Here is a 57,671-nt window from a genome sequence, read left to right as displayed (position 1 = left end):
ACCGGGCACCGACCATGCGGGCATTGCCACGCAAATGATCGTTGAACGCAAGCTGATGGAACAGCAATTGCCATCGCGCCGCGAAATGGGTCGCGAGAAATTCCTTGAAAAAGTCTGGGAATGGAAAGAACAGTCTGGCGGCACTATTGTGAGCCAACTGCGCCGTCTCGGGGCATCCGCCGATTGGTCACGCGAACGCTTTACAATGGACGATGGTCTTTCTCGCGCTGTGATCAAAGTGTTCACCGAGCTGCACAAGCAGGGCCTCATTTACAAAGACAAGCGCTTGGTAAATTGGCACCCGGTTTTGCAAACAGCCATTTCTGATCTCGAAGTGGAAAACATCGAGATCAACGGCCACATGTGGCATCTTCGGTACCCAATTGAAGGAACGGATGAGACCATTGTTGTGGCCACGACGCGGCCTGAAACTATGTTGGGCGATACTGGTGTTGCAGTTCACCCGGACGACGAGCGCTACACGCACCTTGTTGGCAAGATGGTTGTGCTGCCACTGACCGGCCGCAAAATCCCGATTGTTACCGATGAACATGCCGATCCTGAACAGGGATCTGGCGCAGTGAAGATCACGCCAGCGCACGACTTTAATGACTTTGAAGTGGGCAAGCGTAACGATCTCGAGCAGATCAATATTTTCACCGCTGATGCCAAAATCAACGATGAGGCACCAGAAGCCTATCGTGGCTTGGATCGCTTTGAGGCCCGCAAAAAGATCGTCGCCGACCTCGACGCCATGGGCGTATTGGTGGAAGTGGAAGACAAAGTCATTTCCGTGCCTCACGACGAAAAGTCGAAGCAGGTCGTGATCGAACCCTATTTGACAGACCAATGGTATGTGGACGCCGAAACACTGGCCAAGCCTGCCTTGGCTGCCGTGAAAGAGGGCCGCACCAAATTTGTGCCGAAAAATTGGGAAAACACCTATTATGCCTGGATGGAAAACATCCAGCCTTGGTGTATTTCGCGGCAATTGTGGTGGGGCCACCAAATCCCGGCATGGTATGGGCCAGACGGCGAATATTTCGTGGCTGAGGATGAAGCTGAAGCGCAGGCTTTGGCTGATGCGCATTATGGCGCGCCAACCCCAATCAAACGCGATGAAGACGTTTTGGATACCTGGTTCTCTTCAGCGCTTTGGCCATTTTCAACTCTGGGTTGGCCCGATAAAACGCCAGAACTCGAAACCTATTATCAGACAACGACTTTGGTGACGGGCTTTGACATTATCTTCTTCTGGGTGGCTCGGATGATGATGTTCGGCATCCACTTTATGGATGAAGAGCCGTTTGAAAATGTCTATGTGCACGCATTGGTGCGCGACGAGCATGGACAAAAAATGTCCAAGACCAAAGGCAATGTGATCGACCCGATTACGCTGTTCGACGAGTATGGCGCAGATGCAACCCGCTTCACACTGGCGGCCATGGCCGCGCAGGGACGTGACTTGAAACTCGCCATATCGCGGGTTGAAGGCTACCGAAACTTCGTCACCAAAATCTGGAACGCGTCGCGTTTCTTGGAGATGAATGAGTGTGTTCGTGTTGAGGGGTATGATCCCACAACGGTCAATTCAACGCTCAATAAATGGATTTTAAGCCGCGCAGCCAAAACAGTGGCGGAAGTTGAAAAGTCTTTGGAAGCGTTCCGCTTTAATGAAGCTGCGAACGCAGCATATGACTTCGTTTGGGGCACGTTCTGCGACTGGTTCGTTGAACTGGCTAAACCTGTGTTCAACGGCGATGACGAGGCGTTGAAAGCCGAAACACGCGCTACAGCAGCGTTCACACTGGATCAAATCTTGAAGCTTTTGCATCCGTTTATGCCGTTTGTGACCGAAGAATTGTGGGCGCAAACAGGGCAAAATGGCCCAGCACGCGAAAAACTGCTGATCGTGAGCGAATGGCCTGAACTGGGCAACCTCGTTGATGAAGCCGCAGAAGCTGAGATGGGCTGGATGATCGATTTGATTACAGGCATCCGTTCATTGCGCGTGGAAATGAATGTGAACGCGGGCGCAAAAATACCGTTGGTTGTTGTTGACGCCAGCGCGGACACAAAAGCGCGCCTGGCAACACAAGATGCCATGATCAAGCGGTTGGCGCGCGTTGAAACCATTGATTTTGCTGATGAAGTGCCCGGCGAATCTGCTCAACTCGTGCTGGGTGAGGCGACATTCGCCATGCCATTGGCTGGCGTGATTGACATCGCGGCCGAAAAAGAACGGTTGAACAAAGAACTGGGCAAGCTCGACAAAGAAATTGATGGCGTGGCCAAAAAACTGGCCAACGAGCAATTCACGTCCAAAGCGCCTGCGCATGTGATTGATGATCAAAAGCAACGCAAGACAGACGCAGAAGAGAAAAAAGCGCGCGTTGAAGCCGCTTTGGCGCGTCTTGGCTAGGACAAACAAGAGCTGTTGCTTTTTGGCAACGCATTTGTGAAATTCATACTTCAGTAAGGCTGGCCCCAATTGTACCTTGGGGCCGCCTTTTTTTTAACCAATTCACAGCGCAAAACTGAATATGTTGATTAAAGCAACGGGGCGGATGTTGCGCAAAAGGTTGGGCTGCGGCGATTAGCGCCGCCAATTGGACGCGCATGCCTGAATGTGCCCTTGCATCAAAAAGCAGCACGATTAAAAGTCTGTGGCAGATATTGTGCCTGCTTGCGGGGGAAAGGTTTTTATAATGGACGAAAAAAACATCGATAAGTCAAAACTGCCAAGTCGCCATGTGACAGAAGGAGCGTCACGTGCGCCGCACCGTTCGTATTATTACGCGATGGGGCTGACGCAAGGCCAAATCCATCAGCCATTTGTGGGCGTGGCCACATGCTGGAACGAAGCTGCCCCTTGTAACATTGCGCTTTCACACCAAGCTCAATTCGTGAAAAGAGGCGTTGCCGCCGCACAAGGCACGCCACGCGAATTCACCACCATCACCGTGACAGACGGGATCGCCATGGGCCACCAAGGCATGAAATCTTCGCTGGTATCGCGTGATGTGATCACAGATTCTGTTGAGTTGACCATGCGCGGCCACAGCTATGATGCCCTTGTGGGGCTCGCTGGCTGCGATAAATCACTGCCCGGCATGATGATGGCAATGGTGCGGTTGAATGTACCATCTGTTTTCCTTTATGGCGGCTCCATTTTGCCCGGCACCTTCAAAGGCAACCCTGTGACAGTGCAGGATGTGTTTGAAGCCGTTGGCAAGCACTCTGTCGGTGACTTTTCAGACGAAGATTTGGAAGAGCTTGAACGCGCGGCTTGCCCGTCATCCGGTGCCTGCGGCGCTCAGTTCACCGCCAACACCATGGCCACAGTGTCTGAAGCGATTGGTTTGGCTTTGCCATATTCCGCTGGCGCACCAGCGCCATACGAAATTCGTGATCAGTTCTGCTACACCGCTGGTGAGCAGGTGATGGAATTGATCAAAATGAACCTTCGTCCGCGCGATATTGTAACGCGCAAGGCGCTTGAAAATGCTGCAACCGTTGTGGCGGCCTCTGGTGGTTCAACCAACGCGGCGTTGCACTTGCCTGCGATTGCCCACGAAGCTGGCATTGAGTTCGATTTGTTCGATGTGGCCGAAATCTTCAAAAAAACGCCTTATATTGCTGATCTAAAACCCGGCGGTAAATATGTGGCCAAAGATATGTTTGAAGCTGGCGGCATTCCGATCCTGATGAAAACGCTGTTGGATCAAGGCTATTTGCACGGCGATTGCATGACCGTGACGGGCCGCACCATTGCGGAAAACATGGAAAAAGTGAAATGGAATGATCAGCAGGATGTTGTACGTCCGGCAAACAATCCAATCACAAAGACAGGCGGTGTTGTTGGTCTTTCCGGCAATCTGGCACCAGATGGCGCCATTGTGAAAGTCGCTGGCATGTCCAACTTGGTCTTTAAAGGCCCAGCACGCTGCTTCGACAGCGAAGAAGAGTGCTTCAAGGCCGTAAGCAAGCGCGAATATAAAGAAGGCGAAGTGCTGGTCATCCGCTACGAAGGTCCAAAAGGTGGACCGGGTATGCGCGAAATGTTGGCCACAACTGCCGCGCTTTATGGCCAAGGCATGGGTGACAAAGTGGCGTTGATTACAGATGGCCGCTTCTCTGGTGCAACTCGTGGTTTCTGCATCGGCCATGTTGGCCCAGAAGCTGCCGTTGGTGGGCCAATCGCCCTGCTTGAAGATGGCGATATTATTGAAATCGATGCCAACACCGGGTCAATTACCGTTGATTTGAGCGATGATGAGCTTGAAAAACGTCACAAAAATTGGAAACCGCGTGAGACCAATTTTGGTTCAGGCGTGATCTGGAAATATGCCCAGCTTGTAGGGTCAGCCCGTTACGGTGCCTTGACCCATCCAGGCGCCGCGGCAGAGAAGGAGTGCTATGCAGATATTTAGTGCGAATTTGATTGGCATGGTGCGCGCAACTTTTGTTGCGCTCATCCTGTCGACATGTTCTGCATTTGCCCAGGATGAAGCCGCAGATATTCTGTCGGTCTTTGGGCAGTTCGATACTGACGTGTCGAACGAAAATCTGCTTGCAGCGTTGGAAGACGCGGCGGAGGCGGGCCAGCCTATTGCCTTGTGGCGTCTTGGCGTCATGTATGAAAATGGCGAGGGCGTGGCCCCCGATCGCACAAAAGCCTTTCAATATTTCTCACAATTGGCGGACGGTCATGCTGACACGCCGCCAAAATCCTTAGAAGCGGATATTGTCGCCCAAAGCTTTTTGAAGGTGGGTGAATATTACCGCGAAGGTGTGCCGGATGCAGGCGTGCCGGCCAATGATGATTTGTCGCGCAAATTGTGGTTGCACGCTGCCTCCTATTTCGGCGACCCGGAAGCACAATTTAAAGTGGGGCAGCTCTATCTTGATGAAGATGAGTTGGGCTACTCACCCTTGCAAAGTGCGCGTTGGCTTGCCCTTGCATCGCGCAAAGGCCATGCAGCCGCGCAAGCAACGCTGGGCAATCTGATGTTTAACGGCGAAGGCATTCCGGCCGACCCAATTGAAGGATTGATGTGGCTCACCGTGGCAGACCGAAACGCCCAAGGCACGGAAGACGAGCCATGGATTGCGGAGCTGTTTGATCAGGCTGTGTCCATTGCCTCACAAGACGAGCGGGAACAGGCCATCGCCGCCGCCGATTCCCTTGGCAACCGCTTCGGCGGCTAATCAACTCACAGCGCTAAATCGCGAAGCTGCCCACCACTGGCACATGATCAGATGGCTTTTCACGTGCGCGCATATCTTTATGAATTTCGACGGTCTCCAGAATGTCCGCCGCTTGAGGTGACAGCATCAAATGGTCAATGCGGATGCCATTGTTACGGCGCCACGCACCGGCTTGGAAATCCCAAAACGTATAGGCTTCGTCGCCATTGACCGCGCGCAGTCCATCAGTAAAGCCGAGATTGGAGAGGGCGCGAAAGCGCTCCAAGCTCTCCGGGCGGAAAAGGGCATCACCCCACCACGCTTCGGCGCTGTGGGTATCAGCGCCAGCCGGGATGATGTTGTAATCGCCCAGAATAATGAATGGCTCTTCAAGCTTAAGCCGATCTTCTGCCCAATCAATCAAACGGTCCATCCACGCCAGTTTATACGGGAATTTCTCCGAATCGACGGGATTGCCGTTGGGCAAATAAATCCCCGCGACGCGCACCGCGCCTTCGGGCCGCGAAATGACGGTTTCAATAAAGCGTGCTTGCTCATCGCTGTCGTCCCCGGGCAGGCCCCGATTGACTTCATCAAACGGGTGCAAAGAGAGCAGGGCAACGCCATTAAAACTCTTTTGCCCATGCGTGGCGACATTATAACCCAGCTCTTCAATCGCTTCGCGGGGGAAATTCTCATCAATTGATTTGATTTCCTGCAGCGCCACAAGGTCTGGCTTATATTCTTCAAGCCAATACAGCACCTCGTTGAGGCGCGCTTTAATGCCGTTAATGTTCCATGTTGCGATTTTCAAAATGCTAATCCGATCCGAAAGGAAGTGCCACACGAGTCGCAAATATCCTATCGGCGCAACAAGCAGAAAACAATGAAATCATCGACGCTTATTGCGGCTTATACCGCAAAGCTGGTGCCACACCCACAAGACGCGACAGCGTTTGGATTATTGATCTGAAAGCTTTGACCAATCAAATCGTTCACAAAGTCAATTTCCGCGCCCTGCATAAACTCAAGGCTAAGCGAATCGATGAGTACGGTGGCATTTTTCTTTTGCAGCACCACATCATCATCATTGGCGCTTTCCTGCACCAGATTATATTCATATTGGAAGCCAGAACAGCCGCCACCGGAAACCGCAACGCGCAAAACCGTGCCTTCTGGCTGCTTTTCCAGGATTTTCGCTATGCGCTCCGCAGCGCGATCTGTAAGCTGAACCTGAGTTTCTGCCATTTGCGTGTCAGACATTTTCCCTATCCTTATTCTGATGGCTTTCAATCAAACCATCCGATTGCTAACACATAGATAAGCCTCATCATCGCCTTTGAAAAGGACCTAACGGTACAAATTTATGTCATCAAAGCTACAATTGGCTCCATATGCTGCGGATCCGTTTAATAGCCTCGGGCGTCGCCATCAAACTGATGACAGCGCGACGCGCAATGAATTTCAACGTGATCGCGATCGGATTATACATTCCAACGCTTTCCGTCGCCTTAAGCACAAAACCCAAGTGTTTCTGCACCATGAGGGCAATCATTATCGCACGCGGCTAACGCATACGCTGGAAGTGGCGCAAATTGCCCGCTCCATTGCGCGGGCGCTCAATCTTTGCGAAGACCTCGCTGAGGCATTGGCGCTGGCTCATGATCTGGGGCACACGCCTTTCGGCCATGCGGGCGAGCGCGTGCTGCATGATAAAATGCATGATTTGGGCGGCTTCGATCATAATATTCAAGCGTTACGCTTGGTGACGCGGCTCGAAAATCGATACGCAGAGCATGACGGCCTCAACCTGACGTGGGAAACGCTTGAAGGGATCATCAAGCACAACGGACCGTTGATGGACGGCGAGGGCAACCCGACGGCCAAATACCAAAAAGAAGGATTGCCTGGTGGTCTGGACGAACCCTGGGCCATCGCCGATCTGCGCTATGATAGCTATGCAAGTCTCGAAGCCCAGGCTGCGGCCATTGCCGATGACATCGCCTATAACGCCCACGATATTGATGATGCGTTGCGGGCAGGGCTGCTGACGCTTGAAGAGTTGCGCAATGTACCGCTTGTCGGGCCGATCGTACAAGAAGTGCAAAATAAATATCCGCTGGTCGATGAGGATCGGCAAACCCACGAGGTTGTGCGCCGCCTGCTCACCCGCACAATTGAAGATGTGATCACAGATGCAAAAGCGCGTTTGAAAGCCGCCAATATTCAAACGGTTGAGGATGTTCGGCAAGCGAACCAAACTTTAATCGGATTCTCGCAGGATATGGCAAAAGCCGAAAAAGGCCTGAAAAGCTTTTTGTTTGAAAAGGTTTATCGCCACAAAAGTGTGATGGACGAAGTGGACCGTGCCCAAACCATTGTCGCGAAATTGTTCGATGCTTATCTCGACGGCGAGGACTTGCCCGGCGAGTGGAAAGAACGCGCTAAAGTGATCGAAAAGAATAAGATGCCGCGTCTGGTCGCGGACTTTATTGCCGGGATGACTGACCCATACGCCACCAGCCAATATAACCGTTTGTTTGACGCGGACGAGGATTTCCGCTAACCGCAATGCGCTAACAACAAAATGGAATGACCATCAATGGATTTATTCGCTTTATATCAATCGCGTATCGCAGATGCTTTATCTGCATTGTTCCCTCAATTGGCCGAAACACCCGATGTGTTGCGCCGATTTGTGGTTGAACCGCCACGCGATGCGTCCCATGGCGATATGTCCACCAACGCTGCGATGGTTCTGGCCAAACCGCTTAAATCAAATCCGCGGGCGATTGCCGAACAATTGATTGAGAAAATCAAAGAATTTGAAGGCGTTGAGAGCGCGGAAATCGCTGGGCCGGGTTTTATCAATATGCGGCTTTCAGCCAGCGTTTGGCAAAATGTGATTGCAGAGATCAATGCCACCGGCACAGAGTACGGGCGGCCCAAGGACGCCCCGGCAGGCAAGGTGAATGTCGAATATGTCTCGACCAACCCAACGGGCCCGGTTCACATCGGCCACGCGCGCGGTGCTGTATTTGGCGATGCTTTGGCAAGTTTGATGGCGTTTTCGCGCTGCGACATCACCAAAGAATACTATATTAATGACGCAGGCGGACAGATTGATGTGCTCGCCAAATCTGCTTTGCTGCGCTATCGCGAAGCATTGGGGCAAAATATTGGGGAAATCCCTAAAGGGCTATATCCGGGCAAATATCTGATACCAACGGGCAAAAAGCTGGCCGACCAATTTGGCGATGCGTTGCTGAACATGGATGAGGCCGAGGCGGTCGACAAAGTCAAATCCATCGTGGTCGATTCCATGATGGAATTGATCAAAGCTGATTTGGCCAAGCTCAATGTTCATCACGATTATTTCTTCTCCGAAAAGCAACTTCATGGCGAAGATGGCGATATTCATAAGACGCTCGACTGGTTGCGGGAAGAGGGCTTGGTTTATCAAGGCACGCTGGAACCGCCCAAAGGCAAAACACCAGAAGACTGGGAAGATCGCGAGCAAACCTTGTTCAAGGCAAGTGACTTTGGCGACGATACCGACCGGGCATTGGTGAAATCTGACGGGTCATACACCTACTTTGCCGCTGATATTGCCTATCACCGCAATAAATTTTTGCGTGGATTCAATGAGCAAATCGTGGTGCTTGGCGCCGACCATTCGGGCTATATCAAGCGCTTGAAAGCCGCAGGCAAAGCTGTTTCTGATGGCAAGGCCAATGTCGATGTGAAGATTTGCCAGCTGGTGAATTTGCTGCGCAACGGCGAACCTGCCAAAATGTCAAAACGGGCAGGGACCTTTGTGACGCTAGGCGATTTGGTGGACGAAGTGGGCGCCGATGTGGTGCGCTTCATCATGCTTTTCCGTAGAAATGACGCACCGATTGACTTTGATTTTGAGGTTGTAACCGCCCAAACCCGGGACAATCCGGTGTTCTACGTGCAATACGCCCATGCGCGGGCCTGCTCGGTCTTCCGTAACGCCAAGCGCGACTTGCCTGATCTTGATATTTCCCTCGACGCTTTGCAAAAAGCAGACCTGAGTGTGCTGTCCGATCCAGCGGAAATTGAACTGATTAAGATTGCTGCGCAGTTCGAGCGGGTCGTGGCCAGCGCCACCGAAGCGCACGAACCGCACCGCGTAGCATTCTATGTGCACGACCTGGCAAGCGCCTTCCACACGTTCTGGACAAAAGGGAAAGAACGGCCAGAGTTACGATTTGTTAACCTTGATGAACAGACAATAACATTGTCGCGACTCGCTTTGGTGAATGCAGTTCGTCAAGTATTGGCAAATAGCCTGGGGATTTTGGGAGTATCCGCTCCTGACGAGCTATCATAATTCAGGCACAATGCTGTGATGTATCTAAGTTCGGGGCGAATACTTATTCTAACTATAGGGGCAGCGCGTTTGGCGCGCTGACCGGCTAAATGGCAGATTCAAAAAAACCTGCAGACCAAAATCTGGACCAATCAGACGATCTGATTGCAGAATTGGCCCGCATCGTAGCAGACGACGCAAAGCGTGCATCGGTGTCTCAATCTATTGAAGAACGCGCGCAAAAGGAACGTTCGCCCCAACGGGAAGAACGCCCTTCATCGTTTACATCTGCCTTTTCTGGTCAACAGCAGGATCAGGGGCGACAGGATCGGCCTGCGCCAGAACCAAGCGTTCCGCAGCGGCCAGAACAATCAACACCATCCACGACACCTGAAGCACCGGCGACCTCAGCAAATCCGCCCCAATCAGATCAAGGGGCTGACCCGTTCGAATTTGATTTTGCCAGCAGCTATCGTCAGGATGCGGAGGCGAAAGCCAAGTCGAGCCAAGAAGATTTTGGCGCACAGGTTGAAAAACTGGTGGCCGAAGCGCAAAGCGAACCTCAGCCTGAGCCTGTTGCACCGCAAAGCCTTTCACGTGAAGAGCGTCAATCTGCTGAGGCTTTGAAGCGTGAAGTCAACGCGGCAGCCGAAGTTGATGAAATCGCCAATTTAATCTCTGACGCCGACGACACGCTAGCGCCGCAGGCGCCCGCTTCCACAATGGAAAGCCAACCTGTTGAAGCCGAGCAGCTTGAACCGGTTGAGCCACAATATGATCATGAAAGCGATGCGCTTTTTGCCGATGAGCCCTATATGGAGCCGCAAGAAGAGCAGCCGCAAGAACCCGAATATGTGGCCAGAGAAGAAGCGCCGCAACCCAAACCAGTTGAAAATCAGCCCGCAAAGAGTGATCCACTAAGCGAAATTGAACGGCTGATTGAAGACACAGCGAGTGGATCTGCTGGCGGGTCGCCACATTCCTATTTGCAAACGCCCGGTGATGAGGGCAAGTCGCCAACATCCAAAGAAGACCCATCAAGTGCTGCAGAGGCCGCCATATTGGCTGCCATGGCAGCAGCACGACCTGCTTCTGATGCAGCGGAGCCACCAAAAGCGCAGGCGCCAGTTGGCCCAGCGCCGGAAGCTGCCCCCACTGCAGCAGCAGGGCAAACGCAGTCTTCTGCGCCTTATTTGCATGCAGAGAGCCGCGACCATATGGAAACCGAGCCTGTGCGAAAAGTAAAGAAGCGCAGCAACTTACCGGTCTATGCGGGCGGCCTTGCAGCCTTGCTTTTGTTGGGGCTGGGCGGCGCAACTTTGTGGAACTTTATCGGTGGCGGTGGTGCAACCGATGGCGATGTGCCGTTGGTAACAGCGCAAAACACTGATGTGAAACAAACGCCAGAAAATGCAGGCGAAACAACGGATTCACCCTCGGTGTTTTCAGCGCTTGAAGGGCAACCGGAAGATACGTCTTCAGAGCAACTCGTCTCACGGGATGATACCGACGGCGCATCCGGTGAAGGCGTGTCACGCGTGATCACCCCATCCAACTCAGACGATGCGACAGGTGGGTTGACCAACCGCAAGGTAAAAACCGTAACAGTTTTGGCTGATGGCACGATTGTGACCGGTGATGAAGCATCCGCTGGTGCACAGCAATTGCCGGATATTCGTCCAAACGTACCCGAAGTCACCAGCACATCGGATAACGAAACCGCGACAAGCAACGATCCAATTGGCGACGCTATACAAAGTGCAGAAAACACGGGTGAGGCGATAACAGATGCAGCTGGTTCGCTTGCGGATCAAGCGGAACAAACGGTCAACGATGCTGCGGATGCACTCACCGATGACGCGCAAACTGGCGATGTGGTGGCTGATGCCCCAACGCCGCCTGAGCGCCCGCAAGGGCTTGGCACTAATCAGCCCCTGGCTTCCGCCGTCCTCAATAATAGCGCGCCTGCCACGAGCGATAGCAACGATCAGCCGCTCGGCTTGGTTCCAGATTCACAACCAGTGACCACGCCGCAAACCAACTCTGCGCCAGTGAACGCGACGACAAACCAGGTCAGCGCACCATTCTATGTGCAGCTTGCCTCGCAACGTTCGCCAGAAGCAGCGCAATCAACGGTCACCACCGTTACCCGGCAATTTGCTGATGCGTTGAGCGGCCAAACGGTGGGGGTCAATCAGGTTGACCTTGATGACCGTGGGGTATTCTACCGTGTATTGGTGCCTGCCAATTCTATCGAGGCTGCCAATTCAATCTGTAGCAACATTAAATTGTCCGGCGGTGATTGCTTCGTACGCAACAACTAGTTCGGCAACAAAACAGTTGATGAGCGCAGGGTTTCCTTGACCCTGCGCTTTTTTTTGCGTCATGATTTAGGCTGCGGTTAAATCAAAAGCGATGCAGATGCCTTTTCAAAAAAATGATTTCACACAACAAGAACCACGCTCACGTCAGGGCGTGATGTATGTTGATGTGAAAGGGTATGAGGGGCCGCTGGATCTGCTGCTGGATTTGGCGCGAAAGCAGAAAGTGGATCTGGCCCATATTTCTGTCTTGTCGCTGGCCGAGCAATATTTGGGCTTTATCCAAACGCTAAAAGAACGCCGCATTGAAGTGGCTGCCGACTATTTGGTGATGGCTGCATGGCTCGCTTATCTCAAAAGCCGACTGATGGTGCCGCATGATGATGAAGATGAAGAGCCGAGCGGCGAAGAAATGGCCGCCTTGCTGCAATTCCGCCTCAAGCGGCTGGAAGCCATGCGCGACGCGGCGGGCCAATTGGTCAATCGTCCACGCCTTGGGCGCGACATCCATGCGCGGGGTGATCCAGAGTCCATCTTAACCACCAAAACCAACCAGTGGCAGGCGACCTATTATGATTTACTGCGTGCCTATGTAATTCAGCGGGAGAAATCATTTCCGCAAGACTATTCGGTCAAAGTGCGCACGGTTTGGTCCTTAAGCGAGGCCGAAGAAATCTTGGAGCGCCTGATTGGCCAATCGGCCGAATGGGTGCCGCTGCAGTCCTATTTGTCTGAATATTTAGCCTCCACCGAGGAGCGGCAAACGGCTTTGGCGTCCTCCTTTACCGCAAGTTTGGAAATGGTGCGGCAGGGGCAGATTGAATTGCGCCAATCCGCTCCTTTTTCGCCCTTGATGGTGCGACGAAAACGCTAATCGCAACTAATGCTTGGACACATATCCGAAAATTGATAGATAAAGGCGGCTGGCGCAAGGATTGTGCCTTTTGTCCCTGCTGAACGAGTGAAGAAAGCATCCCATGGAGCCAAACGGCCAACATAGCGACATTCAGACCCGCAATTTGCGGGTGCTGGAAGCATTGCTGTTTGCCGCCAAGGAACCGTTGGGGGCCGATGATTTGCGCCCATATCTGTCGGAAAATGCCGATCTGGCTGATTTGTTGGATCAATTGCAGCAGCGTTACCAACATGCAGGCATCAATTTGGTGCAGCGCGGAGAAAAGTTTGCTTTCCGAACCGCCGAGGATTTGTCATTTTTGCTGCGGCGTGACGACGTGGAACAAAAGCCACTTTCGCGGGCTGCACTTGAAACGCTATCCATCATCGCCTACCACCAACCGGTAACGCGCTCTGAAATCGAAGAGGTGCGGGGCGTTGCAACGTCCAAAGGCACGCTTGATGTATTGATGGAAGCTGGATGGGTGCGGATGCGCGGCCGTCGACGCACACCGGGTCGCCCCGTCACCTATGGCACCACCATGGGTTTTCTGGATCACTTTGGGCTGGAACAGATCACGGATTTGCCTGGCCTTGGGGAGCTCAAAGGGGCAGGGTTGTTGTCATCGAACTTGCCGCCAGATTTCAGCGTACCCAAACCAAGTGATGGTGACCTAACGTCGGATGAAGACCCACTCGAGCCTGATGATGCCGGTGATGATTTGCTGAGCGATTTGGATGCGCGTAATCAACCCAATGAAACCTAATTTATGACCCAGCACCGCATAGACACCAGCAACGTCAAATCAGATGTGAAGTGGGGCCCGCGCGGCACTGCGGGCATCAGCTTTGCCGCCGCGCTTGAATTTCAAGAGGTCAGCTGCAATGTGGGTGATTCCCACGTGCTCAAAGAAACCAATTTTGAAACGGCACCTGGCGAAATACTCTGCCTTTTGGGCGAGAGCGGTTCCGGTAAGTCGACAATTTTGCGTGCCGCTGCCGGCCTGCAAGAAATTGATTCTGGTCGCATTCTGATTAATAAGCGCATTATGTCCGCCAAAGGGGTGACCGTGCCTCCGGATAAGCGCGGCATTGGCCTGATGTTTCAGGACTTCGCTTTATTCCCGCATCTGTCCATTTTACAAAATGTTGAATATGGGCTGAAATCTCTAGGCCGTGAGGAAGCGCGCAAACAAGCCTTGCAAGCCCTCAAGCGTGTTGGTCTTGAAGGGCGCGCGACCGATTATCCTTCTCAACTTTCAGGCGGCCAGCAGCAGCGTTTGGCGCTTGCGCGGTCCATTGCCCCCAAACCAGGCCTATTGCTTCTGGATGAGCCATTCTCGTCGCTGGATGCGCGCTTGCGTGAAAGTGTGCGGGCCGAAACATTGGCGGTGCTGCGGGAAACGCAAGCCACGTGCATCTTGGTGACACATGATCCAGAAGAGGCCATGATCTTCGGCGACAAAATTGCTCTTTTGCGTGACGGGAATATCGCCCAAATCGGCACATCAGACGAGATTTACAATCACCCGAAAGATTTGGATGTGGCTCGGTTCTTTTCGCCAGTCAGTGAGATTCCTTCTCGGGTTCAAAGCGGCATGGCCCGCACGCCTTTTGGCAATGTTGATGCCGGAAACCGCCCCGATGGCGCGCGTGTCATTGTGGCCATGCGCCCAATTGGCGCAGTCTATATCGATGAGAGCGGGCAGGGCACGCCGGGGCGTGTTGTGGCCAAACGCGATGCGCTTGGCGTTGATACACTTGAGGTTGCTGTGGCGGGGGTCGACAATACAATTCGTCTGCGTCAGCCTTCAAATGTCAATATTCGTCCAGGTTTGGATGTTAATATTGCGATTAATCCAGAACACGTGCTTGTGTTCGACGCGATTTGACCATATTTGATGGAGTGTAGATCGTGAATAGATCACTAGTTGAAGGAGTAAGAGAATGAATCCGGGTCCATGGGGTATTCTCATCATCGCTATTGCCGCTTTGCTTTTGTTTGGCCGCGGCAAGATTTCTGGCATGATGGGCGAAGTCGCTTCTGGCATTAAAGCCTTCCGCAAAGGCATGCAGGACGATGACCAAAAAGTTGGCGAAATTGACGCCAAGCAAGAAGCAAAAGTTGAAGAAAAAGAAAAAGAGAAGCAAGACTAATCTTAGTTGAGCTTTATCGTCTGATCGGCGCAAATTCATAAGAGGGGCACTATGCTCAATATCGGCTGGAGCGAGATGTTGATCATCGCAGCAATCGCATTGATTGTTGTGGGGCCAAAGGACTTACCTGCGTTGCTGCGTCAACTGGGTAATGTGTTCTCTTCGGTGCGTCGAATGGGAAATGAATTCAAATCTGAACTGTCTAAAGTGGCAGCGATTGATGAATTCAAAGACGCCAAAAAATCAATCACCGATCCGTTAAATCAGACATCCAAACAGATTTCTGATGAATTTAACAAGGTGAGCGACAAGGGCGTCGAGCCGACTGGCAAAATCAAGCCTAAGGTTGAGGGGAGTGAAAGCGTCGCTGATGAAATACGCGAGGCGGCGGGGCTTCCCCCTGTGCCACAGCCAGATCCTGAGGCTGCGGCATCTTCCATGAAAGAAGCGGTAAAACGCGGACAGGAACGTGCAGCCGAAGCCGCTGCACAAGCCGAGGCGGCCAAAGCGGCAGCCAAGGCGAAAACGGTTGAGGGCGAAGCGGCTGCAACGCAAGCAGCGACAGCTGGAAAAACAACCAAGACCCCGGCCAAGCCAAAAGCCGCGAAGAAAGCACCAGCGCGGAAAACTGCGGCAGCGGCGAAAACAACCACCGCCAAAACCAGCTCTGCGCGCAAGGCGTCTGGCACAGCGGCGGCCAAAAAGCCTGCGGCGACGAAAAAGCCCGCAGCATCAAAAGCTGCGGCGAAAACGACGACGGCAGCAAAGAAGCCTGCAACACGCAAAACAACTGCACCGCGTAAGACGGCCGCCACCAAGAAAGCGGCGCCCGCGAAAAGTGCAAAGGCCACCAACAATGATGCGAAGGAGCAGTCATAATGAGTAAGCTCCTTGAAAATGTTGAAGATCAGCAGGCCGATGAGGATCAAGAAGTTGCGCAAAGCGAAGCGCCCCTCATGGAGCACTTGGTGGAGTTGCGTCAGCGTTTGATCTATTCGCTGGCAGCTATCGCTGTGCTCTTTATCGTTTGTTTTTTCTTCGCCAGCCAGATTTTTAATATTCTGCTTGGGCCATTTGAACGCGCCGTAGGCAATGTGGAAGATGTGGAGCTGATTTATACAGCACCACAGGAATTCTTCTTCACCCAGCTTAAAGTTGCACTGTTCTCTGCAATTTTTCTAGCATTCCCAGTGATTGCTATCCAGATTTATCGCTTCATCGCCCCCGGGCTCTACAAGCGCGAACGTCGCGCTTTCTTGCCCTTTATCTTGGCAACGCCGGTGCTGTTTGTGATGGGCGCAAGCTTGGTTTATTTTGGGGTGATGCCTCTAGCGATGAAGTTCTTTATCTCGCTGGAACAAACCGGTTCGGGCCAAGCCTCCATTCAAATGGTAACCCGCGTATCTGAATATTTGTCGTTGACCATGACACTCTTGCTGGCTTTCGGCTTTTGCTTTCAGTTGCCCGTGGTGCTTGTGTTGTTGGCGACGGCTGATTTGATCACGTCCGACAATCTAAAATCCTGGCGCAAATACGCCATTGTGGGCATTTTGACCCTGGCCGCATTTTTGACGCCACCAGAGCCCATGACACAGCTCGGGTTGGCCGTGCCAGTATTCCTGCTTTACGAACTCTCGATTCTGGCGGTGCGTCTCGTTGAGCGATCGCGCCGGCCTATTGATCCTGAAGCCGATTCAAGCAACTAATCAAAAATACAAAAACGGCAAACCGCCGGAGATGAATAATGTTCGATATTAAATGGATCCGCGCCAATCCAGACCTATTTGATCGGTCTTTGGCACGCCGAGGCGCTGAGCCTATGGCTGAAGCACTTGTCGCGCTTGATGATGAGCGCAAGAAAACTGTGCAACAACTCAATGAATGGCAAGGCACGCGCAACGCATCTTCCAAGCAGATTGGGCAGGCAAAAGCCCAGGGTGATGAAGAAAAAGCGCGGGCGCTGCTTGCAGAAGTTGCCGACTTGAAGGCCAAAGTACAGGCTGGCGAAGATCAGGAACGTGAGCAGACGGCAGAGCTGAACCGTATTTTGGCGGGGCTGCCCAACTTGTTGCTGGATGACGTGCCCGATGGCGAAGACGAAGATGCCAACGTGGAACGCCACAAAGTGGGCGAGCCGAAGCGATTTAACTTTGAGCCGAAAGAGCATTATGAGCTAGGCGAAGCGCTTGGACATATGGACTTTGAAACCGCAGCGAAAATTGCGGGTTCGCGCTTTGTGGTGTTGAAGAGCGATATTGCGCGGCTCGAACGGGCACTTGGGCAATATATGCTCGATTTGCACACACGCGAACATGGCTTCACCGAAGTTGTCGCACCGCTCTTGGTGCGCCCTGAAGCGCTATTCGGCACAGGCCAATTGCCCAAATTTGCCGAAGATGCGTTTCAAACAACAGATGATCGCTGGCTGATCCCGACATCTGAGGTCTCTCTTACCAACTTGGTGCGCGAAAGTATGTTGAGCAAAGAAGAGTTACCTTTGCGCTTCACGTCTTTGACGCCATGTTTCCGGTCTGAAGCTGGATCTGCCGGTCGCGACACAAGAGGCATGTTGCGTCAGCACCAGTTCTATAAAGTAGAAATGGTTGCCGTCACCGCGCCGGATAAATCGCTGGACGAGCATGAGCGGATGCTTGGCTGTGCGGAAGCTGTGATGAAAGGCTTGGAAATTCCTTATCGCGTTATGCGCCTTTGCGCTGGCGATATGGGCGCCACCATGCAACGCACCTATGATATTGAAGCGTGGTTGCCGGGTCAGGACACCTATCGGGAGATTTCTTCTGTTTCCGTTGCAGGTGACTATCAAGCGCGCCGCATGAACGCGCGCTATCGCGATGAAGACGGCAAAGCACAATATGTCCATACATTGAACGGTTCTGGCGTGGCTACAGGCCGTGCTTTGATCGCAGTGATGGAAAACTATCAGCAAGAGGATGGGTCTATTGCGGTCCCAGATGTCTTGCAGCCCTATATGGCTGGCCAAACTGTGATCTCGGCTTCCTAGATGAAAAGCAACCCGCGCATCCTCATCACCAATGACGACGGCATCGACGCGCCGGGCATAAAAGTCTTGGAAAATGTTGCGCGGGAAATCTCTGATGATGTGTGGGTGGTTGCCCCGCAAACCAACCAATCTGGCGTAGGCCATAAATTCACCCTCGGCCATGAGTTGGAAATTGAGCAGCGCGATAAGCAGATTTTCGCGATCAATGGTTCACCTGCCGATTGCATCGTCACAGGCATGACCCATCTGTTGAAGGACAAAAAAGCCGATCTGGTTTTATCGGGCGTGAATCGCGGGCAAAACATTGCGGATTTGGTCAATTGTTCTGGCACCGCAGCAGGAGCGCGGGAAGGGGCCTTGCAAGGCGCCCTTGGCATTGCACTCAGCCAAAGCATGGACTTTTCCAACGAGCACATGATCGAATGGGATTGTTCAAAAGCGTATGGTGCGCAAGTCATTAAACAGATCATGGCATCCGCGCGGGGCACTGAAACCTATTACAATGTGAATTTTCCGCGTTGTGAAGCTAAGGATGTTACGGGCGTTGAAGTGGTGCCACACCAGCGCTTTTCCACATCGCCGTTCGAATATTATCCCTCGGATAATGAGGGGAAACATTTTGTAGCGATTTTGCAAACACCAACGCCGCTCACACCTGAGGCTGATTGCGTCAGGTTGCTTGAGCACAACGCGATCACCGTTACCCCCCTTTTGCTGCAGCAAACAGATATGGCAGAATTGAAACGTCTGGAAGGCGCATTTCAGTTTTCAAAGGCCAATCACGATGCAGGATGATGATCAGCCACAAAATTTAGAATGGGCCAAAGCCTCCCTAGTGCTCGGCCTGCGCCAAAAGGGCATCACACAACGCCTTGTGGTAGATGCCTTTGAGCGGGTGCCCCACGAGCTTTTCGTGCCAGATGAATATGCCGATCACGCCTATAAGGATTGCGCGTTGCCGATCGAATGCGGTCAGTCGATGACCTCACCGGTCAAGGTGGCCCAGATGCTCAGTAAGCTGAAATTCGATGAGCAGGTGCCCAAAATTTTGGAAATCGGCACGGGTTCAGGATATGCAACAGCGCTGCTTTCACGATTTGCAAAGCGCGTCTTTTCCATCGAAAAATATGGCACATTGCTTCGGCTGGCTCAGGATCGGTGGGAAAAACTCAAGCTTTCTAACATTGTCAGCTTGCACGATGATGGCCTGGCCGGGTGGAAGCATCAAGCGCCTTTTTCGCGTATTTTGCTCACAGGATCGGTGCGCGAGGTAACACCCGATTTGCTAGATCAGCTCGAGGATGGCGGCATTTTGCTGGCACCTGTTGGTGCGCCAAACGAGCTGCAACAGCTTATCCGATACGAACGGATTGGCGATCAATTTGCTGATGATGTTGTGGGCACAATTCGTCTCGCGCCATTAATGCATGGAAAATCTCAAACTCTTTAAACTCCCCTTTACCTTAATGAATCTATATTGGGCTGAGTAAAGTTGTATTGAGTATGAGTAAAACCATGATAGTGCGCCAAAAAACACGGCTGTTGAAAAACAGTGTCGCCCTTATTTCCGTTCTGGGTGTCGCCGGGGTTCTGGCAGGCTGCACCACAGCGCGGTCTCCCTTCATCTCAAATGGTCCGCTGGTCACAAATTCTGTGAACACTGCCCAAAATGCCGATTTAAATCAGGCAATGCCAACGGCAATCGGGACGCCGCAAAACAGTGCGCAGCCCCTTTCGCCAGCACCTGTTCGTGTGGCGCAAAATTCAAATGCACCATTTACACCACCTGCGGATGTGGGCGGTAGTGCACAAATGGGCTATCCGGCTTCCGGTTCACAAGATCCGTTATTGGCCGGCAATTATCCGCAAACACAGGCGTCTAACTCTAATTTCGGCAATGTGGCCGCAGCACCGTCTCAGGTTTCGCAGCAACCTTTGCCTAGTTTGTCACCACTTCCAGTAAAGAGTACCTCAACCATGACAGCGTCCACTTCGCCCGCTGAGATTCAAACTCAGCCACAAACATTGCAGCCGCCAGCAACCGAAACCGCAGCAACGCCGCGTTTGGTGCCTGAAAATGCCTTCATGCATAAAATTGAGGCGGGCGAATCACTCTACGTGATTGCGCGGCGCTATGACGTAACGGCTGATGCCATTGTTACGGCCAACGGTCTGGCCTCAGCCGACCGTATTTTTGTTGGCCAAGAGCTGATCATTCCCGGTCGTCCGGATTTGATCGCTCAAAGAGCGCCAGCGCAAAAAGTTGCTGAAGTGCAAACGTCTATACCTGCACCGCAGGCTGTTAGCGACGCACCACAAGCTAGCCCAACGCCAATCGCGCGTCCTGCTGGTCTGAAGGTTGCGACAAAACCGACTGCGCCAGCGGCGACACCAACACCTGCGCCAACACAAACAGCGCAGCCTGCTGCCGCACCGAAAGCTCAAGAAGAGATCAAAACCGCATCAGTGCCGAGCACTCCTGCGGTTGCCGCGCCGCAAGCCGAGTCACAATCTCAAGGTTTCCGCTGGCCGGTTTCAGGGCGCATGATTCAAGATTTCAAGGCGTCGAAAAATACAGGCATTAACATTGAAGCGCCAGAAGGCACGTCAGTGAAGGCCGCCGATACAGGTACCGTGATTTACACGGGCAACGCAGTTGAAGGCTACGGCAATCTCGTTTTGATCAAACACCCGAACGGATATGTGTCTGCTTACGCTCACTTGAGAGACATCAGCGTCTCCAAAGGTGCCAACATTCGCCGTGGCGAGCAAATTGGCTCCGTTGGCCTGACAGGTTCTGTGGCGCGTCCACAATTGCACTTTGAATTGCGCAAAGGTGCAACACCGGTTGACCCGGCACCATTGTTGGCCAGCTAAATCTATTGAATTAAAGACAGTAAGAGGGGCGCGTCAGGAAATGGCGCGCCCTTTTTTGCCGGCCAAATGCCGCACAAATTGGATCGCTACGCGCCCGGAGCGCGATCCGCGCGTTGCCGCCCATTCAATTGCCGCCGCACGCAAAGCATCCGCTTCTTCCTCAATGCCAAAATAATCACAATAACCCCGGATCATGTCCAAATAGGTATCTTGATCGCAATTGTGAAAACCAATCCACAGGCCAAACCGATCAGAAAGCGAAACTTTCTCGTCATTTGCCTCATTGGAATGGATTGCCGCCCGCGCTTCATTGTCGATCATTTCGCGCGGCATCAAGTGTCGACGGTTTGATGTGGCGTAAAACAGCACATTTTTCGGACGGCCTTCCAAGCCGCCATCGAGCACAGTTTTGAGCGCTTTATAGTCCGTTTCTTCGCGGTCGAAGGATAAATCGTCACAATAGACGAGGAATTGCATGTCCTGCGTTGCCAATTTACGCATCAATTCGGGGAGGGTGGCAATGTCTTCCCGGTGGATCTCCACAAGGATAAGCCGTTTGATGCCATTTTCATGGGACGCTTGCTCAACAATTTCGCCATGGATCGCTTTGACGATAGAGCTTTTGCCCATGCCCTTGGCGCCCCAAAGCAGCGCATTGTTGGCACCTAAGCCCTTGGCGAACTGCAAACTATTATCGAAAAGCGTTCTTTTTTGCGGTTCAATCCCCTGCAAAAGATCAAGTGCGACTCGGTTGACATTGTGCACGGGCATGAGCTGGCTGGTGCTGCCTTCCCATTGGTACGCGTTTGCGTCACCAATCACCACCTGATCGCTGCTTGGACGGCTGGCCAACACGCGTAAAGACTGTGCAATATCGGCCAAGAACTCACTTAATTTCATTTTTGCTCCAAACTCATGAAAAAAGGTGGGGTTTTCGCTTTGCATTTCAAAAATCCCCCCTATATATTCCCGCAAAACCAAACCAACCCGTGGCTTGGGCTTTCTCTCAGATTATGTGAAATCTGAAATGAACAAAAGCCACATCAAGGAGTATCCGTATGTTTGTCTCTCCCGCATTTGCTCAGGCAGCTGGCGCGCCAGGTGCAGCAGATTATTTGACCAGCTTGATGCCAATCTTGTTGATCATCCCAATTTTCTATTTTTTGATCATTCGTCCGCAGCAAAAGCGCGTGAAAGAACAAAAGAACATGCTCGACGCCATTCGTCGTAACGACGTGATCGTCACCAATGGCGGCATTATCGGTAAAGTGACACGTGTCAAAGACGATAATGAACTTGAAGTTGAGCTGGCTGAAAATGTGCGTGTGAAGGTTTTGCGCTCAATGGTTGCTGACGTGCGCACCAAAGCAGAGCCCGTCAACGACAACAAAAAATAATTCTTTAAACGCGAACGCTAGGTTTTCTTGCGATGCTAAATTCTTCTCCACTCCGCGCGGCACTGATTGTTATTGTGGCGCTTGCCGGCATATTGTTCACGCTGCCGAACTTTGTTGCACCCGCAACACTGAACAGCTTGCCTGACTGGATGCCAAAAAAGCAGATTGTCTTGGGGCTGGATTTGCAGGGCGGTTCACACTTGCTTTTGGAAGTGAATCGCGAAGAAATCGTGAGCGAACGCGTAAAAGAATTGCGGCGTGAAGCGCGGTCTATTCTGGCGAACGACAATGGCATTGGCCATTTGATCAAAACCGATGAGGCCAAGCTCACCATCGAGTTGACCGACAAAGAAAATCTGGAAACAGCCCTCAATGCCTTGCAGGAGCTGGACGTTCCGTTGTCGCAGTCGCTTGGCGGTGTTGGTGGTATTGATGAAATGATCATCAATCAAACACCTGACCAGCTTATCACGATTGAGCTGACGGAAGAGGGCATTTCAGAGCGCTTGTCATCTGTTGTGGCGCAATCCATTGAAGTGGTCCGTCGCCGCGTTGACGAGCTGGGCACAACAGAACCGACCATTCAGCGTCAGGGCAATGATCGAATTCTGGTTCAAGTGCCCGGGTTTGATGATTCTGAACGCCTGAAAGACGTAATTTCTAAAACCGCGCGTCTCACCTTCCACATGGTGCACCCCACCATGAGCGCTGCCCAAGCGAAAATCCAAGGACTGCCCGATGGCACCATGATTTTGCCGAGCCAAGATGGTGGCGAGGAATTGGTGTTTGAAGAAGTGGCAATCGGCGGTGAATCTTTGGTCGATTCACAACCCGGATTTGACGCACAGAACAGCTCGCCCATCGTGACCTTCCGGTTCGATACACGTGGCGGTGTAAAATTTGCGGAAATTACCGCCAACAATATCGGCAAACGATTTGCTGTTGTGCTGGATAATCAAGTGATTACCGCACCGGTGATCAATTCCGCTATCCCTGGCGGTTCCGGGCAAATCTTTGGTAACTTCACTGCAGAAAGCGCCAATGACTTGGCCGTCTTGCTGCGGGCAGGTGCCTTGCCAGCGACCTTGGACATCATTGAAGAACGATCTGTTGGCCCAAGCCTTGGTGCGGACAGCGTGGCGGCCGGTGAAACGGCTGGTGTTGTCGGTGGTATCCTTGTGATCATCTTTATGGTCGTTGCCTATGGCACATTTGGTGTGTTCGCCAACATTTCCTTGCTCCTCAACATCACGTTGATTTTGGGCACGCTGTCGCTGTTGGGCGCAACGCTCACGCTGCCTGGTATTGCGGGTATCGTGCTGACCATCGGTATGGCCGTGGATGCGAACGTGCTGATTTATGAGCGTATCCGTGAGGAAAAACGGGCAGGACGTGGTGCCATTCAAGCCATCGAAGCTGGTTTTCAGCGAGCGTTTACGACCATTTTGGACGCGAACGTCACCACGCTGATTGCCGCGGCGATCCTGTTCTTCCTTGGCTCTGGCCCCATCCGTGGTTTTGCGGTGACCTTGGCCATCGGTATCATCACCACCTTGTTCACAGCCTATGTGCTGACCCAGTTCATGATTTCGCGTTGGTACGCGCGTCGTCGCCCGAAAGAGCTAAAAATCGCACTCCTCAAAGTTTGGCCGGAAAATTTCAACTTTGAATTTATGAACTTGCGGAAACTGGCTTACACCTTCTCAGCTGTGCTGGTTGTGGGGTCATTGGCATTGTTTGGCGCCAAGGGGCTCAATCTCGGCATCGATTTTAAAGGCGGCTCCGCCATTGAGGTTCAGTCGATTGAAGGCCCTGCGGACATAGCCGAATTACGCGAAATTGTGGGCGCCCTCGATCTTGGGGATGTTCAAGTTCAAGAGTTTGGCTCCGATATTGACGTGTTGATCCGGGTAGAAACCCAGCCGGGCGGTGATGTTGCGCAGCAGGAAGCCGTAACTAAGGTTATCGAGGCTGTTGAGGCCGTCGGCTATGATCGACGCCGTTCTGAGGTGGTTGGCCCCACTGTCTCCGGTGAGTTGGCACAAACAGGTACATTGGCTGTTGTAGCCGCTATTGTTGCGGTGTTGGCCTATATCTGGATGCGGTTTGAGTGGCAATTTGCTATCGGCGCTGTTGCTGCCTTGGTCCATGACGTGCTGCTGACAATCGGCTTGTTCGCACTGACAGGACTGGAATTCAATCTTGCCTCCATCGCGGCGATCCTGACGATTGTCGGTTACTCTTTGAACGATACGGTGGTGATATACGACCGCGTGCGGGAGAATCTGCGCAAATATCGTAAGATGAGCATTCCCGAGCTGTTGAACATGTCGGTCAATCAGACCCTCTCGCGTACGATCCTGACATCGATCACCACGTTGCTCGCCTTAGGTGCATTGGTGGTGTTCGGCGGCGAGGTGATCCGCAGCTTTACCATTGCTATGGCTTGGGGTGTGCTTGTGGGGACATATTCAACCATATTTGTGGCCTCTCCATTGTTGATCAATTTCAACCTCACCAGCCGCAAAGAAGCTGCGCCAAAAGAAGAACGGCGCGCGGATGGGGCATCGGTTTAAGTCTTGATCACCCCACCGGAAAAAGGCTTTCTCAAATATCAAGTTCCCATTGACGCTTATGGCAATGGGGGCTTCCGGTTTGGAGATATGTCGCACATTGGCTCGCTGCTTTGTCTGCCATCTGGCATGCATGCATGGGACGTTAAGACCGTGCAAGACATCACCCACGACAGTTTGGCGAAAGTCTGGGCTGAGGCCGACCAAATCGATGTGCTGTTTGTCGGCACTGGCGATCAATTGTTTGTATTGGAAAAACCGATCAAGCAAACAGGCCGCGACCTCAACATCATCACAGAACCCATGAGCACAGGTGCCGCGGCGCGGACGTATAATGTGCTCCTGGGCGAAAAGCGCGCAGTCGCCGCCGCTCTATTGGCCGTTGAGCGTGGAAAATGAGCCAGCGCGCCCAAAACGACGATGAAGCCGCAATCATATCTGCCCAATTGCGCGAGTTGGACCGAGACGCCTACCTTGCCAGCCTAGTCCTGCCACAGCATGTCCGGCTTCCCATACAGACGCTACACGCATTCGCGGCCGAGTTAGCAGCTATTCGTCACCGTGTGAGCGAACCGATGCCAGGCGAGATTCGCTTGCAGTTTTGGCGCGACGCGCTCGAAGGCGAGCGCCATGGCGATGTTGAAAGCAATCCTTTAGCGAATGCGCTGTTTAACGCCATCGAGAAGTATAAGCTTTCAACAGTGCCGCTTTTGCGCATGGTCGCGGCGCGACGTTTCGATCTCTATCAAGACCCGATGCCCGATCAAAACCAATTTGAAGGCTATGCAGGTGAGGTCGCATCCATCATTCTTCAATATGCGGCCCAGATTTGTGTCGGCGAACAGGACGCACCGGAGCAGTTTAACGATGCTGCTGGCCATCTGGGCGTGGCGCAAACCTACGTACGCGCGCTTTATAGCTTTGAATATGATCGTCGGCGGGCGCAGGTTTTTCTACCCGTCAACGTGTTCGCTGCGTTCGGTCTAAAAGACAATGATATATTTGCAGGCAAGCCAGAGGAAGAAATTCTTCAAGCCCTTCAATCATGTGCCGAGCATGCCAGAGATCATCTCGACAAAGCGAACAAGGCGATTAAGGCCTTGCCCAGCGCTGCGAAACCAGCATTTGGTGTCTGGCCCTTTATCGATAGCGATTTAACGCGTATGCAACGCGCGCTCGACAAGGGTGAGTGGCATGCCGTAAAAATGTCTGATTGGCGCAAAATACTCCGGCTAATGCGATGGGGTTTGCGCAAGTAGGAGCGAAAAAATGGCCGATCCGGAACCAATGAATGCCTTGCAAAAATGGCGCGATCGCTTTGGTCCGGAGCTTGCACGCACGGTGCAGCGCTTCCCGTTTTCCGTTGGTCTTGTCACGATCGGCGCGATTCTTTTTCTTGTTGAATTGAATGGGTCCTCCAACCCGGCCGACGATTTCTTGTTTAAAACATTCGCCACCGTCGAGCTGACAGCCCTTTTGGCTGTTGCCACCCAGCTTGCAGTTGAAAGCCGCGTTTTCGGCAAAATTGTCGGTTGGATTATCAATTTGATGGGGCTATTGGCGCTTGGGGCCACCATATTCTTGGAGAATATGGCCCTTGGCCAACCCTTTATGTGGGTGCCGATCCTGATTTTGCTGACTTCGATCTCGCCAACGCTTCATTTCACGCGAAAGCATGATGGCCGCAGGCAGCAAAATCTATTTTGGTGGATGAACCATCGCTCCATCGTGTCGGCAATTGTCGCCGGATTTGCATATTTGGTGATTTTGCTTGGCTTGGTGATTATCGAGCGCTCCGTCTCGATTCTGTTCGGATTTCAGCTTGAGCATTTGATGTACCGTTATCTGCTGCCGCTTGCTGGCGCACTGTTCGCCCCGATCTACTGGTTCGCCACAATTCCGAAAGCAAGTGAATTCCGAGATGATGAGCTAAACAAACCAGACTTTTTGTCCCAAGCCGTTGGCTTTTTAGGCTTGTACATTTTTGCGCCGTTTTTGACCCTGTATGCCCTGATCCTCGTTGCCTATGCCGTCCAGATTGTCATTCAGCAAACCTATCCTGAAGGCACAATTGGTTGGATGGTGATCGGTTTCATATGTGTCGCTGGGCTCAACCATCTGCTGCTTTATCCAAAATTCATGCGCGAAAAGCCCGTTGTGGCAAAATATCTGCGCTTCTGGCCCTTTCTGGCCATCGTTCCGGTGATCATGCTGATCATTGCGATCTACATTCGCGTCGCGGCCTATGGCCTTACGCCAGAGCGAATATTGCTGTTGGCGGGGGCGTTGTGGACCAGTTTGATTGTGGGCGTCGGCATCTTCAATCGCTTGGATATCCGGCTCTTACCGGCTTTGGCAGCGCTCATTTTGCTTTTGGTTTCCTTCGGGCCCTTCAATTTGGAGATTTGGTCAATACGCGATCAACTCGCGCGTTTTGAGCAAAACTACGAACGATGGAAGGAGGCGGATGACGACGATGAGGCAGCCCAACGTCTTCGCGGTGCGGCGAACTATTTATTGAATTCGAAAGAAGGGCGCACAGCACTGTCCAGAGAACTTGAGATCAAAGGATTTGAGTTTGATGGCGAGATTTCGCGTGAGAAATTCGCGGCGCTGCTGGGGCTTCCAGATATAGTGCCAAACAACCGGCCGATTGAGTTTGTTCGGCTAACCAATGAAGAGCCGTTGGATCTCTCAGGGACCTACAAATTTTATGGTCGTGTTGAATTGCCCTGTTGCAGCCAGCAGCTTGGACCTTACGAATTCCGCATGGATGACAAAGATTTGGTCGTGATGCGCGATGATGTGCAATTCTCACGCTACGACCTCACCACCTGGATCAATCAGCAAAACCTAACTGTCACCACTATGCCGGAAAACACCATAAAAATCACGGGCGCGGAGCATACTCTCTATCTGAATCTGCATGAAGCCAACATCGATATGGACCCCGATATGGCGCGCAAAGTCGTGCGTTTGGATTTCTATGTGTTTGAAAAACAAACCAATGGCGCCGATTAGCGCCATTGTTCTAAATGTTCGAGGGCGCGCGCTGACGTTGCACGTTTTTTTGCCTTGCCCCGGTCGGGGCCGCGCCAACGTTTCACGCCTTCGGGTTTTGTCACTTCTACAGGCGGGAACAGGCCAAAATTAACATTCATCGGCTGAAAGCTCTTGATGCCATTTGTCTCATCCGCCAAATGTCCGCCCGTAATGTGGTGCACCAACGCGCCCAAAGCGGTGGTTTTGGGCGGAGCATCAATTTGATGGCCCAAAATTTCGTTTGCCGCCAAACGACCAACAACCAGGCCCAGCCCAGCGCTTTCAACATAGCCCTCGACGCCGGTAACTTGACCAGCAAAGCGCAAGCGCGGATCAGCTTTTAGCCGAAGCTGTTCATCCAGCAGTGCGGGCGAATTGAGGAACGTGTTCCTGTGCAAGCCGCCAAGACGGGCAAATTTGGCATCTTCTAACCCGGGAATCTTGCGTAAGATTTCGGCTTGTGCGCCATATTTCAGCTTGGTCTGAAACCCAACCATATTCCATAAGGTGCCCAGCGCGTTGTCTTGGCGCAGCTGCACGATGGCATGTGGCTTCACATCCGGATTGTTGGGGTTGGTCAAGCCAACTGGCTTCATGGGGCCAAAACGCAAGGTTTCGCGTCCACGCTCGGCCATCACCTCAATCGGCAAACACCCATCAAAGTAGGGGACGTTTTCCCACTCTTTGAACTCAGTTTTTTCGCCTTCCAACAAGGCATCGACGAACGCATTGTACTGCGCTTCATCCATCGGGCAGTTCAAATAGTCAGCGCCTGTGCCGCCAGGGCCAGGTTTGTCATATCGCGATTGTGCCCAGACAATATCAAAATTGATGCTTTCCTTATGAATGATCGGCGCAATCGCATCAAAAAAGGAAAGGGAATCTTCGCCGGTGACAGACTGAATGCCTTCAGCCAAGGCTGGCGAGGTGAGCGGCCCAGTTGCGATGATCACATGTTGCCACTCTTTTGGCGGCAAGCCGTCAACTTCGCTGCGCTCAATGGTGATATTGGGGTGTGCTTCCAACTGGGCTGTGACGGCATCGGAAAATACATCCCGGTCAACCGCCAGCGCTCCGCCGGCAGGCAGCTTGGATTTATCCGCTGACGCCATGATCACGGAGTTGCAGCGGCGCATTTCTTCATGCAGCAAACCCACGGCATTATGCTCGTGGTCATCCGAACGAAATGAGTTGGAACAAACCAACTCGGCCAAGCCATCTGTTTGGTGTGCATCCGTTTTGCGCACAGGGCGCATTTCATGCAACACCACTTGCACGCCAAGCTCTGCGGCTTGCCATGCGGCTTCAGAACCGGCTAGGCCGCCGCCAACAATATGTAGAATTTTTGAATGATCTGTCATGGGGGCAGTTAGCAAGGAAACTGGGGCGAACGCAACAAAATTCAGCCATAAAAAAACACCCGCGAAAAGGGCGGGTGTTTAAAGATTCGGGAGGTCTTGTCGAGTGTTCAACGCATTAGATGCGTTCAGCATGCTCACGTGCCAATGGCTGAATGTCACCGCGTGTAATGCCCAAATCGTTCAATTCACGATCATCAAGAACGCTCAGTTCACGAACAGTTTTGCGGTATGAAGCCCAGCGGCGAAAAGTTTTACCAAAATCCATTGCTCATCTCCTTGGTTTGCAGTGGTGTGTTCCGTTTGTTGACCTGTATATAGGCTTGCTAATCGCACTTGAGTAGACGGTATTTTTGCAACGCGCCTATGCGTTTTTTGCAATGCTGGTTAAGAAGTGGTTTTTCGTGAGCCGTGGCCTGTGTCAATTTGAATTTCAGGCTTAAACAATCCGAGATGATCATTTTCAGCCGTAACGCTACAATCCAGTTCCAATAGGGTTTGGCGGAAGTGAAGAAGGTCTTCAAGGGATGTCATTAAAGGGTGAGCCATGGGGCGCTCCTGTGGCAATTTTGTAAAATACAGAGGTATTGTACCTGCACATCGGGCGCGCCCGAAACGCAAAACATGCGGCCCAGATATGTGTGAGCCGCATGCACCAATGGTATAATTGTCATGAAAGAGAGTTAGGCTAGATCACTCCGCCGCATCTTGGGCTGATGGCCGACGGGCCAATAATTCTTTCAAGAAATGGCCCGTGTGGGAGCGCGGTTCGTCAATAATTGCCTCAGGCGGCCCTTCAGCCACCAACTCGCCGCCGCCGTCGCCGCCTTCGGGCCCCAAGTCAATCACCCAATCGGCTGTCTTGACCACTTCCAGATTGTGTTCAATCACCACGACCGTGTTTCCTTGATCCACCAATTCGTGCAGCACCTCAAGCAACTTCGCCACATCGTGGAAGTGCAAGCCAGTGGTTGGCTCGTCAAGCACATAAAGCGTGCGGCCTGTGGCGCGCTTTGACAATTCTTTGGAGAGCTTTACCCGCTGCGCTTCGCCGCCCGACAAGGTTGTGGCTGGTTGCCCAATTTTGACATACCCCAGCCCCACACGCTGCAAGGTCACCATTTTATCGCGAATGGACGGAACGGCAGAAAAGAACTCAACGCCTTCATCTACTGTCATTTCCAAAACATCGGAAATAGACTTGCCCTTAAACTGAACTTCCAGCGTCTCACGATTATAACGCTTGCCGTGGCAAACATCACAAGTGACATAAACATCAGGCAAGAAGTGCATTTCGATTTTTAATACGCCATCGCCTTGGCAGGCTTCACACCGACCACCTTTAACGTTGAACGAAAAGCGACCAGGAGCATAGCCGCGGGCTTTGGCTTCCGGCAGACCCGCAAACCATTCGCGAATGGGCGTAAACGCGCCTGTATAAGTCGCGGGGTTGGAGCGTGGTGTCCGCCCAATCGGGCTTTGGTCAATATCGATCACCTTGTCCAAAAACTCTAAACCGAGCAATTGGTCGTGCGGGGCGGGCATTAGACGCGCACCGTTCAGTTTGCGCGCAATGCCCGCATACATCGTATCAAGGATCAGCGTCGACTTGCCACCACCAGAAACCCCAGTAACCGCAACAAAGCAGCCCAAAGGCACATCCACGTCAACATTCTTCAAATTGTTGCCTGTTGCGCCAGTAACTGAGATTTTGCGTGTGTCGGATATGGGGCGACGCTCTGCCGGAACCTTTACGCCCATTTTGCCGGACAAATATTGCCCCGTGAGGCTGGTTTTGTGTTTCAAAATGTCCTGTGGCTTGCCCTCGGCAACGATCTCGCCGCCATGCACACCGGCACCTGGGCCAATATCCACCACATGGTCAGCGGTCATGATTGCGTCTTCATCGTGCTCAACCACAATCACCGTATTGCCCAAATCGCGCAGCCGCCGCAGCGTTTCGAGCAAGCGTGCATTGTCTCGCTGGTGCAGGCCAATGGACGGTTCGTCCAACACATAAAGCACGCCCGTCAAACCAGAACCGATCTGTGACGCCAACCGGATACGCTGGCTTTCACCGCCTGATAGGGTCCCCGAGTTCCGGGAAAGGCTCAGATAATCAAGGCCCACATCAACCAAGAAATTGAGGCGGTCGCGAATTTCTTTCAAAATCCGTTCGCCAATTTCCTTTTGCGTGTCAGACAGTTTAGCTGAAATGTTTTCAAACCAAACATGGGCCTCACGAATAGATTTTTGTGAAATCTCACCGATATGTTTGCCATCGATTTTCACAGCCAGCGCTTCCGGCTTCAACCGATAGCCGCCACAAGAATCACACGGAGCGGAAGACATGTATTTTTCAATCTCTTCGCGCATCCCCGCACTTTCGGTCTCGCGATAGCGGCGCGTAAGATTGCCCACAACGCCTTCAAACGCCTTTTGCGTTTTGTAGGAGCGCAAGCCGTCGTCATAAACAAATTCGATCTCCTTGCCGCCAGTGCCGTGCAGCACGGCTTGGCGCACATCCGCACTCAGCTCCTGCCAAGGCGTGTCCATCGATGCCCCATAGGCCGAACAAACGGCTTTTAATGTTTGCGCATAATAGGGGGCTGATGTGCGTGACCAAGGGGCAATCGCACCTTTCTTTAAGCTGAGCGTCTCGTCTGGCACCACCAGGTCTTCACTAACCTTTGCCTCCGCGCCCAAGCCATCACATTTCGGACAGGCACCAAAAGGGTTGTTGAAGGAAAACAGCCGCGGCTCAATTTCGGCGATGGTGAAGCCTGAAACAGGGCAAGCAAACTTTTCTGAAAACACCATCTGTGTATTTTCGCCTTCGCTGGCGACAATTTCGGCAATCGCAATGCCTTCAGCGAGTTGCAACGCCGTTTCAAAACTCTCTGCTAGCCGCGCCTGCATATCTCCAGAAACGACAATGCGGTCCACCACCACATCAATATTGTGCTTAAACTTTTTGTCGAGCACAGGGGCGTCGGGGATTTCGTAAAACTCGCCATCAATTCGCACACGCTGAAAGCCGCGCTTCATCAACCCGGCGAGTTCCTTTTTGTATTCACCTTTACGGCCCCGCACGATCGGCGCCAATAAGTAGAGCCGAGTGCCTTCCTCGAGCGCCAAAATCTTATCCACCATTTGGGTGACGGTTTGACTTTCAATCGGCAAGCCGGTCGCAGGCGAATAGGGGATGCCGACGCGCGCGAACAACAAGCGCAGATAATCGTAGATTTCTGTGACCGTACCCACGGTCGAGCGCGGGTTCTTTGACGTGGTTTTTTGTTCGATCGAAATAGCAGGGGACAGACCGTCAATTTGCTCAACGTCTGGCTTTTGCATCATCTCCAGGAATTGGCGCGCATAGGCGGAAAGGCTTTCCACATAGCGGCGTTGTCCCTCGGCATAAATCGTATCAAACGCCAACGATGATTTGCCCGAACCTGAAAGGCCGGTCATCACAATCAATTCGTCCCGCGGAAGGACCAAATCAACTGATTTGAGATTGTGTTCTTTGGCGCCACGAATGGTGATTTCGCGATTATTAATTGCCGATTTCGACATGTAGACTTCCTGCTTGTTACTGCGTCTTGATCCGTTCAAACTGAACTGCGCTGCTCAACCTAGGGTGCTTAAAAATGAATCACAAGAGTTGACTTTGCTCATTTTTGTGTAGAACATAAATAGAACAAATAAAGATACGTCAAGTGGATTGTGGATGAGTGAGAAACACTCCTTCATTCTTTTGGCGTGTTGTGCACATAAAAGCTACGATTGAGTTTTGAAATTGGATGCACATATTGGCGACATTTCCAATATGACGCCTGAAAGGGAAAATACGATGGCAGGCAGTGTAAATAAGGTAATTTTGGTTGGTAATCTTGGGGCTGACCCGGAAGTGCGCAGCACCAACGATGGACGCCCGATTGTTAATCTGCGCATTGCCACTTCAGAGCGTTGGCGCGATAAGAACAGCGGCGAACAGCGCGAGCGGACAGAATGGCACCGCGTTGTGATCTTTAGTGAAGGTCTTTGCCGCGTGGCCGAGCAATATCTGAAAAAGGGCTCGACAGTCTATATTGAGGGCCAATTGCAAACGCGCAAATGGCAAGATCAGGATGGCAATGATCGCTATTCGACTGAAATCGTGTTGCAAGGCTTTAACTCAACCCTGACCATGCTCGGTGGGCGCGGCGACAATGCAGGCGCCGGTGGTCAAGGTGGTTCGTCTTACGGCGATAATAATCAAGGCGGCGGTGGTCGGCCACAAGCCAATGCACCATCCTTCGATGCCGGTGATATGGATGATGATATCCCGTTTTGATCCATCGAATGATCGAAAAAAAAGGCCGCTCACTTGAGCGGCCTTTTTTGTAGGCGTATGAAATCTAGCTTTTCGAGAACGGAATATTGGCAGTAGATTTGCCACCACTCTCTTTGTGCACAATATCAAACTTTACGTAGATCTGGCCATTGCGCAATTGTAACCCAACACCGATGTCGAAAGCATCATCGGATTCTGATTTCACATTGAGCAGAGAGAAATTTAAATTCTTGCCCGACCGACGACCAACCGCCACGCCGGAAAAACTGGTGTTGGACGACATCACAGCTTCATAGCGGCGATTCTTTTCGACATAGGCGACTGTCCCGCGCATCGAAAAGGTGCTGCCTGCCAATGAACAACGTCCTGTCAGGCCGATCCGGTCTGGGCCGGTGTCGGTAAAATCCATTTTACACAAAACGGTTTCGTCGGCTCCCGTGGAGGCAAGCTTGGCCTCGCCGCGACCGCGCCAATTGCCGACATAGCTTTTCAGTAGTTCAATGTCCGCTTTGCCCGCAAAGCTAGGCGTTGAAAAGCCACTGGCCAATACGGCGCCCAAAATCAGCGCTTTAAAAGCATTTGCGATATGCTTCAATTTCATTTCGGTTGTCCTCCAAAGGATCTAAACAATCGCCCCCCGGCGATGAGCAATGCAGGTAGAATAATCAAATCGCCCAGCAAAGCCAAGAAGAGTGTAAGCACGCATAGTGCCCCAAATAGGGCGACCTGCGGCAACACTGAGAATATAACTACGGTTGTGCCTGCGCAAAGGATTGCTGTTGTCGCGATTAACGCGGGGCCAACGCGCTCAAGTGTACGCATCACTGCTTCTTTATGCCCATAGTTCTGCTGCCTTGCTCGAACATAGTGGTTCATAAAGTGAATTGTATCATCCACAGCAATACCAAAAGCGATGGTCAGGGAGATGACGGTAGTTAGCTGCAATCCAGCTCCCGACACCCAAAGATACAGTTCGGTGCCCAAAATTGGGGCAAAGTTCGGGATGACACATATCAACGCGACGCGCCATGATCTAAAGGCAACGCCAATAATCAAAATCGATAGAAGCACCGCGATGGTCAGGCCATCCTGGAGCCGTTGGATCATCTCGACGCTCTCATAAGCTGAAAGTACCCTGAAGCCGGAAATGGAGGTGTCGCCAAGGCCTGCGGCGGTCAGTGCTGCGTCGGTTTCTTCAACAAGTTCGCGCACCTCAGCAGAACCCAATTGGGTCGGCATAAAGGCCGTGGCCATCGCAAGATCGCCCTCATCGGTGATAAAGCGACGCTTCATAAATGGACCCACAGCATCAAAGATTTGTTCTCGACTAAAGCCAGCCTCGCTATAATGATTAAAGCTGGCGCCGGAGATCACTTTGCCTTTGCCGAAAATGCCTTCTAAAATCTCATGTACGGTCTCGACGCGCTCGAAATCGCTGTCTGTGATCTGCGGATCATTATCGAGCAGGGGGATCGACACATAGAGCGGCGCCACACCGCCTACACCCTGGTCAATGGCTTCGGACGTGTCCAACGCATCAGACCCTTTCGGCAAAAACTGCTGGAAGGAGAATGTAGGCTGCAACTGGAAGTGCGGATAAAGCATTGCAACAAAAGCGATAACCCCCAAAATCGCCACCGGGCGGTACCGCCGTTCGGCAAGTCGTGACAAGGGTGGGATGATCGCTGTCAGGGCCACGCTTGGTGCCTTTTTCGGCTTAAAGCCTGCACGTGTTGCGGCACGCAGCGCCAATGGCAAAAAGGTGACCAACGCTAGAAACGCCATAGGGATGGCCAATGCGCCCGTAATCGCAAATTCAAAAATGCCTTGCCCTGGCGCGATTGAAAGCGACAGGAATGCAATTACTGTTGTCACTGAGGTCAACGCACAAGCGGGGCTGACCCGAATGACGGTTTCTCGGATTGCCTCTTCATGGTCCATACCTTCACGCGATAATCGGAGCCAGTGGAAGCAAAAGAACATACTCTCCGCGAAGGCGATCACCAGCACCAATGCCGTTAGAATATTGGTCAGGAAGGTGAAGGAGCCGAAAATAAGCACCACGCTGCCCACAACCCACAATACAGAGACGAACGGAGCAAGGGTCGCCAAAACAGCGCCCCAGAATGTGCGAAATGCCAAAAATGCGGTGAGAAAGCCCAAGATAATCCCGGACGCCGTGAATTTGATCTGGTCCGATTTGCTAGCATTCAGCAATTCAGATTTCCAAATGGGCGGCCCTGTTAGCTCAATCTCATAGCGGGGATCATCGTAAAAGCTGATCAACTCTCTGAGTTCCGCAATCATGCGGGTTTCACCATCCCCTTTGAGCATATCGGGATTGGGGAACATGAGCATGACCAATCCGGTCAGATCTTCCACAATCAAATTGCGCATCATCGGATCGTTTTGCCGCAAATCATTTAAAGCGGCGGCCACTTCATCGGCGCTTTGCATGTCTTCCGGCACGGCGGGGCGGGTCACACCATCTTCTTGTGCGGGCTTACGCAGAGAGAAGGGGGACAATGTGCCACTAGCAAAGCTGTTCAGCTCAAGCTCCAGCGCCAATTCACGCATGGTCTCGATCACTTCAGGATCGGTGAGCTGATCGGATTTGACCAGAATGTATGCATCATTCTCAAATGTGCCGAACCGTTCGCCCAGCTCTACATAGGTGTCGTAATATTCGCCAGAGTCTTTGTAGAGGCGCAGCAAATCCCCATCAATCGTAATGCGCGGCACCTGCACCAAACATAGAATAGTGAAAGCGGCCAAGATAGCGGTGACGATTTTTGGATATTTAAGTGTAAGAAGCCCGATGCGTTCGAGGCCGAAACCGATTGACAATGTACAACGCTCCAATGGTGCCCGCGACTAAGTAGTTGCGGGTTGCAACTCTTATTGTTTGTTCGTTTTGCGCAGAACAAAGCAGATTCTGCGCGAAATTGCCATGATATTGCCAAGTTTGAGTTAAATTCGGTTCAAATTGGCCAAAAACAAGCGATCAGATGTGCACAAGAGCGCAAACTTATTGGTCTTTTCTTGCGGAATCACTTAAGAAAAGTGGGTTAACGCACACGCAACAGCAATAAGAACAGCCGTGACCGATACGCCCAACGACCAAACACCTGAAAATGAACCCAATTCAGCGATCTCTTTGATTTCTGTTACGGACGAAATGCGCCGCTCCTATCTTGATTACGCCATGAGCGTGATTGTGAGCCGGGCCCTGCCAGATGTACGCGATGGCCTCAAGCCTGTGCACCGCCGCATTCTCTATTCGATGCATGAAAATGGGTATGAGTGGAACAAGCAGTACCGCAAGTCGGCGCGTGTTGTTGGTGATGTGATCGGTAAATATCACCCGCACGGTGACACAGCGGTTTACCACGCGCTCGTGCGGATGGCACAAGAGTTTTCCATGCGGCTGCCCTTGATCGATGGCCAGGGCAACTTTGGTTCGATTGATGGCGATATGCCTGCTGCGATGCGTTATACCGAAGTGCGCATGGAGCGGGTGTCGACAGCACTTCTGGATGATATTGATCGCGACACAGTCGATTTCCGCGACAACTACGATAACACCGAGAGCGAACCGACCATCCTGCCGGCGCGCTTCCCCAATCTGTTGGTCAACGGCTCAGGCGGCATTGCCGTGGGCATGGCGACAAATATTCCCAGCCACAATTTGGTGGAGGTGATCAACGCAGCCATTGCCCTGATGGACAATGCAGACATCACCACCGACGAGTTGATGGAAATCATGCCAGGGCCGGATTTCCCCACAGCGGGCATTATTCTTGGCCGTTCGGGCATTCGTTCTGCTTATGAAACTGGGCGCGGTTCTGTTTTGATGCGTGGTTTGGTGAATGTTGAAGAAATTCGCAAAGACCGCGAAGCTCTAATCATCACCGAAATTCCCTATCAGGTGAATAAAGCCTCGATGATCGAGAAAATCGCTGAATTGGTGCGCGATAAGCGCATTGAGGGCATTTCCGATATTCGCGATGAATCTGACCGTAACGGCATGCGGGTGGTGATTGAACTCAAGCGCGACGCTGTTGCGGACATTGTGCTGAACCAGCTTTATAAGTTCTCGCCGCTGCAATCCTCATTCGGCTGCAACTTTGTTGCCTTGAATGGCGGCAAACCGCAGCAAATGACGTTGCGCGATATTTTGACAGCCTTCGTGGATTTCCGCGAAGAGGTTGTCACACGCCGCGCTAAATTCTTGCTCAATAAAGCTCGCGATCGCGCCCACGTATTGGTTGGCTTGGTGATTGCCGTGGCCAATGTGGATGAAGTGATTCAATTGATCCGCACAGCGCCGGATCCTGCAACCGCTCGCGGCCGTTTGCTTGAGCGCGCTTGGCCTGCACGGGATGTGGAAGTCCTGATCAAATTGATCGACGATCCGCGCCACAAGGTTAATGACGACGGCACCTATTATCTCTCTGAAGAGCAGGTGAAAGCCATTCTCGATTTGCGTTTGCAGCGGCTTACCGCATTGGGACGCGACGAGATCGGCGACGAATTGAACAAGCTGGGTGCCGAAATTGAGAACTATCTCGATATTTTGCGGTCAAAAGAGCGCGTGATCGAGATTATTCGCGAAGAAATGATCGAAGTGCGCGACCGCTACGGCACTGAACGTCGTACCGAGATTGTTGATGCAGTTGGCGATGTTGACGATGAGGATTTGATTGCCCGCGAGGATATGGTTGTGACCGTATCCCATGGCGGCTATATCAAGCGCGTACCGCTCTCAACCTATCGGGCACAGCGCCGCGGAGGTAAAGGCCGCTCCGGCATGGCGACGCGTGACGAGGATTTTGTGGCCCGTTTGTTCGTGGCAAACACCCACACACCCGTCCTGTTCTTCACCAGTCGCGGCATCGTCTATAAACTTAAAGTATGGCGTCTGCCTGTCGGCGCGGCCAATTCGCGCGGCAAGGCATTGGTCAACATTCTGCCGCTGCAGGAAGGCGAACACATAACGTCAATCATGCCGTTGCCGGAAGACGAGAACACCTGGCAGGATCTCGACATTATGTTTGCCACTAAGCGCGGCACCGTGCGGCGGAACTCATTGGCAGACTTCATCAATGTTAACCGCAACGGCAAAATCGCCATGAAGCTGGAAGAGGGCGATGGCATTGTGGACGTGGAAACATGTTCAGCCATCGATAACGTATTGCTGACAACGGCACTTGGCCAAGCCATGCGCTTCTCAGTTGATGATGTGCGTGTCTTCACCAGCCGTAATTCAGTTGGCGTGCGCGGCATTCGCTTGGCCGAAGGCGACGAAGTCATCGCCATGTCGATCATTCGCCATCTCGACGCAACGCCTGAAGAACGCGGCGCCTATTTGAAATTGCGGCGCTTGATGGATGGCGATGCAGAAGATGTGCCAGACAGTGATGAAGATCTCAGCGTCGGCGACGTTGAAATGTCGTCAGAGCGTTATGCGGAAATGAGTGCGGCAGAACAGTTCATCCTTGCCATTTCTGAAAATGGCTACGGTAAACGCACCTCTTCTTATGAATACCGCAAGACAGGCCGCGGTGGTAAAGGCATCACAGCTATGGCCATGAGCGAACGTAACGGCCGCATCGTGGCGTCGTTCCCAGCCGAAAATGATGATCAAATCATGCTCGTGACCAATGGCGGTAAACTGATCCGCGTGCCAGTCGATGGCATTCGAATTGCTGGACGCGCAACCCAGGGTGTCACTGTCCTGTCGACCGCCAAAGATGAGAAAGTGGTGTCTGTCGAGCGCATTTCAGAGCCTGAACCGGATGAAGACGAAGATGGCGATGAAACGGCAACAGATACGCCACCACCAACTTCAGGTGGCGATCAGCCAGAAAATGAATAATAATAAGAGGCCGGGATTTTCTCGGCCTTTTTCTTTGGGAGGATATTATGCTGGATAGCACCATGCTGTTGGCGTTCATAACAGCCTGTTTCTTTTTAGCCATTGTGCCTGGCCCAACCGTCACAATCATTGTCGCCAACGCGCTATCACGCGGCATCAAAGGCGGCTTGGGGACGATTTTGGGCGCGCAAATTGCAGTTTTGTTGATGGTGGCCATCGTTGCGCTCGGGCTTGAAGCCGTGATCTCCGTGATGGGCAACGCCTTCTTCTGGTTAAAACTCTTGGGTGCCGCTTATTTGATCTATTTGGGTTGGAAAATGATCCGCAATCGGTCTGGCCTGAAATTTGACCAAACGCTGGCTGACGGGCGCACCATGCGCGAATATGTATTGCAAGGCTTTTTGGTTACCATGGCCAACCCCAAAGCATTGCTGTTTTTGGGCGCGTTTTTGCCCCAATTTATCGACACACAACAAGCCGTTGCACCGCAAATTATGATTTTGGGCCTCATCACGGTTACATTTTTTGCCACCATTGATAGCTGTTATGCCCTTGCGGCGAGTAAGGCGCGTAACCTATTATCACAACAGCGCGTCGCAATATTGAACAAGCTAAGCGGCGGGTTCCTAATATTTGGTGGCGCATGGTTGGCGCTACAACAAAAAAGCTGAGGCATTTATGGCGGAGAAACGTACCGGTTTTTATCCGGGATCATTTGATCCAATTACCAATGGTCATATTGACGTAATCGAGCGCGCTTGTCGGCTGGTCGACAGGCTCATCGTTGGCGTGGGCACTCATCACGGCAAGTCCCCAATTCTAACAGGCGACGAGCGCTTGCAGCTGTTGCAACAAGCCATCGCTCCAATCGCCAAACGCAATGATGTGGTCGTGGATATTGCTCAATTTGACGGCTTGATGATCCATGCTGCCCGCAATTTGCACGCCAATATCATCATTCGCGGCTTGCGCGACACCACAGACTATAACTATGAGATGCAAATGGTGGGCATGAACGCGCAAATGGCGCCGGATTTGCAAACCGTTTTTGTGCCATCGAGCCCACATGTTCGTCACATATCGGCCACTTTGGTGCGGCAAATCTCGCAAATGGGCGGAGACATCTCTGCTTTTGTCCCCAACGCAGTTCTAAATGTATTGAAGAATAAATGACCGAACAAATGACCAATAAGAATCGGGTGTTCACCATGCTTGGTGTCGCCTTCATCAGCCTGTTTGGCTATGTGGCTTTTACCGAAATGACCAAGGCGCAAGCCTATCCGGCCTGTGAAACGCCGGCTGCGCCTGAAGGCGTTGAAACCGTGGCCATGGAAATGGAACTGAAAACCGGCACAGTTGAGTTTGAACTGCGCCCTGATTTGGCGCCCAAGCATGTGGAGCGGATCACAACTCTGGCCAATGAAGGCTTTTACGACAATGTGGTGTTCCACCGCGTGATTGAAGGCTTTATGGCCCAGACCGGCGACCCGACAGGCACGGGCATGGGCGGCTCTGATTATCCGGACTTGCCCGCTGAGTTTACCGACACAAATTATCAGTGCGGCACTTTGGGTATGGCAAGAAGCCAAAACCCAAACTCAGCCAACTCGCAATTCTTTATCACTTTCGAGGACGCATCGTTCTTGAACGGACAATATACAGTGTTTGGCTATGTCAAAGATGGCATGGAACATGTCCACCAAATCAAAAAAGGCGACCAAAATCGCAACGGGCAGGTGGTTGACCCGGATAAAATTGTTTCATTTCGCGTCAAAGACCAGTAAAACCCCAATCGAATAGCGGTGGATCTGCGCATCCACCGCCATATGAAACGACCAAACAACGCTGATTCCAGTGTTGAGGAGAACAAAATGGTTGATATTAAAGATCCTGAAAACACATTGCTTATGGAAACATCAAAAGGCAGTGTGGTCATCAAGCTATTGCCAGACGTGGCGCCAAAGCATGTTGAGCGCATCAAAGAGCTGGCACGCGAAAACTTTTATGACGGGATCGTATTTCACCGTGTAATTGAAGGTTTTATGGCTCAAGCCGGTTGCCCGAACGGCACAGGAACTGGTGGCTCAGAAAAGCCAGATCTAGAGCAAGAGTTCAACGACACGCCCCATAAGCGCGGCACATGTTCAATGGCCCGCACAATGGACCCGAACTCAGCCAACTCACAATTCTTCATCTGCTTTGACGATCAATCATTCTTGGACGGTCAATACACCGTTTGGGGTCAAGTGATTGATGGTATGGACGCGATTGACCAGCTTAAGCGCGGTGAACCTGTTGCTGATCCGGATCAGATTTTGTCTCTGCGTGTCGCTGCGGATTAAACTCGCTTTATGCGCGTAGACGATTTCGATTTTACATTGCCGGACGATCTTGTGGCACTGCATCCTGCGGTGCCACGTGATTCTGCGCGCATGCTTGTGGTCGATCCGGCAAATGAAATTCAAGATCGGTCGGTTTCCGAACTGTTGGAATTTCTGTCCGAAAACGATGTGCTGGTGATCAACAACACCAAAGTGCTGCCCGCCGAATTGGTGGGCACGCGGACTCGCGGCGACGCTGTGGCGAAGATTTCGGTCAATTTGCATAAGCGGGTCGATCCCAGCCAGTGGCGTGCTTTTGCGCGTCCAGCTAAAAAACTAGCCATCGGTGATCACGTCGAATTTTTGCGCGAGGGCGTCGACCCTTTGCGCGCCCAAGTGGTGGAAAAAGCCGACGCCGGTGAGGTTCAGCTTAAGTTCGCCGAAAAAGGCGCGGAGCTGGACGAGGCGATCAAAGCTCGCGGGGCCATGCCGCTGCCGCCCTATATTGGCGCCAAGCGCGACCATGAAGATCAGGACGACACAGACTATCAAACCATCTATGCAAAGCATGATGGGGCCGTGGCGGCGCCAACAGCTGGTTTGCACTTCACCGACCGCTTGCTCGATGCCATCCGCGCCAAGGGCGTGAAGATCGAAGAAGTGACGCTACATGTTGGGGCAGGGACGTTTCTGCCCGTCAAAGTGGACAACACTGAAGACCATAAAATGCACGCGGAATGGGGTGAGATCACCCCAGCGACCATCGACACCATAAAGAACGCCAAAACCAAAGGCGGACGGGTTTTTGCAGTGGGTACCACCAGCTTGCGGCTGTTGGAAAGCGCGGCCTTTGATGGCGAGCTGAAGCCGTTTTGCGGTGAAACAGACATCTTCATTACCCCGGGCTATCGATTTAACGCCGTCGACGTGCTGATGACCAACTTCCACCTGCCAAAATCAACGCTTTTCATGCTGGTTTCGGCCTTTTCAGGCTTTGAAACCATGCAAAAGGCCTATAAACACGCGATCGACAACAAATATCGCTTCTATTCATTTGGCGATGCGTCGCTGCTGTTTCGTGATGACAGCGCGGACAAGGATAAATAATGACGACTGATTTTGCTTTTGACTTCAAATCTGAAAGCAACGGCGCGCGCCTTGGTGAAATTTCCACCCCGCGCGGCAATATCCGCACGCCTGCCTTTATGCCGGTCGGCACAGCCGCCACAGTGAAAGGCATGTATCCCGAACAGGTGCGCGAAACAGGCGCCGACATTATCCTTGGCAACACTTACCACTTGATGCTGCGCCCCGGCGCGGAGCGGGTGGCCCATTTGGGTGGCCTGCACAAATTTGCCAATTGGTCGCGCCCCATCCTCACAGATTCTGGCGGCTTTCAGGTGATGAGCTTGGCCAAATTGCGCAAGCTGGACGAGAACGGGGTGTCGTTCAAATCCCATATTGATGGCTCCAAACATATGCTCACGCCAGAGCGCTCCATTGAAATCCAAACCCTGTTGGGTGCGGATATCCAAATGCAGCTCGATGAATGTGTGGCCTTGCCATCCACCCGCGAAGATATTCAACGCGCTATGGAACTCTCCATCCGTTGGGCCGAGCGGTCCAAAAATGCATTTGGCATCCAGCCGGGCCGGGCGCTGTTTGGGATTGTTCAGGGCGGCGACCAAGAAGATTTACGCTTGCGTTCTGCGCAGGCGCTTACAGAAATTGGTTTCAAGGGCTACGCTGTCGGTGGCCTTGCGGTAGGTGAGCCGCAGGAAACCATGTTTGAGGTGTTGGACTACACAACACCTGCTTTGCCTCAAGATCGGCCCCGCTATTTGATGGGCGTGGGCAAGCCGGACGATTTGCTCGGCGCGGTCAAACGCGGCATTGATATGTTCGATTGCGTGCACCCTACACGCGCCGGACGCCACGGTCATGCCTACACCAAATATGGTGTGATCAACCTCAAAAATGCACGTCATAAAGACGATGCACGTCCCTTGGATGAAACCTCGTCCAATCCCAACTGTCAGATCTATCAGCGGGCCTATTTGCACCATCTCATTCGTGCCAATGAGATGTTGGGCGCCATGATTTTGTCGCAGATCAATTTGGCCTATTATCAAACACTGATGCAGGGCATGCGTGATGCCATTGCTGCAGATCGTTTTGATGATTTCGCGGCCGAAACCCGCGAGGGTTGGGCGAAAGGTGATATTCCGCCCCTGTCATAATAAGGAAAGATCATGTCCCTAACGATCGATTCAGCTTTCAACGATTTATCAAATCATCACTCTCGACTGGCAGATGCCGAAATGCGGGAGATGTTTAAATCTGACCCCGATCGTTTCGGTAAATTCAGCCTCAAGCTGGATGATCTGGCTCTTGATTATTCCAAAAATCTCATCGATGAGAGCGCATTCAACGCGCTAATCGATCTCGCCAAAGCTGCCAATGTGGAAGTGCGGCGCGATGCCATGTGGGCGGGCGAGCATATCAATTCGACAGAAGATCGTGCCGTCATGCATATGGCGCTGCGCTATCAGGGCGATCAACCCGTGATGGTCGACGGGAAAGACGTGATGCCCGACGTGCGCGAGGTCCTGGCCAATATGCGCACTTTTGCCAATGCCGTCCGCTCTGGCGACATCAAAGGCGCCACAGGCCAGAAAATCACCGATGTGGTCAATATCGGCATTGGCGGGTCAGACCTTGGCCCCGCCATGGTGTGCAACGCATTGCGGCCCTACATTGACGCAGGCCTCACGCCGCACTTCGTTTCAAACGTGGATGGCGCAGATATTGCCGACACGCTGGCGCGGCTGCAGCCCGAAACCACGCTTGTACTGGTCGCCTCCAAAACCTTCACCACCGATGAAACCATGACCAACGCCAACACCGCCCGCACGTGGCTGGTGGATGCGCTGGGTGATGCAGCGGTGAAAGATCATTTCGCGGCACTCTCGACCAATCTGGAAGCCTGCGCCGAGTTTGGTATCGCCCATGATCGTATCTTTGGTTTCTGGGATTGGGTAGGCGGCCGCTACTCCGTCTGGTCCGCCATTGGCTTGCCCGTCATGCTGGCCATCGGCCCAGACCAGTTTGACGAATTTCTCGCTGGTGCCTTTGAAATCGACCAGCATTTCCTCACCGCGCCACTCGCAGAAAACATGCCAGTGATCATGGCCGTGTTGGGCGTGTGGTACCGCAATGTGTGGGGCCATGCCACGCACGCCGTTTTGCCCTACGATCAGCGCATGAACCGTTTCGCCGCCTATTTGCAGCAGCAGGATATGGAATCCAACGGCAAGTCCGTTCAGCTCAATGGCGAAAAAGTCACCCGCAAAACCGGCCCTATCGTTTGGGGCGAACCCGGCACCAACGGCCAGCACGCCTTTTATCAATTGATCCACCAGGGCACCGACATCATTCCCGTCGATTTCCTCGTCGCCGCGCAAGCACACGACAATTTGCCCGAACATCATCAAAAGCTGGTGGCCAACTGTTTCGCTCAATCCGAAGCGCTAATGCTCGGCAAAAGCGCCGATCAAGTGGTGGCAGAATTGAAAGAGCAGGGCCTATCAGACGCTGAAATTGAAGCGCTCACGCCACATAAAGTGTTTGAGGGCAACCGCCCGTCCAACACATTGATCTACGCCAAGATGACGCCAAAAATGCTTGGCAAATTGATTGCTCTATACGAGCACAAAGTGTTCGTTCAAGGCGCTATTTGGAACATCAATAGCTTCGACCAGTGGGGCGTCGAACTGGGCAAACAATTGGCCAAAGCCATCCTGCCAAAGGTGAAAGGTGCCAAAGCCTCGAGCCAACATGATGGTTCCACTGAAGGCCTGTTGGCGCAATTCCACGCTTGGCGCGATTAAAAGAATCATTGCGCAAATTGATGGCTAGGTTAGTTTGATGGTCCAACCAATTTGGTGGACCATGTCACAAGATAATCTTGCCATCGTTCTGCGGATCAGTTCGGGCATCCTATTTGCCCTGATGGTCGCGTGCGTTAAGGGCCTGTCGGATGTTGCGCCGACGGGTCAAATTGTCTTTTACCGCAGTGCGTACGCCCTGATTCCGCTCGTTGGCTATCTCTGGATACGCGGCGAATTTCCGCGTGGCCTGAAATCAAAATATCCCATTCGGCACGTTTTTCGCTGCATCACCGGGTGTTGTGCCATGTTCGCGTCTTTCGCGACGTTGGCTTTTCTCACCATTGCTGAAGCAACCATGTTGACCTATCTATCGCCAATCTTTGTGGTGATCTTTGCGCAAATCTTTTTGAAAGAGTTGGTGCCTGCTGTGCGGTGGATCGCGGTGATCTTAGGCGTGTTTGGCACTGGAGTTTTGGTGGTGCCCGAGTTAATGAATAGCCGCACCGATAATGAATCATATTTGATGGGCGTTGGTCTGGGCGTTTTGGCAGCAGTGCTCACGGCAGCGTCCATTATTCAAATCCGCAACCTCGCCAAAACCGAACATCCTGCCGCCATCGCGTTTTATTTTGCACTCACCTGCGCTGTCGTCGGCCTGTGCACGCTGCCGTTCGGCTGGGCTGAAACGGATTACAAGCAGGAAATTTTGTTGCTTGGTGCCGGCTTGTTTGGCGGTTTTGCCCATATTCTGGTCACCACCAGTTTCCAATTGGGCGAAGCATCAAAGCTCGCGCCATTTGAATATTTGTCATTGATCTGGGCAGTGATTATTGGGGTGACCATATTCGGAAATATTCCTGGCTTCAGCTTTTACGCTGCTTTGCCCTTCATTGTCGGCAGCGCTGCCATTGTGGCGTTCAAAGAAGGATTCCGACGCAACATGCCGCGCTAAATCGCGTTCAAGAAAGCCAGTAGGGCCGCACGATCTACTCCGCTTAGCTTTGCAAACTGATCACGCGCCGCTGTGCCTTCGCCACCATGCCACATGATGGCTTCCGTCAAAGTCCGGGCGCGGCCATCGTGCAAAAACGCCAAATGTCCGCCCACTTCTTCAGTGTAGCCAATCCCCCAAAGGGCAGGCGTTCGCCATTCTTGGGCCAAATATTGGTCGCCATAGATTGGATCGGCGAGATCATCGCCCATATCGTGCAATAGCATGTCTGTATAAGCGGCTCGCGGCATATCTGGGTTGAGCTTTTGGTCATAGTGACAGCTCGCGCAGCCAATTTCTTTAAACAGTTTCTTGCCCAGCATAACCGCCGGATCGTCCATATTGCGTGCAGGTGGCACACGTAAATGCGCTGCGTAAATCACCAGCAGGCGCACTTGGTTACGGTTTAACTCGGTCTTGCCTTGTGGTGGCTTTTCGCGACCAGCGGTCAAACATGTTGTCTGGTATTCGGTACAGTCGCCAGCAAAAAAGTCAAAATCTGGCGTGGATAGCCCCATATCTAAATGCGCCGCCTTGACCGTTTGAAAGTGCAAAGTCGGCGCTGACGCTTTCCAGCCAAACCGACCAATCTCGCCATCGTCCAGCAACGAGATTTTGCCACTTATCCCATCCCCGCCGCGGTCTTCAGGATCAGCGAGAACGGCTAATTGTTCGGCTGAAACATCTTCCAGATAACCCAATCCGATTATTTGCGGCGCAATGCGTCCAGAAATACGCGTTTGTTTATCCATAGGGCCAAAGGCCAGTTCCTCGAGGCGAATTGTTGGGCGGCGCAAATTCACCGCCGTGCCGTCGGCGAGTTCAATTTTCTCTTCGCCATATTGCACAACAACACGCGCCTCAGGCGCGGTGCCGCTGGCGATATCTTGAATCTGTTTCCCATAAATGGGGTCAGGCAAGGGAGATTGGTCCGTTTGCGGTATGCCGACTATCACCGCAAGCGATTGGGTTGGACTGCCTTCTTTCTCTGGCGGATGCCCGCGGCCATCATTAATGTGACAGGCGGCACACGAATTTGCACTATATAGCGGCCCCAACCCGCTTTGGGTGCCATCAGCATGTTCCACCGTCGTCCAAACATGGTTGAAAATGTCTCGACCATAATTGAACTCTGCAAGGTCCTCGGAGGTCATCCCCGGCTGGGCGAGGGAAAAGGCCGTTTCGCCGCGGGGCACAAGTTCGCCCGCCTCAGCAAATACGATGCTGAAAAGTGCCAAGCATGTGGTGCCAACAACAGCCAGTGTTTTCGTCATTTACGCAGATATTACCACAACGCATTGCGCAGCCAAAGCTTCCGCCAGGGCTGTCGACTAGGCGACACGACGCACGTGGAGATTACTGCAAGAGCCCCATAGCCAACTGACTATGGGGTCGATTCGGTCAAATCATCGACATGCATCTGTGTGGCCTCGGGCGTAGTAGTAGCCGCAAAGGGGACGGCATTGTCTTTGTCGTCGACTTCGCCTTTGTCGCTTTTGATCAAACGCTGGATACCGGTCCCGGCCATAATCAACGCGACCATGGCGTAGAATACGTACATGCCCGTGCCGCCAAAACGATCCAACACAAATGCGCCGCCAATCGGGCCAATAACCATACCGGCTGAAAACACAAGAACCAACGTGCTCGAGGCCGCAACCATTTGCTGAGGTTTCAAATAGTCATTCATGTGCGCCATGCAGATCGAATAGACGGGCAGGGTGAAGCCGCCCATAACCAGGAAACCGCCGAACAATATGATTGGATAGAGGTGAGGGGTACCCACAGAGACCATTACAAAGCAGACCAGCCCATTGATGATGGATGAAATGATAATCACCAAACGTCGATCAAATATATCCGAGAGCTTGCCCAACGGGAATTGGAACAGCAAACCGCCCAACGTCGTTGCGGCAAGCAAATAACCTGTCATCGGCACGCTCAGGCCCACATTGCGGGCGTAAATCGCTGTCACAAAGGCAAGCCCGCCGTTTGAAATGCCGATAAAGAATCCGCCAATCACCGCCATGGGCGAAATGTGAAACAATTCAAAAATCGTCACGCGTTGGGGTTCTTCAAGGCTCGGCTGGGTGGTTGCTGCAATCAAGATTGGCACAAGTGATACAGACAGCAGCACTGAGGTGAAAATGAACAGGGTTATGGCACCTGGTGCTGAAAGGCCGATCATCAGTTGCCCGACCATATAGCCAGCGGTTTGCACCACAAAATATGAAGAAAGCAGCGAGCCGCGGTTTTTATTATCCGCAAGGGAGTTCAGCCAGCTTTCTGCAACAATATAGATGCCGGAAAAACAAAAGCCGGAAAGGACGCGCATTACGACCCAAATGGCCGGATCGTCTGTGATCAGGTGGATAAGTGCGGAGGTGCTGGCGATGGAAACCAGAGCGGCGAAAACCCTGACGTGTCCCGAATGATTGATCATTATGGGGGTGATAAAACAGCTCAGAATGAAGCCGATTGGGTAGCCCGACTGGACCAAACCAATGGTGGTTTCGCTATAGCCAATTTCCTGCGCACGGATCGTCAATATGGTCGACAAAAGGCCATTGCTGACCATCAGCAGAATCATACCCACAAATAGCGGCCACGCGGCTCGAATAGCGCCCCACATACCGAATAGTCCAATCATTGTTCAACAGAATTCCGCGTACCCTAATCACGGCAAATAAAAAATCACAACCCGCTTTTTTTCGATTTTTTCTAAGGCATACTGGGGTTGGATAAAATGAATCGGCGCTCCAAGCTGGGGAATGAAATTTTGGGCAAATCACTACATCTGAAAAATGGAATGCAAATTCTGCCACTTATGGCCACAACCATCGAATATGGCACTCATCTAAAGGCGAGAGTTGATCCCTATATCGTCGGTGTTGGCCCGGTGGAAGCCGCAATGAATACGGCCCGAGTCATGCAACAGTGCGAAAAAGCACCGGATTATGCTTTGCTGCTCGGTTCCTCCGGCTCAGCGAGCCTACAACAGGGCGAAATCTATCAAGCCAAATCGGTAAGCTATCGCGATATGGACGCGTCTGCGATTGGGTTTGAAAAGGGGCTAACCCCCTTTGTCGATTTGCCCGCGGCATTAGAGTTGGCTCCGCAATTTGATTTTATACCCAAAGCGACCCTTTCAACCGGCGGCAAAGTGATTGTCGGAGATGAATTTGAGCAATTGAGCGCAGAAATGGTTGATATGGAAACCTTTGCCGTCAAAAGGGTGTGCCAGTCGTTCGATGTGCCTCTAATTGCCCTACGCGGCATAAGTGACGGCAAAAAGGAGTTGCAGCAATTCAACGATTGGACGGAACTGTTGCCGTTGCTCGATGAAAAGCTCGCAAAATTGGTCGATGGCATCATCGAGGCGCTTGAAACTTCTTAAGCGGACGAACGCTTACTCAAAGCTTTCCCGCCAAGCGTCGCGTTGACTACCACTCTTTACGCCTTCATCGAACAGTGCGGTCAGCTCTTGCTCATTTAGCTCAACTTCATTCAAGGGCGATTCAAAGTCGGTGGCCAGCGCGGCGATTTTGAGGTTCCACCCCTGCGATTTCGCGAATTGGCGTGCCGCAATAATGCTTTGACGCGAACTCGCTTTGATCGCGGTGCCAAATGATCGCTCCAAAATGCTAATGGTTTGCGGCTTCACGAGTTTATATTCATGACCGATCTTACCATTAAACAACAAATAAAGCGTGGGTTTTGAGGCGAGCCTGCGATAATGGCCGGTTTGCAAAATAGCTTCCGGCAGCAACATGATGTTTGCCGTGACGCCGCCATCCAAATGCATTTCCCTAAAGGATTGTCCGTTATGCGAGACTTCAATATATTGCGGCGGCAACACCCCAGGTACGCTGGCTGATGCCAAAAGGACCTTGCGGAACAGGCCCAATGCGGCTGGCGTTTTTGCCGAGGCAATGGCGCCCATGTTCCATATGGCCGTGCGCTGCGTGTCGATATTTGTGGTGATGACATAGAGCCTGCGGCCCTTGGCATGTTCTTTGGCAATTTCTTGAATGAGTTCCGGTGTCACATAGTGCGCCACCATCTTCTCCAGCGGCTCGGCGCTAAACACGCTTGTGCCAAAAATGGCCGACAATCCGGCGACGCGCACAAGTTTGCTGGTGCGTTCTTGGGTAAAGATTTGCGCCAAGACGTGATCATATTTAGGGCCAAGAAAAGCAAATGGGGCGAGCAAAGCGCCTGCGCTCGTGCCACTGACGACACTAAACTGCGGCCGTGTGCCTGTTTGGCTCCACCCCTTCAAAAAGCCCGCGCCAAATGCACCTTCCGCACCGCCACCAGACAAGGTCAACATGCTAATCGGGGCATTAATGTCCTTGAGGGCGCTTGGTGACCATAGGCCGCCACTTGCGATTTTCGGGTCATCGGCCCAAATGCGTGCATTCTCAATGTGCGGGACAATTGCGTTGCTGCTCATTTCGATGGAATAGCCAGATCGATTGGCGCGGTCAGCAGCGCAGCCGCCAAGTACGGCCGTAACGATGACCGCCAAAACCAGCGCAAAATTGTTAATTCGCAATGAGTTGAGCATTTGTTTTCCTGTCACATCAATTACAAATTGATGATGGTGGATTTTGAGATAATAGAACGCACTTAATACGAGAACCCTAACCGATTATGCGCATGATAAAACCCTAAACAGTATGTTTTTGTGTGCCTTATGGTCGCACAGCCAGACCAATTTCGTGGTTGTCGAGCGCAATCTTGTCTGCGTGACATCGAATTTGGGGCGCACGCAGTTACCCGCCTGCAACGGTTTTTACGCGTGGCTCTCAATCTCGCGCCATAAGCGTTGCAGTGTTGGTTTGTCATTGTCTTTTTTCTTATAAAGCCTGATTTCCAGCTTCTCAGTAAGTCGCGCATCCCCCATTTGATGCAATTTGCCTGTTTCAAGGTCCTCTTGGCAGAGGTCAAAGGGCAACCAGCCAAAGCCAAACCCTTTTAAAATCATCGCTTTAATCGACACCGCCAATGCGTTTTTGCTCACGATAAATACACTCTTTGGGTGAATCTCTCGTGATAATATCCCATCCACCACCGGACGAAGAGAAGAGGTGTTGCCATAGCCCAACAGGGGAAGGGAGCTATTTTTGCCTTTTTCCAGGCAAAAGAGCGGCACATTATTCTCAATCCCGGTCACTGGCAGCAAGCGATCCGTCGACAAAGTAATATAGTCGCACTGAGCCACCTCAAGTGGCGCCAGAAAATCCATATTCGGATGCCAATAGGTCAAAATGATGTCGCAATAATTCTGCTGCAAGGCGGTCACGAATTTGCTCGCCTCCCACGCAGAAGAGTTCAGATCAACGTCCAGCCCCACCTGATCCACCAATGGGGCGATGTGGGTTTTGTAATGGGTGAGATAAAGCGATTGTGTGGTCGCGAAGCGGATTTGGTTTTCATTCGCCGCATCAATGGTTTGGCAACGCTCAACGGTCTCTGAAAATGTCTCTAAGATGATTTTGGCTTGTGACAGAAAAACTTGACCTGCGGGGGTCAAGGATAGCGGTAATGTTTGACGATCGATAAGCTTTACGCCCACTTCATCTTCAAGCGCACGGATACGGCGTGAAAACGCGGGTTGGCTGACATTGCGCACCTCTGCCGCCCGCGAAAAGCTTTTCTGCACGGTGAGCGCTTCAAAATCTTTGAGCCAAACAAGGTCCAACGCTTTAATCCATCTCAGTAATGTGTGGGTGGTTAGTCATCCAAACGATTTTCCTCAACGCCGTGACACGCTACCGTGCTCCCATCTGGTTGGCGCATTTGGCGAGGGCGTTCATGCCGGCATCGATTGTTGGCAAAAACGCAGCGGCTCTCAAACGGGCATCCTTTAGGGGGCGCAAACGGCGTCGGGATTTCACCGCGCAAGCGAACATGTTTCGGTTTATCATCCTTGAGTTGCGGAATGGCAGAAAGGAGCGCCCGTGTATATGGGTGTTTCGGATGTTCAAAAAGTGAACGGGTGCTCGAAATTTCACAAATAGACCCCAAATAGAGAACAGCGACACGCGTCGCAAAATGCTGAACCACATTTAAATCATGCGCAATAAACAAATATGTTATGCCGCGTTCTTCACGCGCTTCAAGCATAAGATTTAGAATTTGCGCTTGAATTGAAGCATCTAACGCCGAGATAGGCTCATCAGCGATCATGAATTCAGGGTCAACGGTGAGGGCGCGTGCAATTGCGATGCGCTGGCGCTGACCACCTGAAAATGCATCCGGATATCGGTCGCTCCATGTCTGATCAATCCCAACAGCCCGCATAATATCCACCTTGCGCTGCTGAATATCTTGCACGGAGTAATCGGGAAAATGATGCTTCAATGGCTCCACAAGAGCCTGCTCAACAGTCATGCGCGGGTTGAGGGATGCATATGGATTTTGGAAAATCATCTGCATGCGTTTGCGCAGCGGCCGTTGCTTGGCACGCGAAAGTTGATCAACGCGTTGCCCCGCAAAATGGATTTCACCCGATGTCGGGCGCTCTAGCCCAGTGATTAGTCGCGCGATGGTGGATTTTCCGCACCCCGATTCCCCAACCAGGCAAAAGGCTTCCCCTTTCTCAATCGAAAATGAGACATCATTGACCGCATGAACAAACCGCTTGCCCCGCCAAAGTGATGAGGCATCAAAAGCACGCGTTTTGGTTTCGAAATGCATGTGAAGGTTTTTTATGTCCACCAGCGGGGTGTGAGCATTCATTATTGTGATGTCCTCATTCCGCTAAGGTTTCTTGATGCAGACGATTGACCTCATGGCAAGCCACCGATGCATCGCGATAATGCACAAGTTTGGGGCGGTGCTCCCGGCATTCATCAAGGGCGTACGCGCAACGCGGATGGAACGGACACCCCGAAGGCATCGACAAAAGCGACGGCATATAACCCTTAATCGATTTGAGCGTATGACCCGGCAAAGTCTGTTGCGGCAGTGCTGAGATTAATCCCTGTGTGTAGGGATGTTGCGGGTCGTTGATCACTTCGCGGGTTTTGCCGGTTTCAACAACTTCCCCCGCATACATAACCATAATGCGTTCTGTAAGCTGACAAACAACCCCGAGATCATGTGTAATGAGGATAAGGCTAACATTGTTCGACATGCACAAATGCAGCAATAGTTCCAGAATGTCGGCCTGCGTGGTCACGTCGAGTGCGGTCGTGGGTTCGTCGGCAATGATCAAATCAGGATCAAGCAATAGCGCAATGGCTATGATCACGCGTTGACGCATCCCACCCGAAAGCTCATGCGGATATTGCGACATGCGCATTTCGGGCGACGATATATAGACTTCGCGCAATTTCTGAATGGCGATGAACTCGGCCTCATCACGTCGCAAACGTCGATGAGCCAGAAGTGTTTCAATCATTTGCTGACCAATGGTCAAAACTGGATTGAGCGTCACTAATGGATCTTGAAAAATCATGGCCATGCGGTTGCCACGCACCTTGCGCAATTGGCGCTCGCTCATGCGCACAATGTCTTTGCCATCAAACAAAACCTTGCCACGATTGATAAAGCCGGGAGCGCTCAGTAAGTTCATCAAAGCGAAGCCGGTAATTGATTTGCCCGCTCCAGATTCTCCGACGATGCCCAGCCGCTCCCCGCGATGAAGGTCAAAAGAAACATTTTTGACCGCAGAGACAGCGCCAAACTCGCCTCCAAACTTCACACTCAAGTCTTGAACAGATAAAAGCGCCATTAGCGAGCTCCCTGCAGAATGCGGGGACCGATTGTATCGCGAAGCCAATCACCCAAAAGGTTCACAACAAGTATCAGTACCACGAGCAGCGCGGCCGGCAAGGTTGTGATCCACCAACTGCCCGAGAAAAGATAATCAAAGCCGCTTGAGATCAAAGAGCCAAGTGACGGATAGGCGATCGGCATCCCCAAGCCCAAGAAGCTGAGAGATGCTTCCGCAATAATCGCATTGGCGATTTGAATTGTAGAGATAACGAAAATTGATGATAGCGAGTTCGGCAAAATGTGGCGCACCATGATCCGCAGAGGGCCAAACCCCATGATGCGTGCGGCATCCACATATTCCTTTTGTTTCTCCGCCAGCACTGTGGCGCGCACCGTGCGCGCATATTGCGGCCATTCCGCCAGGCCGATGATGGTGATCAGCAACACAGGGGCATATTGAGCAAAAAAGGCACGACCACCCACAACTTGGGTCACCGCCAAAAACACGATGGCGACCATCAAGGTCGAAAAAGACAATTGAATGTCGGCCAATCGCATCAGCAAACTATCCAACCGACCGCCCACATAGCCGCTGATCAAGCCAATGCTTACCCCGAGCAGCGTTTGCACCACCACCGCACCAATGCCAATCATTAGAGAGAGGCGCAGCCCATAAAGCATAATCGACCACATGTCGCGCCCTTGACCATCTGTGCCAAACAAAAAGGAAGGGTCCGATTGCTCGGCCCAAAACGGAGGCAGTTCACTGTCTAAAATATCAATTTGCGTCGTATCAAACGGATTGTATGGCGCAATAAGCGGCGCGAAGAGGGCGAGCAAAAACAGCAAGAGGAAAATGGCAAGTGAGATAAACGCGACGGGGTTGTGCCGCAAATTGAGCGACAAATTGCTTGTGAACACTCTGGCATAGGCCGGCATATTCTGATCGCTCACGCGCCCATCCTCGCCATATCTATTGTTGGGTTTATCAGGCCGTAAAGCACATCAACAAGGGTATTGATCACGACGAAGATTGCACCCACGACCATCAAATAAGCCACAATCAGAGGCGCATCTCCGCGATTGACCGCCTCAAGAAACATGAACCCCATACCTGGCCATTGGAAAATGGTCTCCGCTAAAATCGTGTAAGCCACAAGGGTGCCAATTTGAATGCCACCCACCGTGACCACAGGCAAAAGTGTGTTTTTAAGTGCATGTACAAAATAAATGCGGAAAGGCGAAAGGCCACGGGCGCGCGCATATTTTACATATTCGCTTTTGAGGACCTGACGCATTTCAGCGCGGATAAGACGTATGAACAACGGCAACATGATTGACGCCAACGCCAGTGCCGGCAAGATGATGTGCTTAAGCCCATCAAGTGAGGCGAAGTTGGTCTCCCAATATCCAACAATAGGGACAATCTGGCCACGTCCGAACGAGGGCAGCACACTCCATTCGACTGAGAAAAGATAAATAAGCAAAATCCCCGTCACGAAAACCGGAATTGAAAGCCCCAAAATTGAGGCGCTCAATATAAACCGGCTCAACATATGGTTTGGATAAAGAGCGGTGAAAACCCCAAATGGCACCGACAGTGCCGCAACAATTAGGGCGGCGGCGAACATCAACTCAAGCGTGGCAGGCATCTTTTTTAAAATCACCTCGAGCGCGGGCTCTTTGAAAAAATAGCTGGTGCCTAAATCGCCTTGCACTACGCCGGACAAAAAGTGGAAATATCTCTCGGCAAAACCCGTTTCTTCAATATTTTGCGCCGTTTGGATCGCACCAACGGCCTGTTGCGGCGACAGACTATCTTGCACGGCGAATCCGATCAGTGAAATGACCACCAGCACCAATATCGCCTGGAAAAAACGTTTTGCTAAATAGATAATCATACTAGTTTGAAATGCTTTGGCGCCGTCGCGCGATATGTTGAAAATTAGGAGTTGGCATTAGTTTGGCTCCATCACAAGGTCGCCAAAATAGGGAGCATTTTGTGCATTCACGATATCCTCAGCCAAAATGCCCTCGCGCACGCCCCAAGCCAAATTTTGCCAATGTAGCGGGACAAAAGCTGCATCATCGAACAAGATCTGTTCCAGCTGCCGCAGCAACTTGGTGCGTTCGTCTTTATCCATCTCGGAATTAGCGCGCCGCATCAGCTCGTCAGCATAGGGATTGCAATAGCCAGACGAGTTATATCGGCCTTGCCCGGTTTCCTCGTTCGGACATGCCGTAAGAAATTGATGGAAATTGGCGCTGTCCTCAGTGTCAGAATGCCAGCCAATCATCATCATATCTGCGGCCCGCGCATCATATTGGGTCCAATATTGCGCTTTGGGGATGGTTTGCAGGTCAACATTTATATTGATTTTGCTCAGCATCAGCGCCACAGCTTGGGCAATACGTTCATCATTCACATAGCGGTTGTGCGGCGCCAGCATGGTGACGTCCAATCCATCGGCATAACCGGCATCAGCCATAAGTTGCTTAGCTTTTTCAACGTCAAATCGCGGTACCAATTCCTCGATATGGCCGGGATAGCCTGCCGGACTCATCTGCGCGCTCACCGTCGCAAAACCGTGCATAATTCGATCAACAATCCCCGCATTGTTAATGGCATAATCAACAGCCTGCCGAACTCTTACATTTCTGAATGCAGGCACACGGCCCATATTGAGTTGGAACGTGATCGCGCGCGTGCCCGGCATCGTGATCAGCTTCGTTTCGGGGTGTTCCGCAACATTTTGCAGGTTGGAAGGTGCCACTGGGGCAATAAAGTCCACTGCGCCTGAGAGCAGGGCGGCAAGGCGCGTGGAATCCTCTTTGATGGGTGTCAAAATGATTTGGTCAACATTGCCCGCATTCCCCATGCTGGCATCGTCCCAATAATCATCAAATCGCGCAAAAACACTTCGCACACCTTGTTCGCGCTCGGTCACAGTAAACGGTCCGGTGCCTGACGCATTGCGGGAGGAGAAACTATTGCCATGTTTCACAATCTCGGCTTTGTCTTTGCCATCTGCGGTTTTGCCTGAATAAAACGCTCGGTCCATGGGAAACAGATAGGTCATAGAATGAAGAACAAGCGGGTAGGGTTGATCCATCCGCACATCAAACACATGATCGTTGACCACTTCTATGGATTTGAACGGTTCAAAAATAGCTTTGAAATCACCGCTTTTTTTCAAGCGGTTGAAGGTCCACTCCACATCGTTTGCGGTAAGCTCATTGCCGCTATGAAAAACAATATTTTTGCGCAAATAGAACCGCATTGTGCGATCATCCAAATATTCCCATCTTTCTGCTAACCGTGCCTCAAACTGATGGTCCTGTGTCCAACGCACCAAGGGA

General features: G+C 52.1%; 49 protein-coding genes (2 of these 49 running past the window's edge). 32 read left to right on the top strand and 17 right to left on the bottom strand.

Features of this window, described 5'->3' with window-relative positions; all coding sequences use genetic code 11:
* From G549_RS0113120 to G549_RS20305, 3 genes are all read left to right on the top strand, one after another.
* Positions 1-2,422, top strand: the 3' portion of a protein-coding gene (locus G549_RS0113120; protein WP_027835408.1) for a valine--tRNA ligase. It extends 236 nt beyond the left edge of the window; only the last 2,422 of its 2,658 coding nucleotides appear in the window; the start codon falls outside the window, past its left edge; its stop codon occupies positions 2,420-2,422.
* A 286-nt stretch (positions 2,423-2,708) separates the two neighbouring features.
* Positions 2,709-4,433: a dihydroxy-acid dehydratase gene (gene ilvD / locus G549_RS0113115; RefSeq protein WP_027835407.1), complete on the top strand. Its 1,725-nt coding sequence runs from the start codon at positions 2,709-2,711 to the stop codon at positions 4,431-4,433.
* On the top strand, positions 4,420-5,211 hold the full coding sequence (locus G549_RS20305) for a tetratricopeptide repeat protein (RefSeq protein ID WP_051213802.1): 792 nt from the start codon (positions 4,420-4,422) through the stop codon (positions 5,209-5,211). Before ilvD ends, G549_RS20305 begins: the two co-directional genes overlap by 14 nt.
* A gap of 13 nt (positions 5,212-5,224) precedes the next feature.
* Here the strand turns inward: G549_RS20305 and xth are convergent, their stop codons facing one another.
* Both xth and erpA read right to left on the bottom strand, forming a co-directional pair.
* Positions 5,225-6,004 (bottom strand): exodeoxyribonuclease III, encoded by a 780-nt coding sequence (gene xth, locus G549_RS0113105; RefSeq protein ID WP_027835406.1) that lies wholly within the window; start codon positions 6,002-6,004, stop codon positions 5,225-5,227.
* 98 nt (positions 6,005-6,102) lie between these two features.
* Positions 6,103-6,438, bottom strand: a complete 336-nt coding sequence (erpA, locus tag G549_RS0113100) for an iron-sulfur cluster insertion protein ErpA (protein WP_027835405.1) — start codon at positions 6,436-6,438, stop codon at positions 6,103-6,105.
* Positions 6,439-6,556: 118 nt separating this feature from the next.
* Here erpA and G549_RS0113095 point away from each other — a divergent pair, with 118 nt between their 5' ends.
* The 13 genes from G549_RS0113095 to G549_RS21475 all read left to right on the top strand — a co-directional run bounded on the left by G549_RS0113095 (position 6,557) and on the right by G549_RS21475 (position 20,797).
* On the top strand, positions 6,557-7,756 hold the full coding sequence (locus G549_RS0113095) for a deoxyguanosinetriphosphate triphosphohydrolase (RefSeq protein WP_027835404.1): 1,200 nt from the start codon (positions 6,557-6,559) through the stop codon (positions 7,754-7,756).
* Positions 7,757-7,792: 36 nt separating this feature from the next.
* Positions 7,793-9,547 carry an arginine--tRNA ligase gene (gene argS / locus G549_RS0113090; protein ID WP_027835403.1) on the top strand — a complete coding sequence of 585 codons (1,755 nt, stop codon included), beginning with the start codon at positions 7,793-7,795 and terminating at the stop codon, positions 9,545-9,547.
* 89 nt (positions 9,548-9,636) lie between these two features.
* Complete coding sequence (locus G549_RS0113085; RefSeq protein WP_027835402.1) at positions 9,637-11,850, top strand: SPOR domain-containing protein; 2,214 nt, start codon at positions 9,637-9,639, stop codon at positions 11,848-11,850.
* A gap of 97 nt (positions 11,851-11,947) precedes the next feature.
* Entirely contained in the window at positions 11,948-12,721 is a 774-nt protein-coding gene (locus tag G549_RS20300; RefSeq protein ID WP_051213857.1) for a segregation and condensation protein A, read from the top strand.
* 103 nt (positions 12,722-12,824) lie between these two features.
* Positions 12,825-13,508 (top strand): SMC-Scp complex subunit ScpB, encoded by a 684-nt coding sequence (gene scpB, locus G549_RS0113075; RefSeq protein ID WP_051213800.1) that lies wholly within the window; start codon positions 12,825-12,827, stop codon positions 13,506-13,508.
* 3 nt (positions 13,509-13,511) lie between these two features.
* Positions 13,512-14,633, top strand: coding sequence for an ABC transporter ATP-binding protein (locus G549_RS0113070; protein WP_027835400.1), 1,122 nt, complete (start codon positions 13,512-13,514; stop codon positions 14,631-14,633).
* A gap of 55 nt (positions 14,634-14,688) precedes the next feature.
* Positions 14,689-14,898, top strand: coding sequence for a twin-arginine translocase TatA/TatE family subunit (locus G549_RS0113065; protein WP_027835399.1), 210 nt, complete (start codon positions 14,689-14,691; stop codon positions 14,896-14,898).
* A 51-nt stretch (positions 14,899-14,949) separates the two neighbouring features.
* On the top strand, positions 14,950-15,777 hold the full coding sequence (gene tatB, locus G549_RS21480; protein WP_027835398.1) for a Sec-independent protein translocase protein TatB: 828 nt from the start codon (positions 14,950-14,952) through the stop codon (positions 15,775-15,777).
* Entirely contained in the window at positions 15,777-16,604 is an 828-nt protein-coding gene (gene tatC / locus G549_RS20290; protein WP_051213798.1) for a twin-arginine translocase subunit TatC, read from the top strand. The genes tatB and tatC overlap by 1 nt, the downstream gene beginning before the upstream one ends.
* A gap of 38 nt (positions 16,605-16,642) precedes the next feature.
* Complete coding sequence (serS, locus tag G549_RS0113050; protein ID WP_027835397.1) at positions 16,643-17,920, top strand: serine--tRNA ligase; 1,278 nt, start codon at positions 16,643-16,645, stop codon at positions 17,918-17,920.
* Entirely contained in the window at positions 17,921-18,715 is a 795-nt protein-coding gene (gene surE, locus G549_RS0113045) for a 5'/3'-nucleotidase SurE (protein ID WP_027835396.1), read from the top strand. It begins immediately after the preceding gene.
* The gene (locus G549_RS0113040) at positions 18,705-19,370 is read left to right on the top strand and encodes a protein-L-isoaspartate(D-aspartate) O-methyltransferase (RefSeq protein WP_027835395.1); all 666 of its coding nucleotides are present in this window, start codon (positions 18,705-18,707) and stop codon (positions 19,368-19,370) included. The genes surE and G549_RS0113040 overlap by 11 nt, the downstream gene beginning before the upstream one ends.
* A 53-nt stretch (positions 19,371-19,423) precedes the next feature.
* Positions 19,424-20,797, top strand: a complete 1,374-nt coding sequence (locus G549_RS21475) for a peptidoglycan DD-metalloendopeptidase family protein (RefSeq protein ID WP_084634169.1) — start codon at positions 19,424-19,426, stop codon at positions 20,795-20,797.
* Between the two features lie 33 nt (positions 20,798-20,830).
* On the opposite strand, the gene G549_RS0113030 is transcribed toward G549_RS21475, so the two are convergent.
* Positions 20,831-21,697 (bottom strand): ATP-binding protein, encoded by an 867-nt coding sequence (locus G549_RS0113030; protein ID WP_027835394.1) that lies wholly within the window; start codon positions 21,695-21,697, stop codon positions 20,831-20,833.
* Between the two features lie 158 nt (positions 21,698-21,855).
* On the opposite strand from G549_RS0113030, the gene yajC reads away from it, so the two are divergent.
* Genes yajC through G549_RS0113005 form a run of 5 tightly spaced genes read left to right on the top strand, consistent with a single transcriptional unit; the run spans position 21,856 to position 27,788 of the window.
* Positions 21,856-22,194 carry a preprotein translocase subunit YajC gene (yajC, locus tag G549_RS0113025; RefSeq protein ID WP_027835393.1) on the top strand — a complete coding sequence of 113 codons (339 nt, stop codon included), beginning with the start codon at positions 21,856-21,858 and terminating at the stop codon, positions 22,192-22,194.
* A gap of 32 nt (positions 22,195-22,226) precedes the next feature.
* The gene (gene secD, locus G549_RS0113020; protein WP_027835392.1) at positions 22,227-24,770 is read left to right on the top strand and encodes a protein translocase subunit SecD; all 2,544 of its coding nucleotides are present in this window, start codon (positions 22,227-22,229) and stop codon (positions 24,768-24,770) included.
* A gap of 3 nt (positions 24,771-24,773) precedes the next feature.
* Positions 24,774-25,166 carry an Mth938-like domain-containing protein gene (locus G549_RS0113015; RefSeq protein ID WP_051213794.1) on the top strand — a complete coding sequence of 131 codons (393 nt, stop codon included), beginning with the start codon at positions 24,774-24,776 and terminating at the stop codon, positions 25,164-25,166.
* Positions 25,163-26,026 (top strand): phytoene/squalene synthase family protein, encoded by an 864-nt coding sequence (locus G549_RS20280; protein WP_051213791.1) that lies wholly within the window; start codon positions 25,163-25,165, stop codon positions 26,024-26,026. Before G549_RS0113015 ends, G549_RS20280 begins: the two co-directional genes overlap by 4 nt.
* Before the next feature lie 10 nt (positions 26,027-26,036).
* Positions 26,037-27,788 (top strand): DUF4153 domain-containing protein, encoded by a 1,752-nt coding sequence (locus G549_RS0113005; RefSeq protein WP_027835389.1) that lies wholly within the window; start codon positions 26,037-26,039, stop codon positions 27,786-27,788.
* Here the strand turns inward: G549_RS0113005 and trmFO are convergent.
* The 3 genes from trmFO to uvrA form a co-directional block, all read right to left on the bottom strand.
* On the bottom strand, positions 27,785-29,170 hold the full coding sequence (gene trmFO / locus G549_RS0113000) for a methylenetetrahydrofolate--tRNA-(uracil(54)-C(5))-methyltransferase (FADH(2)-oxidizing) TrmFO (RefSeq protein ID WP_027835388.1): 1,386 nt from the start codon (positions 29,168-29,170) through the stop codon (positions 27,785-27,787). The genes G549_RS0113005 and trmFO overlap by 4 nt on opposite strands.
* Before the next feature lie 115 nt (positions 29,171-29,285).
* The gene (locus G549_RS21710; RefSeq protein WP_084634168.1) at positions 29,286-29,435 is read right to left on the bottom strand and encodes a DUF1127 domain-containing protein; all 150 of its coding nucleotides are present in this window, start codon (positions 29,433-29,435) and stop codon (positions 29,286-29,288) included.
* A gap of 425 nt (positions 29,436-29,860) precedes the next feature.
* The gene (gene uvrA / locus G549_RS0112985) at positions 29,861-32,743 is read right to left on the bottom strand and encodes an excinuclease ABC subunit UvrA (RefSeq protein WP_027835387.1); all 2,883 of its coding nucleotides are present in this window, start codon (positions 32,741-32,743) and stop codon (positions 29,861-29,863) included.
* A gap of 277 nt (positions 32,744-33,020) precedes the next feature.
* On the opposite strand from uvrA, the gene G549_RS0112980 reads away from it, so the two are divergent.
* Positions 33,021-33,503: a single-stranded DNA-binding protein gene (locus G549_RS0112980; RefSeq protein WP_027835386.1), complete on the top strand. Its 483-nt coding sequence runs from the start codon at positions 33,021-33,023 to the stop codon at positions 33,501-33,503.
* 64 nt (positions 33,504-33,567) lie between these two features.
* Here G549_RS0112980 and G549_RS0112975 read toward each other — a convergent pair whose 3' ends face one another.
* Together G549_RS0112975 and G549_RS0112970 are read right to left on the bottom strand one after the other, a co-directional pair.
* Positions 33,568-34,104 (bottom strand): hypothetical protein, encoded by a 537-nt coding sequence (locus G549_RS0112975; protein WP_027835385.1) that lies wholly within the window; start codon positions 34,102-34,104, stop codon positions 33,568-33,570.
* Positions 34,101-36,350, bottom strand: coding sequence for an efflux RND transporter permease subunit (locus tag G549_RS0112970; RefSeq protein ID WP_027835384.1), 2,250 nt, complete (start codon positions 36,348-36,350; stop codon positions 34,101-34,103). The genes G549_RS0112975 and G549_RS0112970 overlap by 4 nt, the downstream gene beginning before the upstream one ends.
* A 331-nt stretch (positions 36,351-36,681) precedes the next feature.
* Between G549_RS0112970 and gyrA the strand changes: the two genes are divergently transcribed.
* The 9 genes from gyrA to G549_RS0112920 all read left to right on the top strand — a co-directional run bounded on the left by gyrA (position 36,682) and on the right by G549_RS0112920 (position 46,544).
* Positions 36,682-39,381, top strand: coding sequence for a DNA gyrase subunit A (gene gyrA / locus G549_RS0112960; protein WP_117396786.1), 2,700 nt, complete (start codon positions 36,682-36,684; stop codon positions 39,379-39,381).
* Positions 39,382-39,428: 47 nt separating this feature from the next.
* The gene (locus G549_RS0112955) at positions 39,429-40,052 is read left to right on the top strand and encodes a LysE family translocator (protein ID WP_027835382.1); all 624 of its coding nucleotides are present in this window, start codon (positions 39,429-39,431) and stop codon (positions 40,050-40,052) included.
* A 7-nt stretch (positions 40,053-40,059) separates the two neighbouring features.
* On the top strand, positions 40,060-40,554 hold the full coding sequence (coaD, locus tag G549_RS0112950; RefSeq protein ID WP_027835381.1) for a pantetheine-phosphate adenylyltransferase: 495 nt from the start codon (positions 40,060-40,062) through the stop codon (positions 40,552-40,554).
* 8 nt (positions 40,555-40,562) lie between these two features.
* Positions 40,563-41,165, top strand: coding sequence for a peptidylprolyl isomerase (locus G549_RS0112945; RefSeq protein WP_246778377.1), 603 nt, complete (start codon positions 40,563-40,565; stop codon positions 41,163-41,165).
* 87 nt (positions 41,166-41,252) lie between these two features.
* Positions 41,253-41,723, top strand: coding sequence for a peptidylprolyl isomerase (locus G549_RS0112940; RefSeq protein WP_027835379.1), 471 nt, complete (start codon positions 41,253-41,255; stop codon positions 41,721-41,723).
* Between the two features lie 9 nt (positions 41,724-41,732).
* Entirely contained in the window at positions 41,733-42,809 is a 1,077-nt protein-coding gene (gene queA, locus G549_RS0112935; RefSeq protein WP_027835378.1) for a tRNA preQ1(34) S-adenosylmethionine ribosyltransferase-isomerase QueA, read from the top strand.
* Positions 42,809-43,942, top strand: coding sequence for a tRNA guanosine(34) transglycosylase Tgt (tgt, locus tag G549_RS0112930; protein ID WP_027835377.1), 1,134 nt, complete (start codon positions 42,809-42,811; stop codon positions 43,940-43,942). Before queA ends, tgt begins: the two co-directional genes overlap by 1 nt.
* A 12-nt stretch (positions 43,943-43,954) precedes the next feature.
* A complete protein-coding gene (gene pgi / locus G549_RS0112925) occupies positions 43,955-45,592 on the top strand; it encodes a glucose-6-phosphate isomerase (RefSeq protein WP_027835376.1) in 1,638 nt (545 codons plus the stop codon).
* A 37-nt stretch (positions 45,593-45,629) separates the two neighbouring features.
* Positions 45,630-46,544, top strand: a complete 915-nt coding sequence (locus G549_RS0112920; RefSeq protein ID WP_205468009.1) for a DMT family transporter — start codon at positions 45,630-45,632, stop codon at positions 46,542-46,544.
* On the opposite strand, the gene G549_RS20275 is transcribed toward G549_RS0112920, so the two are convergent.
* Complete coding sequence (locus tag G549_RS20275) at positions 46,541-47,857, bottom strand: di-heme oxidoreductase family protein (RefSeq protein WP_051213789.1); 1,317 nt, start codon at positions 47,855-47,857, stop codon at positions 46,541-46,543. The genes G549_RS0112920 and G549_RS20275 overlap by 4 nt on opposite strands.
* A gap of 110 nt (positions 47,858-47,967) precedes the next feature.
* Positions 47,968-49,233: an MFS transporter gene (locus G549_RS20270; RefSeq protein ID WP_084634167.1), complete on the bottom strand. Its 1,266-nt coding sequence runs from the start codon at positions 49,231-49,233 to the stop codon at positions 47,968-47,970.
* Positions 49,234-49,329: 96 nt separating this feature from the next.
* On the opposite strand from G549_RS20270, the gene G549_RS0112905 reads away from it, so the two are divergent.
* Entirely contained in the window at positions 49,330-49,980 is a 651-nt protein-coding gene (locus G549_RS0112905) for a 5'-methylthioadenosine/S-adenosylhomocysteine nucleosidase (protein ID WP_084634166.1), read from the top strand.
* Between the two features lie 12 nt (positions 49,981-49,992).
* Here the strand turns inward: G549_RS0112905 and G549_RS20265 are convergent, their stop codons facing one another.
* From G549_RS20265 to G549_RS0112870, 7 genes are all read right to left on the bottom strand, one after another.
* Positions 49,993-51,153, bottom strand: coding sequence for a patatin-like phospholipase family protein (locus tag G549_RS20265; RefSeq protein ID WP_051213785.1), 1,161 nt, complete (start codon positions 51,151-51,153; stop codon positions 49,993-49,995).
* 228 nt (positions 51,154-51,381) lie between these two features.
* Positions 51,382-52,290 carry a LysR family transcriptional regulator gene (locus tag G549_RS0112895; RefSeq protein ID WP_027835373.1) on the bottom strand — a complete coding sequence of 303 codons (909 nt, stop codon included), beginning with the start codon at positions 52,288-52,290 and terminating at the stop codon, positions 51,382-51,384.
* Between the two features lie 32 nt (positions 52,291-52,322).
* A complete protein-coding gene (locus G549_RS0112890; protein WP_027835372.1) occupies positions 52,323-53,330 on the bottom strand; it encodes an ABC transporter ATP-binding protein in 1,008 nt (335 codons plus the stop codon).
* Positions 53,331-53,343: 13 nt separating this feature from the next.
* Positions 53,344-54,327 (bottom strand): ABC transporter ATP-binding protein, encoded by a 984-nt coding sequence (locus G549_RS0112885; RefSeq protein ID WP_027835371.1) that lies wholly within the window; start codon positions 54,325-54,327, stop codon positions 53,344-53,346.
* Positions 54,327-55,265 carry an ABC transporter permease gene (locus tag G549_RS0112880; RefSeq protein WP_210162429.1) on the bottom strand — a complete coding sequence of 313 codons (939 nt, stop codon included), beginning with the start codon at positions 55,263-55,265 and terminating at the stop codon, positions 54,327-54,329. Before G549_RS0112880 ends, G549_RS0112885 begins: the two co-directional genes overlap by 1 nt.
* Positions 55,262-56,212 (bottom strand): ABC transporter permease, encoded by a 951-nt coding sequence (locus tag G549_RS0112875; RefSeq protein WP_027835369.1) that lies wholly within the window; start codon positions 56,210-56,212, stop codon positions 55,262-55,264. The genes G549_RS0112880 and G549_RS0112875 overlap by 4 nt, the downstream gene beginning before the upstream one ends.
* A gap of 57 nt (positions 56,213-56,269) precedes the next feature.
* Positions 56,270-57,671, bottom strand: partial view of an ABC transporter substrate-binding protein gene (locus G549_RS0112870; RefSeq protein ID WP_036222819.1) — the 3' portion only. The gene runs 164 nt beyond the window's last position; 1,402 of the gene's 1,566 nt are visible here — the last part of the coding sequence; its start codon lies beyond the right edge, outside the window — the gene reads right to left on this strand; its stop codon occupies positions 56,270-56,272.

The sequence above is a fragment of the Maritalea myrionectae DSM 19524 genome, from assembly GCF_000423365.1.
GTDB classification, from domain to species: Bacteria; Pseudomonadota; Alphaproteobacteria; order Rhizobiales; family Devosiaceae; genus Maritalea; species Maritalea myrionectae.
Note: the sequence above shows the minus strand (reverse complement) of the source record. Positions and strands in the feature narration are given on the sequence as shown.

Coding starts and splice junctions, on each gene's coding strand:
- ilvD (WP_027835407.1), top strand. CDS start 2,709: ATGGACGAAAAAAACATCGATAAGTCAAAACTGCCAAGTCGCCATGTG.
- G549_RS20305 (WP_051213802.1), top strand. CDS start 4,420: ATGCAGATATTTAGTGCGAATTTGATTGGCATGGTGCGCGCAACTTTT.
- erpA (WP_027835405.1), bottom strand. CDS start 6,438: ATGGCAGAAACTCAGGTTCAGCTTACAGATCGCGCTGCGGAGCGCATA.
- G549_RS0113095 (WP_027835404.1), top strand. CDS start 6,557: ATGTCATCAAAGCTACAATTGGCTCCATATGCTGCGGATCCGTTTAAT.
- argS (WP_027835403.1), top strand. CDS start 7,793: ATGGATTTATTCGCTTTATATCAATCGCGTATCGCAGATGCTTTATCT.
- G549_RS0113085 (WP_027835402.1), top strand. CDS start 9,637: ATGGCAGATTCAAAAAAACCTGCAGACCAAAATCTGGACCAATCAGAC.
- G549_RS20300 (WP_051213857.1), top strand. CDS start 11,948: ATGCCTTTTCAAAAAAATGATTTCACACAACAAGAACCACGCTCACGT.
- scpB (WP_051213800.1), top strand. CDS start 12,825: ATGGAGCCAAACGGCCAACATAGCGACATTCAGACCCGCAATTTGCGG.
- G549_RS0113070 (WP_027835400.1), top strand. CDS start 13,512: ATGACCCAGCACCGCATAGACACCAGCAACGTCAAATCAGATGTGAAG.
- G549_RS0113065 (WP_027835399.1), top strand. CDS start 14,689: ATGAATCCGGGTCCATGGGGTATTCTCATCATCGCTATTGCCGCTTTG.
- tatB (WP_027835398.1), top strand. CDS start 14,950: ATGCTCAATATCGGCTGGAGCGAGATGTTGATCATCGCAGCAATCGCA.
- tatC (WP_051213798.1), top strand. CDS start 15,777: ATGAGTAAGCTCCTTGAAAATGTTGAAGATCAGCAGGCCGATGAGGAT.
- serS (WP_027835397.1), top strand. CDS start 16,643: ATGTTCGATATTAAATGGATCCGCGCCAATCCAGACCTATTTGATCGG.
- surE (WP_027835396.1), top strand. CDS start 17,921: ATGAAAAGCAACCCGCGCATCCTCATCACCAATGACGACGGCATCGAC.
- G549_RS0113040 (WP_027835395.1), top strand. CDS start 18,705: ATGCAGGATGATGATCAGCCACAAAATTTAGAATGGGCCAAAGCCTCC.
- G549_RS21475 (WP_084634169.1), top strand. CDS start 19,424: ATGAGTAAAACCATGATAGTGCGCCAAAAAACACGGCTGTTGAAAAAC.
- G549_RS0113030 (WP_027835394.1), bottom strand. CDS start 21,697: ATGAAATTAAGTGAGTTCTTGGCCGATATTGCACAGTCTTTACGCGTG.
- yajC (WP_027835393.1), top strand. CDS start 21,856: ATGTTTGTCTCTCCCGCATTTGCTCAGGCAGCTGGCGCGCCAGGTGCA.
- secD (WP_027835392.1), top strand. CDS start 22,227: ATGCTAAATTCTTCTCCACTCCGCGCGGCACTGATTGTTATTGTGGCG.
- G549_RS20280 (WP_051213791.1), top strand. CDS start 25,163: ATGAGCCAGCGCGCCCAAAACGACGATGAAGCCGCAATCATATCTGCC.
- G549_RS0113005 (WP_027835389.1), top strand. CDS start 26,037: ATGGCCGATCCGGAACCAATGAATGCCTTGCAAAAATGGCGCGATCGC.
- trmFO (WP_027835388.1), bottom strand. CDS start 29,170: ATGACAGATCATTCAAAAATTCTACATATTGTTGGCGGCGGCCTAGCC.
- G549_RS21710 (WP_084634168.1), bottom strand. CDS start 29,435: ATGGATTTTGGTAAAACTTTTCGCCGCTGGGCTTCATACCGCAAAACT.
- uvrA (WP_027835387.1), bottom strand. CDS start 32,743: ATGTCGAAATCGGCAATTAATAATCGCGAAATCACCATTCGTGGCGCC.
- G549_RS0112980 (WP_027835386.1), top strand. CDS start 33,021: ATGGCAGGCAGTGTAAATAAGGTAATTTTGGTTGGTAATCTTGGGGCT.
- G549_RS0112975 (WP_027835385.1), bottom strand. CDS start 34,104: ATGAAATTGAAGCATATCGCAAATGCTTTTAAAGCGCTGATTTTGGGC.
- gyrA (WP_117396786.1), top strand. CDS start 36,682: ATGCGCCGCTCCTATCTTGATTACGCCATGAGCGTGATTGTGAGCCGG.
- G549_RS0112955 (WP_027835382.1), top strand. CDS start 39,429: ATGCTGGATAGCACCATGCTGTTGGCGTTCATAACAGCCTGTTTCTTT.
- coaD (WP_027835381.1), top strand. CDS start 40,060: ATGGCGGAGAAACGTACCGGTTTTTATCCGGGATCATTTGATCCAATT.
- G549_RS0112945 (WP_246778377.1), top strand. CDS start 40,563: ATGACCAATAAGAATCGGGTGTTCACCATGCTTGGTGTCGCCTTCATC.
- G549_RS0112940 (WP_027835379.1), top strand. CDS start 41,253: ATGGTTGATATTAAAGATCCTGAAAACACATTGCTTATGGAAACATCA.
- queA (WP_027835378.1), top strand. CDS start 41,733: ATGCGCGTAGACGATTTCGATTTTACATTGCCGGACGATCTTGTGGCA.
- tgt (WP_027835377.1), top strand. CDS start 42,809: ATGACGACTGATTTTGCTTTTGACTTCAAATCTGAAAGCAACGGCGCG.
- pgi (WP_027835376.1), top strand. CDS start 43,955: ATGTCCCTAACGATCGATTCAGCTTTCAACGATTTATCAAATCATCAC.
- G549_RS0112920 (WP_205468009.1), top strand. CDS start 45,630: ATGGTCCAACCAATTTGGTGGACCATGTCACAAGATAATCTTGCCATC.
- G549_RS20275 (WP_051213789.1), bottom strand. CDS start 47,857: ATGACGAAAACACTGGCTGTTGTTGGCACCACATGCTTGGCACTTTTC.
- G549_RS20270 (WP_084634167.1), bottom strand. CDS start 49,233: ATGATTGGACTATTCGGTATGTGGGGCGCTATTCGAGCCGCGTGGCCG.
- G549_RS0112905 (WP_084634166.1), top strand. CDS start 49,330: ATGAATCGGCGCTCCAAGCTGGGGAATGAAATTTTGGGCAAATCACTA.
- G549_RS20265 (WP_051213785.1), bottom strand. CDS start 51,153: ATGCTCAACTCATTGCGAATTAACAATTTTGCGCTGGTTTTGGCGGTC.
- G549_RS0112890 (WP_027835372.1), bottom strand. CDS start 53,330: ATGAATGCTCACACCCCGCTGGTGGACATAAAAAACCTTCACATGCAT.
- G549_RS0112885 (WP_027835371.1), bottom strand. CDS start 54,327: ATGGCGCTTTTATCTGTTCAAGACTTGAGTGTGAAGTTTGGAGGCGAG.
- G549_RS0112875 (WP_027835369.1), bottom strand. CDS start 56,212: ATGATTATCTATTTAGCAAAACGTTTTTTCCAGGCGATATTGGTGCTG.